At 71.1% G+C, this 57443-nt stretch carries 46 protein-coding genes, 1 tRNA gene and 3 pseudogenes; 27 read left to right on the forward strand and 23 right to left on the reverse strand.

The genetic code is table 11. The features are described from left to right. Together MKK58_RS12565 and MKK58_RS12570 are read left to right on the forward strand one after the other, a co-directional pair. Positions 1 to 141: pseudogene (locus MKK58_RS12565) on the forward strand (HlyD family type I secretion periplasmic adaptor subunit); the annotation flags it as partial. Between the two features lie 55 nt (positions 142 to 196). After that, the gene (locus MKK58_RS12570) at positions 197 to 709 is read left to right on the forward strand and encodes a hypothetical protein (protein ID WP_243912381.1); all 513 of its coding nucleotides are present in this window, start codon (positions 197 to 199) and stop codon (positions 707 to 709) included. Positions 710 to 763: 54 nt separating this feature from the next. Here the strand turns inward: MKK58_RS12570 and MKK58_RS12575 are convergent, their stop codons facing one another. From MKK58_RS12575 to MKK58_RS12595, 5 genes are all read right to left on the reverse strand, one after another. Further along, complete coding sequence (locus tag MKK58_RS12575; RefSeq protein ID WP_243912382.1) at positions 764 to 1600, reverse strand: alpha/beta hydrolase; 837 nt, start codon at positions 1598 to 1600, stop codon at positions 764 to 766. Beyond that, complete coding sequence (locus MKK58_RS12580; RefSeq protein WP_243912383.1) at positions 1590 to 2507, reverse strand: polysaccharide deacetylase family protein; 918 nt, start codon at positions 2505 to 2507, stop codon at positions 1590 to 1592. Before MKK58_RS12580 ends, MKK58_RS12575 begins: the two co-directional genes overlap by 11 nt. 91 nt (positions 2508 to 2598) lie before the next feature. Beyond that, complete coding sequence (locus MKK58_RS12585) at positions 2599 to 3378, reverse strand: ABC transporter ATP-binding protein (RefSeq protein ID WP_243912384.1); 780 nt, start codon at positions 3376 to 3378, stop codon at positions 2599 to 2601. After that, complete coding sequence (locus MKK58_RS12590) at positions 3371 to 4225, reverse strand: ABC transporter permease (RefSeq protein WP_409565240.1); 855 nt, start codon at positions 4223 to 4225, stop codon at positions 3371 to 3373. Before MKK58_RS12590 ends, MKK58_RS12585 begins: the two co-directional genes overlap by 8 nt. Next, on the reverse strand, positions 4222 to 5181 hold the full coding sequence (locus tag MKK58_RS12595) for an ABC transporter substrate-binding protein (protein WP_243912385.1): 960 nt from the start codon (positions 5179 to 5181) through the stop codon (positions 4222 to 4224). Before MKK58_RS12595 ends, MKK58_RS12590 begins: the two co-directional genes overlap by 4 nt. Before the next feature lie 144 nt (positions 5182 to 5325). Here MKK58_RS12595 and MKK58_RS12600 point away from each other — a divergent pair, with 144 nt between their 5' ends. Both MKK58_RS12600 and MKK58_RS12605 read left to right on the forward strand, forming a co-directional pair. Beyond that, positions 5326 to 6234, forward strand: coding sequence for a LysR family transcriptional regulator (locus tag MKK58_RS12600; RefSeq protein WP_243912386.1), 909 nt, complete (start codon positions 5326 to 5328; stop codon positions 6232 to 6234). Between the two features lie 86 nt (positions 6235 to 6320). After that, on the forward strand, positions 6321 to 7469 hold the full coding sequence (locus MKK58_RS12605; protein WP_243912387.1) for a hypothetical protein: 1149 nt from the start codon (positions 6321 to 6323) through the stop codon (positions 7467 to 7469). 79 nt (positions 7470 to 7548) lie between these two features. Here MKK58_RS12605 and MKK58_RS12610 read toward each other — a convergent pair whose 3' ends face one another. Next, positions 7549 to 8757, reverse strand: coding sequence for a GGDEF domain-containing protein (locus MKK58_RS12610; protein ID WP_243912388.1), 1209 nt, complete (start codon positions 8755 to 8757; stop codon positions 7549 to 7551). 359 nt (positions 8758 to 9116) lie between these two features. Between MKK58_RS12610 and MKK58_RS12615 the strand changes: the two genes are divergently transcribed. Next, positions 9117 to 9803 (forward strand): OmpW/AlkL family protein, encoded by a 687-nt coding sequence (locus MKK58_RS12615; RefSeq protein ID WP_243912389.1) that lies wholly within the window; start codon positions 9117 to 9119, stop codon positions 9801 to 9803. Positions 9804 to 9812: 9 nt separating this feature from the next. Here the strand turns inward: MKK58_RS12615 and MKK58_RS12620 are convergent, their stop codons facing one another. The 5 genes and pseudogenes from MKK58_RS12620 to rocF all read right to left on the reverse strand — a co-directional run bounded on the left by MKK58_RS12620 (position 9813) and on the right by rocF (position 19844). After that, entirely contained in the window at positions 9813 to 13259 is a 3447-nt protein-coding gene (locus MKK58_RS12620) for a YhaN family protein (RefSeq protein ID WP_243912390.1), read from the reverse strand. Positions 13260 to 13839: 580 nt separating this feature from the next. Continuing rightward, positions 13840 to 15948 (reverse strand): annotated as a pseudogene (locus MKK58_RS12625) (M48 family metalloprotease); the annotation flags it as partial. Positions 15949 to 16071: 123 nt separating this feature from the next. Beyond that, on the reverse strand, positions 16072 to 17322 hold the full coding sequence (locus tag MKK58_RS12630; RefSeq protein WP_243912391.1) for an exonuclease SbcCD subunit D: 1251 nt from the start codon (positions 17320 to 17322) through the stop codon (positions 16072 to 16074). A 175-nt stretch (positions 17323 to 17497) separates the two neighbouring features. Next, positions 17498 to 18721, reverse strand: a complete 1224-nt coding sequence (locus MKK58_RS12635; RefSeq protein WP_243912392.1) for a sensor domain-containing diguanylate cyclase — start codon at positions 18719 to 18721, stop codon at positions 17498 to 17500. A 166-nt stretch (positions 18722 to 18887) separates the two neighbouring features. Then, complete coding sequence (gene rocF / locus MKK58_RS12640) at positions 18888 to 19844, reverse strand: arginase (protein ID WP_243912393.1); 957 nt, start codon at positions 19842 to 19844, stop codon at positions 18888 to 18890. 513 nt (positions 19845 to 20357) lie between these two features. Between rocF and MKK58_RS26850 the strand changes: the two genes are divergently transcribed. After that, complete coding sequence (locus MKK58_RS26850) at positions 20358 to 20486, forward strand: hypothetical protein (protein WP_279578357.1); 129 nt, start codon at positions 20358 to 20360, stop codon at positions 20484 to 20486. Between the two features lie 39 nt (positions 20487 to 20525). On the opposite strand, the gene MKK58_RS12645 is transcribed toward MKK58_RS26850, so the two are convergent. The 3 genes from MKK58_RS12645 to MKK58_RS12655 form a co-directional block, all read right to left on the reverse strand. After that, positions 20526 to 22922: a type IA DNA topoisomerase gene (locus MKK58_RS12645; RefSeq protein WP_243912426.1), complete on the reverse strand. Its 2397-nt coding sequence runs from the start codon at positions 22920 to 22922 to the stop codon at positions 20526 to 20528. A gap of 239 nt (positions 22923 to 23161) precedes the next feature. After that, a complete protein-coding gene (locus tag MKK58_RS12650) occupies positions 23162 to 23461 on the reverse strand; it encodes a hypothetical protein (protein ID WP_243912394.1) in 300 nt (99 codons plus the stop codon). Positions 23462 to 23742: 281 nt separating this feature from the next. Further along, complete coding sequence (locus MKK58_RS12655; protein ID WP_243912395.1) at positions 23743 to 24132, reverse strand: helix-turn-helix domain-containing protein; 390 nt, start codon at positions 24130 to 24132, stop codon at positions 23743 to 23745. Between the two features lie 1247 nt (positions 24133 to 25379). Here MKK58_RS12655 and MKK58_RS12660 point away from each other — a divergent pair. Beyond that, positions 25380 to 27986 carry an EAL domain-containing protein gene (locus MKK58_RS12660; RefSeq protein WP_243912396.1) on the forward strand — a complete coding sequence of 869 codons (2607 nt, stop codon included), beginning with the start codon at positions 25380 to 25382 and terminating at the stop codon, positions 27984 to 27986. A gap of 18 nt (positions 27987 to 28004) precedes the next feature. Here the strand turns inward: MKK58_RS12660 and MKK58_RS12665 are convergent, their stop codons facing one another. Then, positions 28005 to 28607: a PAS domain-containing protein gene (locus tag MKK58_RS12665; protein WP_243912397.1), complete on the reverse strand. Its 603-nt coding sequence runs from the start codon at positions 28605 to 28607 to the stop codon at positions 28005 to 28007. Between the two features lie 263 nt (positions 28608 to 28870). Next, positions 28871 to 31162 carry a hypothetical protein gene (locus MKK58_RS12670; RefSeq protein ID WP_243912398.1) on the reverse strand — a complete coding sequence of 764 codons (2292 nt, stop codon included), beginning with the start codon at positions 31160 to 31162 and terminating at the stop codon, positions 28871 to 28873. Between the two features lie 350 nt (positions 31163 to 31512). Between MKK58_RS12670 and MKK58_RS12675 the strand changes: the two genes are divergently transcribed. From MKK58_RS12675 to MKK58_RS12690, 4 genes are all read left to right on the forward strand, one after another. Continuing rightward, positions 31513 to 32919, forward strand: a complete 1407-nt coding sequence (locus MKK58_RS12675) for a class I SAM-dependent methyltransferase (protein ID WP_243912399.1) — start codon at positions 31513 to 31515, stop codon at positions 32917 to 32919. Positions 32920 to 32982: 63 nt separating this feature from the next. Next, a complete protein-coding gene (locus MKK58_RS12680; protein ID WP_243912400.1) occupies positions 32983 to 34818 on the forward strand; it encodes an AMP-binding protein in 1836 nt (611 codons plus the stop codon). Between the two features lie 3 nt (positions 34819 to 34821). Continuing rightward, positions 34822 to 35061 carry an acyl carrier protein gene (locus MKK58_RS12685; RefSeq protein ID WP_238282472.1) on the forward strand — a complete coding sequence of 80 codons (240 nt, stop codon included), beginning with the start codon at positions 34822 to 34824 and terminating at the stop codon, positions 35059 to 35061. Positions 35062 to 35095: 34 nt separating this feature from the next. Further along, positions 35096 to 36481, forward strand: a complete 1386-nt coding sequence (locus MKK58_RS12690; RefSeq protein ID WP_243912401.1) for an alginate O-acetyltransferase AlgX-related protein — start codon at positions 35096 to 35098, stop codon at positions 36479 to 36481. Between the two features lie 129 nt (positions 36482 to 36610). On the opposite strand, the gene MKK58_RS12695 is transcribed toward MKK58_RS12690, so the two are convergent. Further along, positions 36611 to 38104: a hypothetical protein gene (locus MKK58_RS12695; protein WP_243912402.1), complete on the reverse strand. Its 1494-nt coding sequence runs from the start codon at positions 38102 to 38104 to the stop codon at positions 36611 to 36613. A 162-nt stretch (positions 38105 to 38266) separates the two neighbouring features. Then, positions 38267 to 39259, reverse strand: a complete 993-nt coding sequence (locus MKK58_RS12700; RefSeq protein ID WP_243912403.1) for a catalase family peroxidase — start codon at positions 39257 to 39259, stop codon at positions 38267 to 38269. 279 nt (positions 39260 to 39538) lie between these two features. On the opposite strand from MKK58_RS12700, the gene MKK58_RS12705 reads away from it, so the two are divergent. Then, positions 39539 to 40558: a zinc-dependent alcohol dehydrogenase family protein gene (locus tag MKK58_RS12705; RefSeq protein WP_243912404.1), complete on the forward strand. Its 1020-nt coding sequence runs from the start codon at positions 39539 to 39541 to the stop codon at positions 40556 to 40558. 16 nt (positions 40559 to 40574) lie between these two features. Here MKK58_RS12705 and MKK58_RS12710 read toward each other — a convergent pair whose 3' ends face one another. The 3 genes from MKK58_RS12710 to MKK58_RS12720 form a co-directional block, all read right to left on the reverse strand. Continuing rightward, the gene (locus MKK58_RS12710; RefSeq protein ID WP_243912405.1) at positions 40575 to 40973 is read right to left on the reverse strand and encodes an MAPEG family protein; all 399 of its coding nucleotides are present in this window, start codon (positions 40971 to 40973) and stop codon (positions 40575 to 40577) included. An 81-nt stretch (positions 40974 to 41054) separates the two neighbouring features. Next, on the reverse strand, positions 41055 to 41576 hold the full coding sequence (locus tag MKK58_RS12715) for a cupin domain-containing protein (RefSeq protein WP_243912406.1): 522 nt from the start codon (positions 41574 to 41576) through the stop codon (positions 41055 to 41057). Between the two features lie 57 nt (positions 41577 to 41633). After that, on the reverse strand, positions 41634 to 42710 hold the full coding sequence (locus tag MKK58_RS12720; protein WP_243912407.1) for a catalase family protein: 1077 nt from the start codon (positions 42708 to 42710) through the stop codon (positions 41634 to 41636). 240 nt (positions 42711 to 42950) lie between these two features. Between MKK58_RS12720 and MKK58_RS12725 the strand changes: the two genes are divergently transcribed. From MKK58_RS12725 to MKK58_RS12765, 9 genes are all read left to right on the forward strand, one after another. Beyond that, the gene (locus MKK58_RS12725) at positions 42951 to 44420 is read left to right on the forward strand and encodes an HWE histidine kinase domain-containing protein (RefSeq protein ID WP_243912408.1); all 1470 of its coding nucleotides are present in this window, start codon (positions 42951 to 42953) and stop codon (positions 44418 to 44420) included. A gap of 60 nt (positions 44421 to 44480) precedes the next feature. After that, on the forward strand, positions 44481 to 44909 hold the full coding sequence (locus MKK58_RS12730; RefSeq protein ID WP_243912409.1) for a response regulator: 429 nt from the start codon (positions 44481 to 44483) through the stop codon (positions 44907 to 44909). 74 nt (positions 44910 to 44983) lie between these two features. Beyond that, positions 44984 to 46135 (forward strand): FAD-dependent monooxygenase, encoded by a 1152-nt coding sequence (locus MKK58_RS12735; RefSeq protein WP_243912410.1) that lies wholly within the window; start codon positions 44984 to 44986, stop codon positions 46133 to 46135. 57 nt (positions 46136 to 46192) lie between these two features. Next, on the forward strand, positions 46193 to 46474 hold the full coding sequence (locus MKK58_RS12740) for a DUF2312 domain-containing protein (protein ID WP_243912411.1): 282 nt from the start codon (positions 46193 to 46195) through the stop codon (positions 46472 to 46474). 318 nt (positions 46475 to 46792) lie between these two features. Further along, a complete protein-coding gene (locus MKK58_RS12745; RefSeq protein ID WP_243912412.1) occupies positions 46793 to 49240 on the forward strand; it encodes a PAS domain-containing protein in 2448 nt (815 codons plus the stop codon). 168 nt (positions 49241 to 49408) lie between these two features. Then, the gene (locus MKK58_RS12750; protein WP_243912413.1) at positions 49409 to 52018 is read left to right on the forward strand and encodes a histidine kinase dimerization/phosphoacceptor domain -containing protein; all 2610 of its coding nucleotides are present in this window, start codon (positions 49409 to 49411) and stop codon (positions 52016 to 52018) included. Between the two features lie 135 nt (positions 52019 to 52153). Beyond that, positions 52154 to 52465: a hypothetical protein gene (locus MKK58_RS12755; RefSeq protein ID WP_243912414.1), complete on the forward strand. Its 312-nt coding sequence runs from the start codon at positions 52154 to 52156 to the stop codon at positions 52463 to 52465. Positions 52466 to 52532: 67 nt separating this feature from the next. Then, positions 52533 to 52715, forward strand: a complete 183-nt coding sequence (locus MKK58_RS12760; protein WP_238279611.1) for a hypothetical protein — start codon at positions 52533 to 52535, stop codon at positions 52713 to 52715. Between the two features lie 59 nt (positions 52716 to 52774). Further along, a complete protein-coding gene (locus MKK58_RS12765; protein ID WP_238279613.1) occupies positions 52775 to 52984 on the forward strand; it encodes a hypothetical protein in 210 nt (69 codons plus the stop codon). A gap of 7 nt (positions 52985 to 52991) precedes the next feature. On the opposite strand, the gene MKK58_RS12770 is transcribed toward MKK58_RS12765, so the two are convergent. After that, positions 52992 to 53171, reverse strand: coding sequence for a hypothetical protein (locus tag MKK58_RS12770; protein ID WP_238279615.1), 180 nt, complete (start codon positions 53169 to 53171; stop codon positions 52992 to 52994). A 353-nt stretch (positions 53172 to 53524) separates the two neighbouring features. On the opposite strand from MKK58_RS12770, the gene MKK58_RS12775 reads away from it, so the two are divergent. The 5 genes and pseudogenes from MKK58_RS12775 to MKK58_RS12795 form a co-directional block, all read left to right on the forward strand. Beyond that, positions 53525 to 53731 (forward strand): hypothetical protein, encoded by a 207-nt coding sequence (locus MKK58_RS12775; protein ID WP_243912415.1) that lies wholly within the window; start codon positions 53525 to 53527, stop codon positions 53729 to 53731. 82 nt (positions 53732 to 53813) lie between these two features. After that, positions 53814 to 54035: a hypothetical protein gene (locus tag MKK58_RS12780; protein ID WP_243912416.1), complete on the forward strand. Its 222-nt coding sequence runs from the start codon at positions 53814 to 53816 to the stop codon at positions 54033 to 54035. 488 nt (positions 54036 to 54523) lie between these two features. Beyond that, entirely contained in the window at positions 54524 to 55216 is a 693-nt protein-coding gene (gene cysC / locus MKK58_RS12785) for an adenylyl-sulfate kinase (RefSeq protein WP_243912417.1), read from the forward strand. Between the two features lie 365 nt (positions 55217 to 55581). Continuing rightward, positions 55582 to 55671: transfer RNA gene (locus MKK58_RS12790), tRNA-Ser, on the forward strand. A 136-nt stretch (positions 55672 to 55807) separates the two neighbouring features. After that, positions 55808 to 56551 (forward strand): annotated as a pseudogene (locus MKK58_RS12795) (tyrosine-type recombinase/integrase); the annotation flags it as partial. A gap of 40 nt (positions 56552 to 56591) precedes the next feature. On the opposite strand, the gene MKK58_RS12800 reads toward MKK58_RS12795, so the two are convergent. After that, the gene (locus MKK58_RS12800; RefSeq protein ID WP_243912418.1) at positions 56592 to 56966 is read right to left on the reverse strand and encodes a hypothetical protein; all 375 of its coding nucleotides are present in this window, start codon (positions 56964 to 56966) and stop codon (positions 56592 to 56594) included. Between MKK58_RS12800 and MKK58_RS12805 the strand changes: the two genes are divergently transcribed. Beyond that, positions 56950 to 57213: a hypothetical protein gene (locus MKK58_RS12805; RefSeq protein ID WP_243912419.1), complete on the forward strand. Its 264-nt coding sequence runs from the start codon at positions 56950 to 56952 to the stop codon at positions 57211 to 57213. The two genes, MKK58_RS12800 and MKK58_RS12805, sit on opposite strands and share 17 nt — an antisense overlap. Positions 57214 to 57443: the final 230 nt, after the last annotated feature.

The following is a 57443-nucleotide window of genomic DNA, read 5'->3' on the forward strand; positions in this document are numbered from 1 at the left end:
CAGCGCCAGCGCCTCGGCCCCGCCCGCCTCGTGCCCGGCATGCCGGTCGAAAGCTTCATGCAGCTCGGCGACCGATCCGTGCTGAGCTACCTCGTCAAACCCCTCTCCGATCAGATCGCAAAGGCCTGGCGGGAGCGGTGAGGGGGCCGGCGGCGGCTCGTGATAGAATGCCGGCTTGGCACACGGGAAACCATCCATGCGACGCTCAAGACCGTATTGGCTCGCACTTTGTCTCTGTGTTCATTCGGCCTCTGCGCAAGCCGGAAATCTTTTACCCAACCTTTACATCGGGCTGGAATGCAAGGATGTCGATCCGAATCGGATCGAGGCGGACTTCGAGCGTTTCTTCGCGGACAACAATTTTCGATTTACAAACAGAAGTCGGTTTGTTCGCGAGAATGGCGGACAAACTCCGTTCTCTACACAAATCATTGCCCTGAAGCAAAATCAAATGATGGGCCTCGATAAGGCGGGGTACTACAACAATAAATATAGCGTGACAGTCACAACACGATCGCCGGAAGACAATGACATGGGTTTCTATGAAAAAGTCAGCCTTTTTGCCACTGAAATATCATACTGCGATGTCGTCGAGCGAAGATTCTCTAGTTTTCCAAATAAAACTTCCTATTCCTTCGACTGGCTCTATAACTTCTATCTGAAATGGTTCGCCCAGGCGGCACAGAGAAGTCAGAAATCACCGAATTAAGAAACTGCCCTCAAATGGCGTTGCGACTCGGGAGGCATCCGAGCGGCAGGGTCCTCAGACCTGCGCCAGATCGGCGGCGATACGGGCGAGGCGCCCCGCCGGATGGATCAGCGCTTCGAGGATCGAGAAATGGTCCGCCCCGTCAAGTTCGATCGCGTGGGTCTCCAGCCCCGCCGCAATCCGCGCCGCCGCGTAATCCCGCGACTGGCGCCGGAGTTCGGGCAGCTCGTTCCCCCCGCAGGCGACGACCAGGGGCGCCGCGCGCGGGGTGGTCCGGCGGATCGGCGACAGGGTATCGATCTCTAGCGGCGTGAGCCGGAGAGCGTCGTTCAGGTTCGTCCGGGCGATGGGCGCGAGGTCGAAGATCCCGCTGATGGCGAGGCCCGCATCGGCCTCCGGCCCGTCGAGCGCCAGGGTGGCGAGGTGGCCGCCGGCGGACCAGCCCGCGACCACGAGGCGGCGGCGCCCGAGGCCAGCGGCCGCGTCCCGGGCGCGCAAGATCCGCAGGGCCGCGCCGATCGCGTCGGCGATCTCCGTCAGGGTGGCCTCGGGCGCGAGGGTGTAGCCGATCAGCGCCACGTCGAGGCCGTGGGCGAGGGGCCCCTCCGCCATGCAGGCGAAGCCCTCCTTGGCGTTGCGCTGCCAGTAGCCGCCGTGGATGAAGGCCAGCAGCGGCGCGTGGGGGCGCCCGCAGGCGAACAGGTCGATGCGGTTGCGCGGGCCCGGGCCGTAGGGAATGTCGAGGACGTGGCCCGGCCGCGCCCGGAGGGCTTCGCTGCGGGCGCGCCACGCGGCGAGGCGGGCGGCGCTGTCGGCCACCGCCCCGGAATTGTCGTAGGCCCGGCTCAGGGCCGCGCGGTCGCGGTCCCCCCAGTCCGTCTCAGGCCTCATCGCCGGTCTCCCGATACCAGTCCACGAGGTCGCCCCCTTGCGCGAACCAGACGTCGTCGCGGGCGCGCAGGGCATCGAGGAGGCGCTCCAGCAGCCCGATCCGGTGGGGCACGCCGGTGATGTAGGGGTGGATCGCGAACCCCATCACCTTGGCGCCGCCGAGCGGCCCGTCGCCCGCCGCCTCCGCCGCGAGGCGCGCGACCTGGGTGAGCGCCCGGTCCACGAACTCGTCGGCCCGGTGGTGCTGGATCGCCAGCAGGGGGATGTCGTTCAGCTCCACCGAGTAGGGCAGGGCGATGAGGGGGTGCGTCGCGGTGGCGATCCGGCAGGGCCGGTCGTCCACCACCCAGTCGCCGACATAGTCGAGGCCGGCGGCGGCGAGGTGGTCGGGCGTGTCGAGGGTCTCGGTGAGGCCGGGCCCGAGCCAGCCGCGCGGGGTCGCCCCCGTCACCGCCCGGATCGCCGCGAGGGTGCGGGCGATCATCGCCGGCTCGTCCGTGATGCGGTGGGTCGGCACCTGGTGGAAGCCGTGGCCCATGAACTCCCAGCCGGCGGCGTGCGCGGCCTGCGCCACGTGCGGGTAGGCTTCGCAGACCGAGCCGTTGATCGAGAGGGTCGGGCGGATGCCGCGGGCCACGAACGCCGCGAGGAAGCGCCAGAACCCGACCCGCATCCCGTATTCGTGCCAGCCCCAGTTGGCGAGATCGGGCAGCAGGGGCGCCCCCGTCGGCGCCACCAGGATCTGGCGCGGCATCGGGTTGTCGATGAGCCAGTGCTCGACGTTGACCACCGGCCAGATCGCCACGTGCTTGCCCCCCGGCAGGACGAGGCGCGGCCGGTCGATGGCGGCCCGGTAGGCGAGGCGCCGCTCGGGGCGGCGGGGGTCCGAGAAATCCGGTTCGGTCATGGGAATTCGCAGCCGTGTGCGCGGGGTCTTCCCTCCCCCCTCTGCGGGGGTGGGCGGGGCATGGCCGCGATCGCCGGAACCGATCGCTCCCTCAGGCGGCCACGCGGCCGTGGTGGCTGTGAAGCTGGGCCGAGAGCATGCGGCGGATGTCGTTGAAGGCCGGGCTCGAGACGTCGCGGCGCCGGGGCAGGGCGATGTCGTGCACGGCGTCGATCCGGCCGGGGCTCGGGGACATCACCACGACGCGGTCGGCGAGGAAGATCGCCTCCTCGATGGCGTGGGTCACGAACAGCACGGTCAGCCCGGTGCGGCCCCAGAGGTCGAGGAGCTCGTCCTGCAGACGCTCGCGGGTCATGGCATCGAGCGCCCCGAAGGGCTCGTCCATCAGCACCACCTCGGCCTCGTTGGCCAGCACCCGGGCGATGGCGACGCGCTGCTTCATGCCCCCCGAGAGCTGATGGGGATGCGCGTCCGCGAAGGCGCCGAGGCCCACGAGGTCGATGTAGCGGGCCACCGTGTCGCGGATCTCCGCCGCGGGGCGCCCGCGCGACTTCGGGCCGAAGCCGATGTTGTCCCGCACCGAGAGCCAGGGGAACAGGCCGTAATCCTGGAACACCATGCCGCGCGCCGGATCGGGGCCCGCGATGGGCTTGCCCCACATGCAGGCTTGGCCCGAGGAGGGCGCCTCGAAGCCGGCGGCGATGCGAAGCAGGGTGGACTTGCCGCAGCCCGAGGCGCCGAGCAGGCAGACGAATTCGCCGCGCTTCACCGTGAGGTTGGCCCCCTTCAGGGCCGTGACCGTCTTGCCCTGCACCGCGAAGGTCTTGCCGACGTCGCGGATCTCGAGGATCGGAAGCGTCGGATCACCCATGCGACGGACTCCAGGCGAGGAGGCGACGGCCGATCAGCATGACGATCCGGTCCGACAGGAAGCCCGCGACGCCGATCACGATCATGCCGCAGATCACGATCTCGGTGCGCGAGAGCTGGCGCGCCTCCATGATGATGGCCCCGAGCCCCGTCTGCACGCCGGTCATCTCGCCGACCACGATGACGACCCAGGCGAAGCCGAGGCCGAGGCGCAAGCCGGTGAAGATCGACGGCAGGGCGGCGGGCAGCACCACCCGGGCGAACTGGGCCGAGCCCCGGCAGCCCAGCATGCTGGCGGCCTCGAACAGGCGCGGCTCCACGGAGCGGACCCCGAAGATGGTGTTGACGAGGATAGGGTAGAACGCCCCGAGGAAGACGAGGAAATAGGCCGAGCGCGGCCCCAGCCCGAACAGGATCATGGCGAGCGGCAGCCAGGCGGTGACGGGCACCGGCCGCAGGATCTGGAAGGTCGGATCGAGGAGCTGGCGCATCAGCGGCACCCGGCCGATGAGGAGGCCGAGTGGCAGGGCGCACAGCACCGCGAGCGCGAAGCCCCCGTAGACCCGCGACAGCGAGGCGCCGAGATGCGTGAGCAGGGTGGCGCTGAAGGCGTCGTCGTTGATGCCCCCCACCGCGAGGTCGACCAGCGCGGTCCAGACCTCCGCCGGGGGCGGGATCAGGCTGTAGGGCCGGCCCGTGGTGAGGAAATGCCAGACCAGGGCGAGCACGGCGGGGATCGCGAGGGCCAGGGCCGCCTCGCGCAGGCGCACCCACGGCACGGCGACGCGCGGGCGGGACGAGGCCGCCGGCACGGGCGCCGCCGCGACGGCGGCCGGGTTGGCGCTCACGCGTCCCTCATGGCGTCGACGAAGCGGGTGTCGATGAAGGTCGAAAAATCGGGCAGGCGCTTGATCTGCTTGAGGGCCAGCATGCGGTCGGCATAGACCTTGGCCTGGGCGATCTCGGTCTCGCCCAGCTTCCACTTCAGCTCGACGTTGGGGGCGGAGAGTTCCAGGGCCTCGCGCTTCTGGCCGAGTTTGGCCACCGCCATGGCGATCATCGCCTCGCGGTTGGCTTGCGCGTAATCGGTCGCCTTGCGGTGGATCTCCAGCATGGTGCGGACGATCTCGGGCCGCTGCGCCGTGGTGTCGGCGTGCGCGCCGAACACCATGTTGAGGGCGCCCATCTCGGTGCCGTAGGGGTATTCGACGAGGCTGCCGACGCCGCTGGCGAGACTGACGCCCGGTGCCGGCTCGGCGCCCACATAGGCGTCGATGTCGCCGCGCGCCAGCGCGATGTGCATCTCCGAGAACGAGATCCGCACCGGGGTGATGTCCTTGACGCTCATCCCCTCCTGGCGCAGGCGCTCCAGGGCGAAGACCTCCTGGGTCGAGCCGGGCCAGAGGGCGACGCGCTTGCCCTTCAGGTCCTTGATCGCGGCGATGCTCGCGTCCTTCCTGGCGATGATCGCCATGCCGCGGTTGCAGGTGGAAGCGATGATGACCAGCGGCTCGCCGGCGGCGGCGCCCAGGGTGCCGGCCGCGATGCCGAAGGTCCCGAAATCCACCGACTTCGTCACCACCGCATTCTTGCACTCGGTGGGGCTCTCGAAGGGCACGACCTCGACCGTGTACCCGGCGGGCGTGAACTGCGCGTAGAAATGCGGCGCGATGGAGTGGATGAGCTTCAGGGAGCCCATCCGGATCACGGTGGGCGCTTGCGCGCGGGCCGGGCGGGCAAGCCCGAGGGGCGCGGCCAGAAGACCGGCCCCGAGGCCGGCGAGAAGGGTGCGGCGGCGGATCATGGGCGCGACTCCGGCGAGCGGGGCTCGGAAGGACGAATCTCAAGCCCCAGGCTAGGGCGCTCCCCTGTTGCGCGCGAGTGCTGTTTCTTGACTGGGCCGTTGCGATTTCGGAAACAGGGGCCCCGACGGCCGGGCCCTTCCGCGATGAAACATCTGCGCATCCTCACCTACGTGGCCGAAGTGGCCCGCCACGGGGCGATCCGCCGGGCGGCGGAGCGGCTCAACATCACGCCCTCGGCCCTGACCCGGCAGATCCAGGACATCGAGTACGAGCTCGGCACGCCGATCTTCGAGCGGGTGGCCCAGGGCATGCGCCTCAACGCGGCCGGCGAATTGCTGGTGCGCCACATCCGCGACCAGCGCGCCGACCTGGAGCGGGTGCGCTCGCAGATCGCCGACCTCTCCGGGGTCCGGCGCGGCCACGTGGCGCTGGCCTGCAGCCAGGCCTTCGTCAACCACGTGGTGCCGGACGAGGTCGAGGCCTATCGGGCGCTCTTCCCCCAGGTGACCTTCACCGTGCAGGTGCGCGACCACGTCCAGGCGGTGGCGGCGCTGACGCAGTTCGAGGCGGACCTCGCCCTGGTGCTGCAGCCGCCGCCCTCGGCCGACATGCAGGTGCTGTTCTCCTGCCGCCAGACCCTCTGCGCCCTGATGCGGGCGGGGCATCCCCTGGCCGCCGAGACCGGCCCGGTGCGCCTGCGCGACTGCCTCGTGCACCCGATGGCGGTGCCGGACCGGTCCCTGGCCATCCGCCACCACCTCGACGACGCCCTCGCGCGCCGGGGCACGCCGCTGAACGCGGTCATCGAGTCGAGCTCGCTCGAATTCCTGCGCAACCTCGTCCTGCGCGAGGACGCCGTCAGCCTCCAGGTGCCGAGCGGCATCCCGGACGATCCCCGCCTGTGCTCCCGCCCCATCGACGCCCGGGATCTTCCCCCGATGTCCCTGATGCTGGCACAGCTGCGCGGGCGCACCCTGCCGGTGGCGACCGCCAAGTTCGCCGACCGCTTCGCCGGCAGCCTGCACCAGCGCTACGGAGCGCAAGGCCCGTGACGGCAGCTGCCCGTGACGGCAGCCGGAGGGTGCGCCCGCGCGCCCGCGCCCCCATCTGACGATCGATGATCGGGAGAGGAGCAGGCATGAGGCGGATACGCGCTGCCGCAAGCTGGATCGGCCTGCTCGCGGGGGGCGCGGCCCTGGCGGTCGCGGCGGCACCCGTGGTGGTGCCGGCCACTCTCGCCGGCCGCCTCCTCGCGGCGGCGGACGACCCCGGCGCGCTGGCGGAGATCCGCCTGGAGCGGGCGGCCACCCCGGACAGCCTGAACGCGGGCCTCGACGCGGCCCTGGCCGCCGAGGACGAGGACCTGGCGCTGAGCTTCCTGGCGCTGGCCGAGGCGCGGGGCATCGCGATCGATCCGGCGCGGCGCGTGCGCGTCGAGGCCCTGGCGCAGGGGCGGCCCCTGCGCGCCGCGCGGGACTTCGCCCTCGGGGCGGTCTCGGGCGAGGCGGAGGGAACGGCGGGCCTCGCCGGGTCGCTCGCCGCCGACGTCACCGGGATCGGGGACCTGCGCGACCTCCTGCGCGAGGGCGGCCGCTACGCCCGCGCCGAGCCCTACGACCCGCTCCTCCTCGGCATGGCCCTGGTCGGCCTGCCCCTCACGCTCGCCACCTGGACGGCCGGGGCTGGGGCGGCCCCGCGCACGGGCATGACCGTGCTGAAGGCGGCCCGGCGCGGCGGCCGGCTCTCACCCGCGCTCGCCGCGAGCCTCGGGCGCACGGTGCGGGCGGGCCTCGACCGCGAGGCGGTGGCCCGGGCCGTCGCCGCCACCGCCCGCCTCGATCTTGCCGGGGCGCGGGCCGCCGCCGGCCTCGCCATCCGCCCCGGCACGGTGGCGCGCTTGACCAATCTGGCCGGCGACACCCTCGTCCTCGGCCGCCGCACGGGCCAGCGCGGGGTGATGCAGGTGCTCGGGCTGGCCCGCGACCCCGCCGACCTGGCCCGGGCGGTGCGCCTCAGCGAACGCCTCGGCCCACGCACCCGCGCCGCCCTCGCGCTCCTCGGGCGGGGCGCACTGGCCCTGGGCGGCGGCCTCGCGGCCCTGGCGAGCGCGCTGCTGGCGGGGCTGGGCTGGTGCCTCGGCCTCGCCCTGTTCTGCCGCCGCCTCGGCCTGCTCCTCGGCCGGCTGATCTGGCGCCGGCCCGTCCGCCGGACGGCGGCGGGCCGGGCGCGCGATACCCAAGGCGAGGGAACGATGCCCGCCGCGCCGCATCGGGTCCGGCCCATCTGAGCGTGCCTCGCAAAGCTCCCGCTGAGCTGTCGTGGTCAGAGAGCGAACTCCCGGTGCAGCGGGCGTTTTGCGAGCGACACTACGCGGCACGCAATCCGGCGCAGGCCACGTCGTCGGCCGACACCCGGTCCACCGGCGCGGGGGCGCACACCACGCGATCGCGTCCACGGCTCTTGGCGTCGTAGAGCGCCGCATCGGCCCGGTGCAGGGCCTCCTCGAAGCCCGCCTCGCCCGGGCCCTGGCCGGCGGCACCGATGCTGACGGTCACCCGCAGGGGACCGGAGGGCAGGAGAAACGGCGCCTCGGCGATGGTCGCCCGCAACCGTTCGGCGACGCTCAGGAGCTCCCGCGCATCGGTGCCGGGCAGCACCACGAGGAATTCCTCGCCGCCCCAGCGGGCGACCATGTCGGTGGCCCGGAGCGCGGCCTTCATCCGGGCTCCGAATTCCGACAGGACGCGGTCCCCGCCCTCGTGCCCGTGGCGATCGTTGATGGCCTTGAAGTGGTCGACGTCCAGGATCAGCACCCCCATCGCCGGACGCGCGCCCGGGTGCGGAAAGCGGCGGCGCAGCATCGTCTGCAGGCCGCGGCGGTTGGACAGGCCCGTGAGCGGGTCCGTCTCGGCGAGGCGCAGGAGGGTGCGGTTGGCGCGCTCGGCGGCCATCGCGACGAACCCGAAATAGACGAACACGCCCATGACCTGATCCACGACCATGGAGATGCGCGCGCTCTCGGCCGAGGCGACGGGCAGGTCGGTTCCGACCAGCATCCCGATGGAGAGCACGAAGACGAGGGCATAGAGCCCGAACGCCACGGTCTCGATGGACTGCGCCCAGAGCCTCTCCGTCCCGGCCGAGAGGCGCACGGTCTCGGACGCGGCCAGGAGGGTCGGCAGGAGGCAGCAGGCGAAGACCCCCGCGAGGGCCAGCCGGGTGGAGAGGCCGAGGCCGAGGGCGACCGGATAGAGGACGCCCGGGAGGGCGGCGAGGACGAGGCCGAGCCCGACCTTCGCCGGCCGGCCGAAGAAGCTGCGCAGCCCGGTCCAGGCGAGCACGAGGCTCGCGCCGTAGAGCCAGTAGACGGCCACCGTGACGGGGATGGGGGGCAGTTCGTCGGTCGGCACGCGCATCATGATGAGCGAACCCGCCATCGACGCTCCCATGGCCCCCATCCACTGCCAGAGACAGGCCTGCCGGCGCTGGCTGAGGGCCATGACGAGGAAGACGACGACGTAGGCGCACCGGCTGGCCGCGCTGGCGAAGTGAAGCGTGTAGAGATCGAGCGCCATGGATCGATGCTTCTCCAGTCTAGACAGCGATGACCCGTCGAAAGCGAGGACGCACGGCGCTCTTCTGCATGGCTTGGCTAATTTGAGACACACGAGAGATTCGTATTTCAGACATCGATTGCCTGGTCTTGAATTTTTTCTTTCGAAGATTCGACCCTGCAGGTTAACGATCTGAATTTCCATGTCTATCGGCGGAATCCATTAAATTCGGTGTAAGATCGTCTCCTAAAACTTCCGTAAGAGTTTTGCGTCGATAGGGTCTTGATCGGGTCCGCGATCGCGGGAGAGGCGGACCCCGGCACTTCGCCGCTCGGGTGCGTGCCGCGCAACGCCCCGCCCCCGCCCCGAAAGCAGCCCCCATGTCGGCGTTCGTTCCGCGCCTGATTCCGATCCTGGTCAGCCTCCTCGCCCTCGCGGCGCCGACGGGGGCCGCGCGGGCGGGGGAGCCGCCTTCGCCGGCCGCCGCCGATCCGGAGCCGGGCGGGGGCCTGCGGGCCGGGGACTGGCTCGTCCGGGGCCGGCTCGCCGGGTCGATCCCCACGGAGAGCCGCTCGCGCATCGACCTCATCGGCGGGCGCGTCGAGACGCCGGCCGCCGTCCTGCCGGACCTCGACGTGTCGTACTTCCTCACGGACCACGTGGCCATCGAGGCCCAGGCCGGGGCCGTCCGGACCCGACCGGTCATCCGGGATTCGCTTGTGGGCGACATCGCGATCGGGTCGATCTGGAACGCGGCGGCGATGGGGCTCGTGCAGCTCCACCTCCTGCCGGGGGCGCGCCTCAATCCCTATCTCGGCATCGGGGTCGCCGCCACGACGCCCATCGCGATCGCGCCGGCCAGGGGCATCCCGGACTTCACGCTCAAGGCTCAGGTCAGCCCCGTGCTCCAGGCCGGCGCCGACTACCACCTCGGCGGAAACTGGTTCGCGAACGCCATGGTGAAGTACGTCTTCGTGCCGCGGCAATCCTACGCGATCGGCGGCGTCAAGGTGGAGGCCGACCTCAACATGCTCGTCGTCGGCGCGGGCCTCGGCTACCGGTTCTGAGGGCCGCCGTCAGAGGTCCAGCACGTCGACCGCATCCCCCAGCCGGGCCCGCGCCAGGTCCGCCACGTGGCGGTGGTGGGTGAACAGGATCGGCTGGATGGTGTCGCCCACCGCCGCCAGGGCCTCGAGGCCGTGGGCGGTGCGGGAATCGTCGAAGGTGAGGAAGAGGTCGTCGCCGATGAACGGGGCGGGCTCGGCCCGGGCGGCGTAATCCTCCAGGTAGGCCAGCCGCAGGGCGAGGTAGAGCTGGTCGCGGGTGCCCTCGCTCAAGCCCTCCACCGGCACGAGTTCGCCCGTGGCGCGGCGCCCGGCGAGGCGGGGGGTGTCGGCGGCATCGTAATCCTGGGCGAGGCCCGCGAAGGCGCCCCCGGTCAGCGCCCCGAACAGGGCGCCGGAGCGGGTCAGCAGGGGGTCCTGCTGACCGGCCCGGTGCCGGCCGATGGCGGTGCCGAGCATCAGGCCCGCGAGCTTGAGCACCGCCCAGTGCCGGGCATTGGCCTGCAGTTCGGCTTCCGCCGCCTTGCGCTGGGCCAGCGCCAGTTCGGCGCCGATGCCGCCCTCCAGCTCGGCCCGGCGGCGCTCGTGCCGGTCGCGGTCGGCGAAGGCGAGCTTGCCGCGCTGGTCGAGGTCGTCCTCCTCGGCCGCCAGGTTGGCGATCAGCCCCTCGATGTCGTCCCCGGTGAGTGCGGCGCGCTCCGCCCGCAGGTCGGCCTCGGACTGGCCCTCGGCGGCCCGGGCGAGTTCGGCCCGGCGCTCGGCCAGCTCCGCCTCGCGGGCCCGGCGCGCGGTCAGGCGCGCGTGCAGCGCCTCCGGGTCGGTGCCGGGGGGCAGGGCCGGCCCCTCCGACAGGAGGGCGGCGAGGTCCGCCCCGGCGCCCTGCGCCGCGCGGGCGGCCTGGGCGCGGGCCGCCGCCGCCGCGTCGCGCTGGCGCGCCAGCTCCGCCCGGCGGGTCTCGTCCCTGAGGGCGTTCTGCAGGCGGGCGTGCAGGGCCTTCAGGGCGGCGGTGGGGGGCAGGGGCCCGAGATCGGGCGCCACCGCCTGCGTCAGGCGCGCCACGGCCTCCCGGTAGACCGCGCCATCGCGCAGGATGCCGTTGACGCGGCCGAGGCGGTTGTCGCGCTCGGACAGCGCCGCCGGCACCGCCCGCCAGGCGGCGAGCGCCGCCTCGGCCTCGTCCGGATCGGCCCCCTCGGGCAGGCCAAGGCCTGCCAAAGCCGGCCCCCAGGCCGCGCGCCAGGCGTCCCGGCGGGCCCGCACCTCGGCCAGGGCCGCCTCCGCGCGGGCGATCTGCTCGGCGGCGGTTTTGGCGCGCGTCCGAGCTTCACCCACCGCCTCCCAGCGCAGGCCGAGTTCGGCGACCCGGTCCTCGACCCGTGCGAGCATCCGGCCGACGTCGAGGCCGTCGAGGGCGGGCAGCCCCGCCCGGCGGCTGAGGTCGGCGAGCGGGGCCCGGCAGGCCTCCACCCGGGCGGCCATGCGGGCCTGCTCCAGGCGCGTGGTCTCCAGGCCCTGCGCGGCGTCCTGCAGGGCCTCGACCTCGCCGAGCCAGACGGCCATCTCGGCCGGGGCGGCGGGCTCGATCCCGTAGGGCGCCCAGGCCGCGCGCCAAGCGGCGGCGCCCTCGGCGAGCCGCGCCTCGCAGGCGGCCAGCGCCTCCCCCGCCGCCGCCGCCTCGGCCGCCTCGGCCTCCAGGCTGGCCGTGTCGGCGTCCTGCTCGGCGACCCGGGCGGCGTCGGCCACGAGGTCGTCCGCAGTCCGGTCGGCGGCGGCGAGCGCCACGCCGAAGCGGGCGAAATCGTCCGGCGCGCCGCCGGGCAGGTCCGCCAGCAGGGCGTCGCGGCGGGTGCGCAGGGCCAGGAGGTCGTCGCGGGTCGGAATCGGCCGCCCGGCGGCCCGGGCGGCGAGGCGCGCGCGGCGCTGGGCCACCGCGCCCCGGGCCGCCTCCAGGCGGTCGGCGGCCCGGTCGCGCGCGCGCAGCACGTCGTCGAGGGTGCGCCGGAAGCGCGTCACCGCCTCGGCCGAGGGCGGGCGCCCGGCGGTGTAGGCGGCGAGATCCGGAATCGGAGGGCTCAGGCGGCCCGCCTGCATCCGGATCGAGCCGGCCTCGCGGGTGAGGGCGGCGTCGAGGTCGTCGCGCCGGTCGATGTCGCGCCGCAAGGCCGCGAAGGCCTTGAGGTCGGCCCGCAAGGGGGCCGGGTCGGAAAGGCCCGCCGCCGCCTCCGTGGCGGCGGCGAGGCGGTCCCGCTCGCCCCGGCGGGCGGCGAGGTCCTGTTCCAGGCGGGTCAGGGCGGCGGAATCCTCGCGGCCGGCGCGGATCAGGCCCTCGATGCGGGCGCGGGCGGCGTCGGAGGGCTGGCGCGCGCGCAACGCCTCGGCGTCGGGTAGGCCGATCCGGGCGGCGAGCTGGGCGAGGTCCCGCGCGAAGGCGTCGGCCTCGCCCTGGATGCGGGGCAGATCGATGCCGCCCTTGTCGAAGCGGTCGGTGCCGCGGAACGCCTCCAGAATCTCGTCGGCGCGGGCGAGCACGCCCTCGTCCACCGGCACCGCCTCCAGGGCAAGCGACGCCTCCGCGAGGGCCGCCTGCGTGCGGGTCGCGGCCTCGCCCGTCGCGCGCAGGGCGGCGAGCGCCTGGCCGAGCCGGTCGATCCAGGCCTCCGGCACGGCGACCGGGTCGCCCTCGGTCGCCCCCGGCACGGCCACGGCGTCGATGGCCTGGAGGAGCGGGCCGACCCGGCGCAGGCGGGTGAGGCGAGCGCGCTCGGCGGCGAGGCGCCCGCGCTCCGCCTTGAGGGCGGCGAGCGCCGCCCCGGCCGCCTCGATCTCGCCGTTGAGGTCGCGCCAGTCGCCGGCCCGCAGCTCCCCCGTCCGGATCGCCTTGCGGGCCTCGTCGTAGCGGGCCAGCGCCTGGTAGAAGGTCCGGCTCTGGGCGGCCCGCGGCATGAAGATGCGCTCGGCCTCCCCCTCCAGCTCGGCCTGGAGGCCGCTGTAGCCGCGCAAGCCGGAGGCTGCCGCGAACAGGCTGGCGCCGACCTCCCCCTCGGCGTCCATCATCTCGACGGCGCCTGCCCGCAGGGCGCGGGCGTCGAGGCCGAAGGCGCGGCAGAACACCTCGCGGCCGAGCCCGCCGAGGAAGGGTGCCAGCGCATCCTCCGGCAGGGCCGCGTCGGCGGCGTCCACGAGGGTGTTCTTCGTGCCCTTGCGGCGGCGAAAGCCGAGGCGGCGCCCGTCGGCGGCGCGGATCTCGGCGCCGATGCGCATCTGCGGCATGTCGTGCAGGAAGTCGTAGCGGGTGCGCGTCTCGATACCGAACAGGAGGTCGGTGACGGCGCTGAGCGCCGAGCTCTTGCCGGCCTCGTTGGCCCCCAGCACCACGTGCAGGCGCGCATCCGGCCGGAACGTGACCGTGCGGCCCGTGAAGGGGCCGTAGCGTTCGAGGTCGAGTCTGAGGAGACGCATCGGGACCTTGCGGAGGTGCGGGTCTGGAATTCGGGGTCCGACGTTTGGTCCCGGCCGGGACCGTCCGCAAGCGCCGGGACGGACCGGCGCAGCGTCACCCGGCGGCCGGCCGGGACTCGCGCCGGTTGCGGACCAGGGACGCGATCGCGCCCACGATGCAGGCCACGAGCAGGAGGGCGATGACCAGGAGGGTGACCGTCCGGTTCCAGAGCCGGTCGAGGCCGAGATCGGTGGTGGCGAGGTCCGGGCGCGCCGGGTCGGCCAGGACCGCGAGGCGGACCTCCCCGGCCTGCAGCCCGGCGAACACGTAGTTCACCCGCCGGGTCACTGCGCCGCCGGGCGTGGGCAGGCTGAGCGTCGCATCGCAGATGTGGAGGATGAGCTTGGCGCTGCAGGAGCCGTCGCGCACCCTGGCGCCGGGAACGGGCTCTGCGCGCGCGCGGACCTGCCAGTCGGAGGCCACCACCGGCGCGGTGTAGATCGCGCAGGCCATCAGGACGGCCCCGAGGCAGGCGACGCCGAACAGGACCCAGAACGCGTTGATCCAACCCAGGGCGGGGGACGGCAGGCGCGGGGGAACGGGGGCGGCCGCGTCGGCCGGGCGCCGGTCGGCGCAGCCGCCGTCGGCCTCGGCCAGGAGCCGCCGCGCCTCCGCCATGGCCCGGTAGCGGCCGATCGCGTCGGCGAAGTCCTGCGGCGTCATCCGGCGCGGCAGGCCGAGGGCGATCGTGACGATCCGGCGCTTCGGGTCGAGGGTCAGGCCGCGCCCGCCCGGCACGCGACCGGGGAATGGCGTCTGCGGGGACAACAGCAGGCGGGTGACGAGGCCGGTCCGATTCACACGCATGTCGAGATCGGCGACCTCGCCCCAGGCGATCGTGCGGTCGAGGCCGGGCACGGCGAGCCCCGCGGGACGCAGGATCAGGGTGGTCCGCTCGCCCCGCCACAGGCGGTAGGCGCCGAACGCGGCCAGGAGGGCGCCGAGGGCGAGCGCCACCCCCGCCACGAGGCCGGCCTGCCCGGTCGCGAGCCCGGGGAGGCCGAGGCCGACCAGTCCCAGGGCCGCGGCGGCGAACAGGCCGCCGGCCACCAGCAGGACGATGGCGCCAGGACGGCTGTTGTCGCGCAGCACCCAATCCGCCTCGTCGACGGCTTCCGCCGTCGCTTCCAGATGGGCCCGCACCGCCGCCTCGTGGTCCCGGACCGCGCCGAGGAAATCCGCCGTCGCGTCCCGGCTGAGCCCAGCGGGGTCGGCGAAGTAGCCGCCGAGCTGCCCGAGGGCGTGCGGCGGCGGCGTGGCGGCGGCCCGCGCCAGGAGGTCCGGGTCGAGGGCGACGCCGAGGGCGGCCACGCGCTCGCGGGTCGGCGGATGGGTGTCGGTGGGGTGGGCCTGCTCCGCCTCCAGGTGCAGGCCCGGATCGTCGAGGCCTCGGGCGACGGCGCGGTCGAGGGCGGCGGCCACGAGGTCGGCGGGCGCCCCGCCGGGCGTCTCGGCGGCCGCCTCCAGGGCCTCGGCGATGCGCGGCTGGACGGCCCCGGTGCGCAGCAGCGCGCGGGCGGCGGCCTCCGGCGTGGTGAGCCCCGCACCGGCCGCGTCGGCCGCGAATTCCCGGGCCCGGCTCCAGTGGCGCACGGCGAGGTGGAAGCGCTCCATCACGAACAGGCCGAGGCGCAGGGACGGGCCGAGCAGCCCGAGCGAGCCCTGGTGGCCCGCCGCCACGGCGTCGAGGGAGCGCCCGACACCGGCATAGATCGGCAGGAAGCGCTGGCTGTAGGCGGTGTCGCCGCCGGCATAGTGGGCGAGCTCGTGGCCGATGATCGCCGCGACCTCGTCGCCGCGCATCAGCGCGAGGTAGGGCAGGGGCAGGTAGAGGATCCGGCCGGTCAGGCGCTCGCCGCCGGGTTCGAGCACGGCCGGGCCGGCGCTGACGAAGAAACCGCCGGTGAGGCCGACCACGACGGCCTCGGGCTTCAGGGCCCCGAGGCGTTCGGCGAGGCCCTCGGTGAGGCGCCACAGCCCGGGCGCCTCGGCCTGCGAGACGCGACGGCCGAAGATCGGCAGCGGGTCGGGCTCGAAGGCGGCCAGCGCCCGGCGCAGGCCCAGGACGGTGCGGCCGGCGGCCCACAGGATCGCCCCCACGGCGACCGCGGCGATGCCCAGGAGCTTCATCGCGTCGCCGCTGAGGCCGGATTGCGCCAGGAGCCCCGCCTCGACGATCACGGCGGCGACGGTCGCGGTGGCCGCCGCCAGGATCTGGAGCGCGAGGGTCGCCGGCAGCAGGCGCCGCACCAGGGAGAATCCGCGCACCAGGGCGTCGCGCGAGCTGCGGCCCACCCAGCCGAGGGCGGCACCGGCCAGCAGCACCAGGACCGAGAGGAGGGCGGCGAGCCCGCCCCCCGCCACGACGACGGGGGGCAGCAGGCGGCGCCAGTCCATCAGCGTGGTCAGGGTCGCGGCCTGGCCCTCGGCCGCGCGCGCCTTGTCGAGGGCGAGGGGTCCGCCGTAGACTTGGCCGCCGTGGCGGAACTGCAGGCGGAAATCGACGCGCCCGTCCCGCGGCGCCCGCGCGGCGAGATCCGCGACGATCGCGGACAGGCGCGCCTGCTCGGCCGCGAAGGCGGCCCGGTCGTCCTCGGCCCGGCGCCCCTCCCAGAGCCCGAGCAGCACGAAGGCGAGCGGCAGCAGCACCGTCGCGGCGACGAGGCTCGCGAGGGCGCGCAGGCGCAGGGGCGGGCGCGAGGGAGTCGAGCTGGAAATCGGACAAACCTCCTCGGTGCGGGATCTCGGGGGCCGGCGGGTTCGGGCCGGGTACTAGCAGGTCCGCCCGGAGAGGCGTCCCAGGATCACCGCCTCGGCCTCCGCGCAGAGGGCGTCGAGGTCGGCGGCGAGATCGTCCTCGGCGGCCAGCCCCGCCGGCATCTTGGCGGCGATCTCGGCGAGCGCCGCCCGGGCACGGGCGCGGAACTCCGGCTCGTGGTCGACCGCCGCCAGCAGGGTCGCGGGGTCGATGGCCGCGAAGGCCTCGGGGCGGGCCTCGGTGTCCGGCCGGCGGGGGCGCTCGGTCTCGATCCGCAGGCGCTCCAGCCAGATGTCCTCGTGGATGCGGTGGGCGGCGGCCTGGATCTCGGCGGTGAGACCCTCGCGGTCGGCGGCGAGGCGGTCGTGGGCGGGGGTCTGCCCGGACAGGCGCACCCGCACGGCCAGGAGCCGCGCGGCCGCCGCCTCGGCGAGGGGCCGCAGGGCCGCCTCGATCGCCGCGACCGCCTCGCGCTCGCCGGCGACGCCCGAGAGGTCGACGTCGAGGGCGTGGAAGCGGGCCTGGTCGACGATGAGGCGCTCCACGCCGCTCACCCGGCCGTCGGCGACCGAGACCAGGACGGCGCCTTTGGGCCCGCATTCGCGGATGCTGCGCCCCTGGAGGTTGCCCGGGAACACGATCCAGGGGTCGCGGGAAAGCTCGGCGTAGTCGTGCACGTGGCCGAGGGCCCAGTAGGCGTAGCCCCGTCCCGCTAGGTCCGCCACCGAGCAGGGCGCGTAGGTGGCGTGGGCCGCGTGGCCGGTGCAGGAGGTGTGCAGGACGCCGATGTTGAACCAGCCCGGGACGGCGGCCGGGTAGGTGAGGGCGTAGTTCTCCTCCACCGCCCGGTTGGGGAAGCTGCGCCCGTGCAGCGCCACCTTGAGGGGCTCCAGGCGGTGGGTCTCGGCCCGGGTGGCGGAGAAGCCGCGCACGGAGGCCGGCAGGGTGATCGAGCGGGTGATGACGCTCTCGGCGTCGTGGTTGCCCCGCACCAGGATGACGGGAATGCCGGCCCGGTCGAGGCGGGCGACCTGCCGGGCGAAGAACAGCCCGATGGTGTTGTCGGACCAGTCGCCGTCATAGACGTCGCCGGCCACGATCAGGAAGGCGACGCCCCGCTCGATGGCTTGTCCGACGAGGTCCTCGAAGGCCCGGCGCCCGGCCGAGGCGAAGCGCCGGGCGATCTCCGGGTCCTTGAGGGCGAGGCCGGCGAGGGGAGAGCCGAGATGCAGGTCGGCGGCGTGGATGAAGGTGAACGCGGACATGGAACGCGGACGGGGTCCCTGGGCTCGCGCGCCCCACGCGGTCGGGGTCCGGGGCGGGGCCGCAACCTCGCGGGTTTGGCGGCCGATTGCAACGCGGAGCCGTCAGGGCTGCGCGGATGCCCGCCGTTGTAGGCCGTGAACGCTTATCGCCGCCCGGCCCGAAGGGCCGTCCCCCTCACACGAACGCCACGTCGAGGTGCCCGTCCCGCCGCAGGGCGATGCGGCAGCGGCGGGAGAAGCGGTCGTCGCGGATCGAGAGGCGGAAGGTCTCGGGCACGTCGCGGGCGTCGACCACGTTGAGGGCGGCCCCCGCCTCCGACAGGCTGCGCACGGTGCAGTCGAGCCCCGCGCGGCCGTCGTCGAAGGAGAGCAGCCCCGCCTTCAGGACCCGCCGGGCGCCGGCCCCGGAGGACGGGCGCGGCCCACCGGCGACGCAGCGGTTCCGGCCCGCGGCCTTGGCGGCGTAGAGTGCGGCGTCGGCGCTCGCCAGAAGGCCGTCCACATCGGGGCCGTGCACCTCGGTGGCGCCCGCAGCGAGGGCCGCCACGCCGAAGCTCGCGGTCAGCCGCAGGGTCCCGCCCGGGATCGGCACGCGCAGGTTCGCGATCGCCGCCCGCAGGGTCTCGGCCACCGCCAGGGCGGCGGCGTGACCGGTCTGGGGCAGCAGAACCGCGAATTCCTCGCCGCCGAGGCGGCCGAACGCGTCGGAGCCGCGCAGCCGCTCCCGGCAGGCCGCCGCCACCTCGGCCAGGACCCGGTCGCCGACCGGATGGCCGTACCCGTCGTTGACCGCCTTGAAGTGGTCGAGGTCCAGCATGAGGCAGGCGAGCGGCTGCCCGTGCCGCAGGGCCAGGGCGAGGGCGCCCGCGCAGGCCTCGCGGAAGGCCTGGCGCGAGAGGGCGCCGGTGAGCCCGTCCGTCGTGGCCACGCGCCGCAATTCGAGTTCGCGCATCACCACGTGCGAGAGGTCGATCAGGGTCTCGACCTCGTCCGGCCGGAAGTCCCGCGGCCGGGTGTCCAGGGCGCACAGGGTGCCGATGGCGACGCCCTGCGGGGTCCGCAGGGGCACGCCGGCATAGAACCGGATCAGCGGCGGCCCGAGAACGAAGGGGTTGGCGGAAAAGCGCGGGTCGGCGGCGGTGTCGGGCACCACGAGGCAGCGCGGCTCGCGCAGGGCGATGTTGCACAGGGCCGGCCCCCGCGCGGTCTCGCAGGCCTCCACGCCCGAGCGGGCCTTGAACCACTGGCGATGGGCGTCGATCAGCGAGATGGTCGACATCGGCACGTCGAAGATCCGCCGGATCAACCGGGTGATGCGGTCGAAGGCCTCCTCCTGTGGCGTGTCGAGGATGTCGTAGCGGTCGAGGGCGGCCAGCCGCGCCTGTTCCTCATTCTGCATCGCGTCGTCTCGTGGCCCCCCGGCGTCGGGCATTCCGAGAGGATCTACCCAAAGATCATTACCGAATTGCCTCGTATTGTCCGCCGTTTTGCATGCAATCTGAGACTGATTGGCCGAATACGTTGCAATCCTGTCACGGCGGGAACACAATTCATCGCCGAACGGATCAGTTGCTTTGGGTCGGCCGGTCGAGGACGCGGCGGCCCATCAGGCTGGCGGCGAGGTCGACCATGAGGTGGGCCGTGCGACCGCGCTCGTCGAGGAAGGGGTTGAGCTCGACGAGGTCGAGGCTGCCGACGAGGCCGGAATCGTGCAGCATCTCCATGATCAGGTGCGCCTCCCGGAAGGTGGCGCCCCCCGGCACCGTGGTGCCGACGCCGGGCGCGATGCCGGGATCGAGGAAATCCACGTCGAGGCTGACATGCAGGCGCCCGCCCGCCGCCGCGACCCGGCCGAGGAAAGCCCGGAGCGGCGCCACCACGCCGGCCTCGTCGATGGTGCGCATGTCGTGGACCAGCACCCCGGCCGCGCGCACCGCCTCCCGCTCGGCCGGGTCGAGGCTGCGCGTGCCCATGAGGCAGACATGGGCCGGGTCGACGGGGGCGGGCGGGGCCGGCAGGTATCCCTCGAAACCCGGCATCCCGGTGGCGTAGGCCAGGGGCACACCGTGCAGGTTGCCGCTCGTGGTGGTGGCCAGCGTGTGGAAATCGGCGTGCGCGTCGAGCCAGAGCACGTAGAGCGGGCGCCCCTCGGCGGCAGCCCGGCGCCCGAGGCCCGAGAGGGTGCCGGCCGAGAGGCTGTGGTCACCCCCGAGGAAGATCGGCAGGCCCTCACCGCTCGCCGCGAAGGCCGCTTCGGCGAGGATCTCCGTCCAGGCCGCGAAGGCGGGTAGATGCCGCAGGGCCCCGTTGGGGTGGGCGCGCGCCGGGGCCACGCCGGGCGGCGGCGGCGGCGCGAGATCGCCCGCATCGACGATGTCGTGCCCGAGGCCCGACAGGGTCTCGGCGAGGCCCGCCGCCCGGTAGGCGCTCGGCCCAATGTCGCAGCCCAGGCGCCCGGCCCCCTCCTGCACGCGGGCCCCGATGAGGATGCAGCGCGGAGTCACCGTCGCGGGATTGGTCATGTCAAAGTTCGTCATAACCCGTCTCGCCTCGCATCCGGTTCGGAGCCGCCACCGCGGTGGCCCGTGCCAAGGCGCTCTCCTGCCAGGGCCGTGCCGCCCGGCGAGCGGACACGTTGGGCCCGGGTGACGACGCCTTCAAGACGGCGCGGATCGCCGCGGCGACGGGAACCCTGGCGGCTCGATCCATCGGCGGACGACGGCGTCCATCCGCCCGGGGTTGGCCGGCCCCCTCGACGCCGCCACCCATAGGCGAAGCGCACTTCCTGCGAGAATGTTTCGCCTCCGCTCGGTCCCCGGTCCGAAAGCGACGCCGAACGTCTCCCGACTCCCGTCGACAAGTCTTCGTTAACCAATCCGGTCCCAGCCTCCGGGGGTCCCGCCGGAGCGGGTGCGGCACCCGGTCCGCCCCGGCTCCGTCCTTAATCCCGCCCGGTTCTCGGAGCCCAATGGTTCCAAGGCCGATGGTCCCGCCGCGAGGCGGAGCCGACCGGTCCTAGTACAAGGAGTCTACCCATGATCAAAACGCTGCTGGCGCTCCTCACCGTCGCCGCCGTCCTGACGATCCGGGCCTTCCTCAAGCTCCTCTGGCTGCCGTTCCAGAGCTTCGGCGGGCTGTTCCGCAACCGCCCCGCCGCGACCTGACACGGGGCGCCCGCCGTGTGACCGGGTGCAGGCAAACCCTCAGCATGATGCACCACGGGGTGCCCGCTTGGCGCCCGCGCGCCGCGGCCGGGCCGCCGGCCTGCCAGATTCCTTCGCCGACTCTCGCGCTGGCCGCTTGACCGATTTCTTGACCGGGCGGGCGGCCGGTTCGTCGGCCCCGGCGCCCGCCGCTTGCGCGTCCAGGAAGCGCCGGCAGGCCTCGAACCGCGCCTCGACCTCGGGCGGACAGTCGAGCCCCCGCGCCTCCGCGAGGCGGCGCGCATAGGCCAGCATGGCCGAACTCGGCGCCCGCTCCGCGCCCTTCGGCCCAGCCGCCGCACGCGCCCCCGCATGGGCATCGAGGAAGGCCCGGCAGCGGGCCAGGCTGCTCTTGCACCCCCGCGGCAGGGGCACGCCCTTGCGCGCGGCCAGGGACACCGCGAAGGCGACCATGGCGGGCGTCGGCGCGCCGCCGCCCCGCCCCGAATTCGCGTTCGCCGGAATCAGGCTCGGATCGAGGCTGACGGCTTGCGCCCGCGCGGTGGCGGCGATGAGCCCGTCCAGGCGCTCGCGGGTGCGCCGCCGAAAGCTGTCCGCCCGCGCCCGCGCCTCGTCCCGGGTGGTGGCCCGCCCGATCTCGGCCAGTTCCGCCTCGAACATCGCCCGCCCCACCGGATCGCCGTAGGCCGGGAACACCCGCCGCACCGCCGCGATGAAGGCGCGCCCCACCTCCGTCACCGTGATGGCCGGGTCCTTGCCGCCGGCGAGCGAAATGTAGTGGCTCTTCAGGAGCTTGGGCAGGATGGTGTCGCGGGTCGCCGCCGTGCCGAGCCCCTTCGGCTCGTTCGGGTTGACGGGGTTTTCCAGGGCCCGCTTGGCGGCCGGGTCCTCCACCTGATCGATCAGGCGCCCCATCACCACGGGCAACTCGCCCCGGGTGATCCGCCGGGGCGGCTCGGTCACGGCCTCGGCGATCTCGGCCCCCGTGGCGCTCGCCCCCGCACCGTCCCGCACCGGCGGCAGGGCCCCGGCGCTCGCCTCGTCCTCGGCCCGCGCCTTTCCGGGCACGGCATCCACATCGGCCTCCGCCTCGGTGCCGTAGACCGCGCGCCAGCCCGGTACGCGCACGACCCGCCCCGTCACGCTGAAGCGCTTCGACCCCAGCGCCGTGGCCACCGCCGCCGCCACCACGGTGCGGGCATCGATGCCGTCGGGCAGGTGCGCGGCGCAGAAGGCCCGCGCCACGAGGTCCCACAGGCGGAACAGGTCGGCGGCGAGCCGGCCCGGCGCCGGCACCTTGCGCAGGGGCACGATGGAGTGGTGCTCGCCCGGATCCTTGACGTAATGCCCCTTGGCCCCGCGCCGGATCACGGGGGGGCCCGCCGCCACCAGGGCCGCGACGTCCGGCAGCACGCTGCCCACGGCGGCCAGCACGGCGGCGGCATCCCCGGCCTGCCCGTCGGGCAGGGACTCGGATTCGGTGCGCGGGTAGCTGAGATAGCCCTGGTCGTAGAGCTCCTGGGCGAGGCGCGCGGTCTGCTGCGGGTCCCAGCCGAAGCGCTTGGCGCAGCGCCGGGCCAGGGTGTCCTTGGAGAACAGGCGCGGGGGCGCGCGGCGCTGGTCGCGCTGCTCCACGGCCAGCGGCCCCGACCAGGCCGCGGCGGCGGCCCGGATCACCTCCGCGGCCTCCCGCTCGAAGATCCGGTCCTTGGGCATGTGCCACAGGGTCAGGGCGGCCCCCTCGGCCGTCTCGAGGTGCAGCGCGACCTTGAAGAAATCCTGCGGCACGAACGACCGGATGCGCTCTTCGAGGTCGGCCAGGATGGCGAGCGTCGGCGACTGCACGCCGCCGAAGCGCCAGGGCTCGCGGAAGGCGGCGGGGCGCAGCCTGAGCGAGATGGCGCGGGTGCCGTTCAGGCCGAGGTGATAATCCTCGTACTGACGGCAGAGGGCCTCCAGGTAGGCGGCGTAGTCGCGCGCGCCGGAATCCGGTTCCCGCGCCAGCGCCGCGAAGGCGCGCCGGATCGAGACGTCGTCGAGGGCGCCGAGTTTCAGGCGGTCGACGCGCCCGCGCCAGCCGAGATGCTCCAGCACCTCCCAGGCGATCATCGAGCCCTCGCGCCCCGGATCGGTGGCGATGATCACGCGCTCGACGCCCCGCAGCGCCTGACCGATCGCCGCGAGCTTGCCCGCATGCGACTGGCCCGAGCGGTTCGTGCCGCAGCGCACCGGAATCGTGTCGACCACGATGGGCAGGGCCTCGAAGTGCCAGGGCTTCCATTCGGGCCGGATCTCACCGGGCTCCTCGGCGGCGAGGAGGTGCCCCTCGGCGGAGACGCAGACGGTGTCGGGCGAGCGGAAGAAGCGCTGGAGCTGGCGCATCGCCGACGGTTTCTCGAAGAAGAACAGCGTGCGGCCAGCCCTCGGGGCCGCCATGGCGGCGGCCGTCATGCCCGCCAACCACCGCACGGGCTCGGGTCCGGGCCGAAGCGGAGGAAGCGGTCGGGGGCCATGCTGCTCTCCTGCGACCGCGCGAGCCCAGCCGCGCCGAACGAGTTCCTGCTTCGTTCTTATCTAGCGGCCAGTACCCCCGCAAGGCAAGGGGCCGCCGGCGGTCTTGCCGGCAGCCCCATGACAGGATGGAGACCGTGTGTCGGGGTGCGCGGCGCCGGGCCTCACTCCGACTTCGAGACCGCCTCCGCCTCGACGCCGTCATGGGCGCTCGACCGGCGCCGCAGCAGGCGCAGGTTCTCGGGCGCGAAGGCGCCCTCCACCTGGCCCCACTCGTTTCGAAGCCCGATATTGACGCGGCCGTTCGCGTCCACCATCAGGCCACGCACCTCGGCCGTCACGCCGCCCCAATCGAATTGCAGGGCGCCGCCGGAACGGAGGATCTCGACCTCGTCGCCGATGCGGAACAGGTTCGCCCGCTCCACGACGCTCATGGCGAGGGGCTGTTTCGTGAGTGTCCGCATCGTCTGTTCCTGGTGTGTCCCCGTCGGCCGATCAAACTCTCGATCCAGCGCGCTCCGCCGGATCTGCTGGGACGTCCGACGTTGTCTGTGTTGAGAAGCCTATCTGCCCGGATCGCGTCTCCGGCCCTCGATGCCGAGGGAGCGGCGTGGAGTCCGACCGGTCCGCCGGACTGACCGGCATCCTCTCGTCCAAGGCGCCGGTCGAAGGCGAACCCACGAGCCTGACAGTCCCGACCATGTCCCTGCTATCAGCCGGCGGCCGATCCGTCAGCGCGGGAAGACTACCGACCCGATTCGATCTCGCTGAAGACGCGGGCCAGTTCAGCGAGCAGGTAACGCGCGCGCGGATCCTTGATCTTGTCGAAGGACTCCTTGAACAAGGCGCTTTCCGGTGTCGCCTGCGAATAGGTACCGTCGGAAGACTTTTCGACCGCGCTGGCCTCCGGCCTCGACTCGTAGAAATAGTTGATGTCGACGCCGAGGGCTTGAGCAATGCGATGAAGCTTCTCTGCCGCAATCTTGCTTCGACCGCTCTCGTATTTCTGGACCTGCTGGAAGGTCACGCCGAGCGCATTGCCTAGGTTGGCTTGGCTAAGGCCGGCAGACCGCCGCAACGATTTGATACGATGCCCGATCTCTCCAGCACTTCCATCTTTGTTCGTGTCTGACATTACCGCCATACTCGGAGCTGTTCTTCTGTCCTGCCCTCACGACTCACATGGAACAGTGAGCCTGCCTGTGCGAACGTCCCATCCCCGTTTATCGGCGCCGCGGGCAGCGCGAACACCCCTCTTGTTGGAACCATGGCCTTGACGGACATGATCCTCAGGAATGCGCGCACGTTAGCATTGTCCTCGCCCGGGGGCATGTCCGTCGGAGTACCGAGTGCGACGTCGACAATCGTCAGCCCGCCCGAATGCCGAGCCGGCTCGTCTCCTCTCGAAACCCCGACTTGCGACCGTCATCGATCGCGAATCGAATTGCGCGGACGCTACTGACTTCGATCGCCATCGCCAATCCTCCGCAGAGTTCACAATGTCGTATACCTTATACCAGAACATTCACCTCAAAAGCGAGCGAAACGCCCTGCATCGCGATTTGTCATCCGATCCGGGATCAGGTCAACCATGAACTTGAAGTATCTCTGGAATTCATACTCGCATCGAGAAGAACGGGATCGCCACAATCCGAGTTGTCGCTATCGATTTGCAGAACAATATCTCATCATGACAGCCTAGACGACAAGTTCTGATTGGCTTCACTCGGAATTCTGGGATCTTCGAAGGCTATCACGGCCTTGGACTGAGACAGTCGTGACGCCGAAGACGGAATTCGCGGACAATAAATACATCCGCCACCGAGAAACAAATCCTCTGTGGATATCCGTCCGCCGAACCGATGCTTCGAGAGAGCCGCCGCCTCGATTCAGGGGCACAGGGCAAAGATCGTTCTCTCCAGGCCTGGATCAGGTTCCGGACCCGTCGACCATCCAGTCGTCGCGGCGTTCCGCCCGAGCCATCGAAAACGCCGCCTCTCGCCCGCATCGACCAGGACGTGGCGGAGGACTCGGCCTGAGCGCCCCCATCCGGGTCGCCTGGACAGGCCGCGCCGAGCGCAAAATCCTGCCCTTCGATGCCGTCCGATCGAGCTTCGTGCCCTGCAACATGGAGGCGCGCCCTTCCGCCGCCCGGCCACGCGAGCCCGCCGGCCCAAACTGACGGGTCGCCCTCTCCACGAATTCCGAGCCGCGCGGCGGCCCGACGTCCAGGCTCGGGAGCGGGACGGAGGCATTCACGCGCCGCAAAAGGAAATTCGAGCCTGATAAGCGATAAAATCGCCTTTTAGAAACATTTCTTGGCCACTTATTCTTATTCAGGTTGTTTTTGCGTTGTGTCCCTGGTGGCCGGGAGTTGGACCCATGTTCGATGCCAACGATGAGCGCCAGAGGCTCAGGGCCCTTCGCGATCTCAAGATCATGGATTCGGGCCCCGATCCCCATCTGGACGCGGTCTGCCGAATGGCCGCGAACCTCTTCGATTCGCCCATGGCGGCCGTTCAACTCGTCGACGAGGACCGGATCTGGCTCAAGGCCAAAGTCGGCATCGCCGCCGACAGCCTGGCGCGCCAGGGCGCGTTCTGCGAACACACCCTCCAGGGCGAGGGCAACACCCCGCTGATCATCCGCGACCTCCTGCACGACGCGCGCTCGGCCACGAGTCCGTTCGTCATCGGCGAGCCGCATGCCCGCTTCTACGCGGGCGTGCCCCTCGCCCTCCGGTCCGGGCTCAATCTCGGCACGTTCTGCGTGATGGACCGGCAGCCGAGAGCGGATTTCCCGGCGCGCGCGATCCGTCAGCTCCAGGATCTGGCCCTGATCGTGGAGGCGCACCTGCGGCTGTACGAGGCCAAGCGTGCGAGCGAGGTGGAGTCCGGGCAGCGCTGCGCGGCGGAGCATGCGCTGCGCGCGAGCGAGCAGCGCTTCCGCCTCCTCGCCGAGACGACGACGGACGTCATCATCTGGTCGGACCTGGACACCACCCGCCGCTACGTCTCACCCTCGGTCAGAACGGTGCTGGGCTACGATCCGGACGCGCTGATCGGGACCAAGCCCCTGGATTTCGTCCATCCCGACGACGTCGACGCGTTCCGCCGCGTGCTCGACGATCTGACCGGGGGCCGGGTCGACCAGGCCTCGACGTGCCAGCGCTACCGCTGCCAGGACGGCCGCTGGCTTCCCATGGAAGTCTCGCAGAGCCTGGCGCGCGACCCCGCCACCCGGCGCCCGACCGGCTACGTCACCTCGCTGCGCGACATCACCGAGCGCAAGGCCGTGGAGGATGCGCTGCGCGTCAGCGAGGAGCGCCTGGCCCTCGCGCTCAGCAGCGGAAGCGACGGCCTCTGGGACTGGTCCGTGCCCACCGGCGAGGTCGAGCTCTCGGAGCACTGGGCCGCCATGCTCGACTACGACGCCAGCGAGATCCGCCACCACATCAAATCCTGGAACGCGCTCATCCATCCCGACGACGCCGAGCGTTCCCGGCGTGCCATGCTGGACCATTTCGAGGGCCGCACGCCGACCTTCGCGTGCGAGTACCGCCTCCGGGCCAAGCAGGGCCACTACATCTGGCTTCTGGCGCGGGGCAAGGTCGTCAGCCGCGATGCGAACGGCGCGCCGCTGCGCGTCGTCGGCACCCATTTCGACATCACCCAGCGCAAACGCGACGAGCAGCGCATCGCGCACCTGGCCCTGCACGATCCCCTGACCGACCTGCCGAACCGGACGCTGTTCTGGGAGCGGCTCGATCAGGCGCTGCGGGATGCCGCGCGGAACGGCACGCGGTTCGCTGTCCTCGCCTGCGACCTGGATCGCTTCAAGCAGGTCAACGACACCCTGGGACACCTGGCCGGCGACCGCCTCCTGCGCTGCGTCGCGGAGCGTCTCAAGGCGGCCGTTCGCGACGGCGATACGGTGGCCCGCCTCGGCGGCGACGAGTTCGCCGTCGTCCTGGGGCCGATCGCGCATCCGGGCGATGCGAGCCGCCTGGCGGCACGGGTGATCGAGGCGGTCAACCGGCCGGTCGACCTCGGCGGCCACAGGGTCTCGGTGGGCGCGAGCATCGGGATTGCGCTCTGCGCGGGCGGCCTCGACGGGAACGAACTCTTCCGGCGATCCGACATGGCGCTGTACAAGGCCAAGGCCGCGGGGCGGAACACCTATCGCTTCCACGATTCCCCGATGCAAGCGCAGGGCGACGCGGGCGATTCCCTCGAACGCGACATGCGCGCCGCGATGAAGCGGGGCGGCTTCCTGCTGCACTACCAGCCGATCGTCGATCTCGCGACCGGGTCCGTCACCGGGTTCGAGGCCCTGATGCGCTGGCAGCATCCCCTGAAGGGCGCGATTCCACCCAGCGCGTTCATTCCCATCGCGGAGGAGACCGGCCTCATCATCTCCCTCGGCGCCTGGGCCCTGAAGGAGGCCTGCCACGAGGCGGCGTCCTGGCCGGCCTCCCTGAAGGTCGCCGTCAACGTGTCGGCGCTCCAGTTCCAGCAGATCAGCATGGAGGAGACGGTCGCCCACGCCCTGGCGCAGTCCGGCCTCGCGCCGCATCGCCTCGAACTCGAGGTCACCGAGACGATCCTGATGCAGGATGCGGAGGCGGTGGGCGCGAGCATCCGACGCCTGCGGGCCCAGGGCGTCCGCATCGCCCTCGACGATTTCGGCACCGGGTATTCCAGCCTGAGCTACCTTCACCGCTTCAGCTTCGACACGGTGAAGATCGATCGCTCCTTCGTCGCCGGGATGATCAATCCCCGGACGGCCGCGATCGTCCGCGCGATCGTGACGCTCGCCGTCAATCTCGGCGCCCGCATCACCGCCGAGGGCGTCGAGACGCCGGAACAGCTGGCGTTCGTCAGGGCGGAGGGCTGCACCGAGGTCCAGGGCTACTTCCTCAGCCCGGCCCTGCCGGCCCACGACGTGCTGAAGCTCATCCGCGACGGTCGCCCGCTCGTTCCCGGGTGATCCCGCCCGCGGCGGCCCTCAGTTCATCTGGCTGCGCTGCTCGGCACTCTCGGCCCGGACCATGGCACGGCCGATCTCGAGGAGCAGCATGTCGCTCATCCGGCGCAGGAGCGGCTCGGGAAGTTCGTAGAGCGCCTGCCGCATGGCCATGCAGTGTTCGGCCGCGAGGGGCAGGGGGTGCTGGTGCGCCTCGAGGCACGCGGCACCGGTCGCCTCGAGCGGATCCTGCGTGACGTCGATGAGGAGAACGCGGCCCCACTTCGGACGCCCCGCCGCGTCGCACTGGATGCGGCCGCGCGCGAGGATGCGGCGCGTGACGCCGTCGGCCGAGCGCACGCGGAATTCCTGCCGATAGGCGCGGCCGGCCAGCAGGCTTGCGGCGAGGCCCTGGATCGCGCGCTCGCGATCCTCCGGATGAACCGCTTCGAGGTAGCGATCGAGAGAGACCCCGGCCCGCGCGACCGCGGGCTCGAGATTGAAGAGGAGTGCGACCGCAGCGTCGGCATAGACCCGGTCGTGGACGATGTCCCACTTCCATCGGCCGACGATGTCCGATGCGTCGAGCTTCTCCTGCAGAACGTCCGGCGACGCTTTGGTAGCAAAGACGTGATGGCGTCCCACCTGGCTGCATTCCTCAGTGGTTCCAGTCGACCCGGCGCGAGCGGATCGGAGGCGAAATCAAGGAACAACGCAACGTCATCCGCGCCCCTACGTCCTCAGGGACGCCGTCCTGCAACGGGGCGATATAATGCAAACATCCGGCTTCATCGGGGAATCGACGATTCCGAATTCCCGTACTGATGGCAGATCTAGCATGTTTGATTCATCCGTCACATCGTGTGCAGCGGGGCGCGACGTTATTGCAGCGCGCGCCCTGAAACCTGTCATGCGGACCGGCTTCTCTCCGAGACGAGCACGGGATGCTCGCGCCGACGGACCGGCTCCTTGGGCGCCACCTCCGTCACCGAGGCCAGGACGCGCGCGAGAACGTCCGACGAGAACGTCTCCTTCCAGGATCGATCGGTCCCGGTCAGTCGCTGGCGCTCCCGCGTCTGGAAATCCTCGGCCCGCGTCAGGGCCGCCCTGAGGGCGGCCTCGATGCCGGCGAGCGTCGGCGCGCAGGGCACGATGTTCCGGCAGATCGCCTCGAGTTCCGGCGCCGACCGGTTCTCGTAGGTATTGGTGACGACGACGGCCCCCGTGGCGGCGAATTCGAACGGGACGACGCTGGGATGAGGCGCCAGCATCAGGCTCAGGCCGATGTCGATGCTGTTCATGAAGCGCGCATAATCCTCCTGCGGCATCTTCTGCACCATCTCGATGTGGTGCTCGCCGCCGAGTGGCAGGACGTGGTCGTCCTGCAGGCTTCCCAGGCCCACGAAGCGCCAGCGATGATCGAAGGCGCCCTCGTTGCACAGCTTGCGCAGGGCGAGATATCCGAGTTCGAAGAGGTTGCGGGCCGCATGCATCTCGGGGCGCGCGTAGAATGCGAGCGTGCGCGAGCCCGTATCCTCGTGACGCGGCTCGACCGTCAGGCGCGTCGGCACATGCTCGAAGACGAAGTAGTCCGTACCCTCCCGAGCCCCCTTGTCCAACGCGGCCCTGCCGTCCGCGGTCCTGTTCGGGGCGAAGGGCCCGAGGCCGTGGGTGGCGAAGTACGTCTGCAGGAAGCGGCTGTTGTAGAGGGGGACGTGGTCGAACCGGTAGGCATCCTGCGTCAGCGCGCGCGTGGAGCCGCATTCGTAGAAGATCGGCTCGAATTCCTGCGCCAGCAGGATGAACCGCTTCGCGTTCGTCACCTTCAGCAGGGGTTGTACCACGTAGGCGTCCCAGACCGAGTAGACCACGAAGACGTCGCCTGGACTGAGCGGAATGGGCTTGCCCCTGGCGCGGTTGACGTAGACCGCCTCCTTGATGACGGAGACGAGTTCGCGGTCGCGCTCGCGATAGGTGAAGTAGTCGAGATCGTCGGTGGCGTCTTCCGTGATGAAGATGCCGAGGGCGTGGCCCGCGCGGGCGGCGGCCTTGATCAGCTCGAACACGGCCTTGTAGCCGCCGAAGCTCATGTCGGGATTCAGCATGGGCAGGCAGAACCAGATCCGCGATGCCCCGCGCGGAACCAGGCGATGCGGCAGGGATTTCAGACGCTGGTCGATCTCGTGCGCGCGCTGCACCAATCGCGGCTCGGTCACGCCGGCCATGCGGGTCTCGAGCGCGTATTTCAGGTCATGCAACTGCCGCCGGCCCTCTTCCCGGCCGCTCATGAGGTAGTGGTGGAACCCGGACTGGATCTTGCCGGAACTCACCGCCCGATTGATGTCCGTGTAGAACGTCCGGTACCAGAGCTCGTCGAAGCTCGGATTGGGGCTGTTGCCTTCACGCATGCCGAATTGGGTATAGTGTTGAAGGGCAGCGGAGCGGCTGACCTTCTCACCGAGATAGGTCGAGCAATAATATTCGTGGTCGAACTCGTAGGCGAGCTGATCGCCAAAGGCTTTCTTGGCGAACCCGCCAAGATCCCAGACCGTGTGCCCCAGGCGGCAGCCGTAGATCCTGTAGAATTTTACCGCGTCGATCAGCGGAAAGCATTCGAGAAACTTTCGAACGATCTTGTATGATTTTGTATAGAGCTCGACATTGAAGGAGAGCGGGCCGTCATCCGGCTCGCCGTCGCGCGGGGCGAGTTCGATGTCCAGCGTGGCATTCGGCGAGCGCCCCTCGCGCAGGCCGTAGCCGATGAAGTGCACGAAGCCCGAATAGACATCGCCGCCGGCGATCGCGTCGCGGACGTCCGCGTAGGTATCGACGTACCACTGCTCGTCGAACAGAACGTTCGGGCTGCTGCGGGCATAGGTCGGGTCGGAGAAGTAGACGTCGATGGGATCGGCGCCCTTGGCCACGCCGCCGAGACGCTGCAGGGCGAAGGCACGGTCGAAACAGGCCCGGATGTCGCGGCAGCGCTCGGGGCCCTGGTCCAAGAACCGGCGGCGGCCTTCGGCGAAGGCATCCTCACCGCTCGCGGATGCGATCTCCGGGACGTGTTCCACCATCCGCACGGGCCGTTGCCCGGTGCCGATCGTGGTGCGAAGAGCCTCCTCCGAGGGCCCGTCAGTCCGAGTAAGCAGCGTGTCGCTCGCGGTTTCAGCGCCGAGGCTGGCCCGATCAGCTTGCATCATGAACTCCGTTCCGACGTCGAATCCGGGTTATCTGCCTTTTGAGATCTGGTCCAGTTGCATTATGCAGCTACGATTTGAAATTCCAACCTTCGCGCAGATTTGTCGCTCTCACACCAACCATGAATCGCAGAGGCATCGTCTATCAAGGCGAACAATCACTCCTATGGCTTGCATTGGTGGTTGGCACACCGTATGAATATGGATGTTTCACGCATAAATGCCTATCATGGTTGCGTTTTGCAGCTTCTGATCGGTTGATTCTGCTTCGCTTACGGTGCGGCGTCTGGCCTATCGTACGGACCGCTTCGAACGCGAGGACCGGCGCCCATTCGAACCGAGATGGAAGGCTGATGACCCGTTTCTCCGCCGCACAGGCTTCCAGGGAGCCTGCCGAGGATCCCGTCTCCCTCACCTTCGAGGCGCCCGGCCGCGTCAGGGGCGCGTTCCCTCCGGGCGTCGCGCATCCCGGCCGGGTCACGGTCGCGTGCGACGGACGGAGCTGGGCGACGGTTCCCGTCCGGGCGGACGGCGCGGGCGCGTCGTTCACCTGCGACCTGCCCCCCGTCGGCCTCCCGACACAGGTGCGCGTCGAGGTCCGGGATGCGGATCGCATCCTCGGCCGCCTCACGGCGCAGAGCCTCCCCAAGCGCAATGCCGGCGGCCTCGATGCCCTGAGCGTCCACAGGGTCTGCGACAGCCCCCTGTTCTCGGTCCCCTGGATGCAGTTCGACGGCGCCCGGCTCACGATCTCGGGCGCTCACCTGCCTCCGGCCGGCAATCCCGACCTGCTGTCGGTGTGCTTCGACGAAGGCGTGCGCTTCACGTTCGATTACGGCCTGCAATCGCCGGAATTCGAGAATCACTTCTGGTACTGGCCCAATGCGGGGCTCTCGAACTTCGTGCTGACGATCGACCTCGCCGGAAGCCGGCCGGGCAGCAACCCGTTCCGCTTCACCTTCTCCTACCCGGGCGCCGAGACGGGTCTGCAGGACGTGCCCGTGCCCGTCCGGAGCATCGGCCGCCGCATCAGCGTGCCCGCTGACATGAGCCTGTCGGTCTGCTTCCCCCGCGACGCCACGCAGCTCACGCGGGTGCAGACCTGGTCGAACGACCAGAGCGTTACCTTCACGGGCTACAGCACCTTCCGGGCCCTGGAGGCGCTGTTCGCCCATTACGGGGTCGCGAACCGGACCGGCACCGCGATCCTCGACTGGGGCTGCGGCCACGGCCGCGTCACGCGCCACTTCATCGGGCACTGGCGTCAGGCGCAGATCTCGGGCGCCGACATCGATGCCGAGAACGTGGCCTGGTGCGGGCAGAACCTGGGCGGCCGGTTCACGACCGTCCCGCTGTTCCCGCCGACCGACCTGCCCGAGGCGAGCTTCGACGGCATCTTCGGCGTCTCGGTGATGACCCACCTGACGGACGAGGCCCAGGCGGCCTGGCTCGACGAGATCGCCCGGCTGCTCAAGCCGGACGGCATCGCCCTGATCACCTTCGCGGGTGCTGCGGCGACCGCCTTCTCCTCCGTGTTCCGGAGCGCCGCGTGGTGGCAGGCCTGGGAGGCGCGCGGCTTCGACGACGCCCAGCACGACCCCGCCCTCGACGGCAAGATCGGCAACGACACCTACTATCGCAATACGCTGCACACGATGGCGTATACGCGCGCGCACTGGTCGAAGCACGTCGAGGTCGTCGACATCATTCCGAGTGCGATCGGATATCAGGACATGGCCGTCCTCCGGCGCCGGCGCTGACGGCTCCGTGCGATCCCTCCGGCGTCCCTCGTGGCACGCCGCCGATTCAGGAAGGTACCGTGGATGCATTGGGCTGATTCGCCGAGCGGGACCGGTGGTCTCGGAACCACCCCCGCGGCGTTGGAATTCCCGGCCGGCGACAGCGCAGCGACCGAACGCCCGGGGACCGGCACGACCCTGATCGGCCGCCTGGAACGGCACGCGGCACTGTCGCCGGAGAGACCGTGCCTCGTGCACCATCAGGGCGGCCGCTACGCCGTGATGACCTATTCCGACATCCATGCCCTCGCCGGGCAGGTGGCCGGTACCCTGGCTGGCACCCTGGCCGGGGCCGTCACCGGCGCCTCGGGGGAGGCCCCGGCGGCCGGCGGGTCCTCGAACGTGGTGCTCCTGTTCCTCAGGCACCATCCCCTCCAGCTGCCGGCCTATCTCGGCACCATGATGGCCGGACTGGTCCCCTCCTTCATGGCGTTCCCGACGCCCAAGCAGGACCCGGCCCATTACTGGGCCTCGCATGCCGAACTCGTGGCCCGGATACGCCCGGCCCTCGTCATCACCTATCCGGAGATCGCGCCCGAGCTCGAGGCGCTCTGCGCCGGACTGCCGACACGGATCCTGCTGATCGACGATCTCGCCGCGGGCGGACCTCCGGCCGGCACGGTGGCGCCGGCTCCACAGGACACCGCCCTGCTGCAGCACTCGTCGGGGACGACGGGCCTGAAGAAGGGCGTGGTGCTGACCTTCGGACAGATCGAGGCCCAGGCGACCGCCTACGCGCCGACCATCGCGCTCGGACCCGGCAGCACGGTCGTCAGCTGGCTCCCCTACTATCACGACATGGGCCTGTTCACGGCCTTCCTGATTCCCCTGACGGTCGGCGCCACGATCGTGTCGATGGATGCGTTCGAATGGGTCGCCCGCCCGGCGAGCCTGTTCGAGACCATCGAGCGCTTCCAGGGCACCCATTGCTGGTTGCCGAACTTCGCCTTCCAGCACCTCGTGAACACCGTCCCGTCCGCCGAGAGCGGCGCCAGCGCCTACCGCCTCGAGAGCATGGTGCGGTTCGTGAGCTGCTCGGAACCCGTGAAGGCGGCGAGCCTGTCCGCCTTCACCCGGGCCTTCGCGGGGTTCGGCATCGGGCCCGGGCACATGAGCGCCTGCTACGCCATGGCGGAGACCGGCTTCGCGGTCTCGCAATCGGACCCGAGCCGTCACGATCCGGTCCGCTGGTACGCGGCCGAGGCGCTCGCCACCCAGGGGCGCGCCGTGGCTGTCAGCGCGGATCATCCCGGCGCCCGCGCCCTCGTGTCGAACGGGGCTCCCATCGCGGGCGTCGAGGTCCGCATCATCCCCGCGCCCGAGGGGGCGGGGACGGGCGGCCCGCCGCGCGGCGCCGTCGTCGGGGAGATCGCGGTTCGGGGGCGCATCGTCTTCTCCGGCTACGACCGGGACGAGGCCGCGACCGCGAAGGCCTTCCTGGACGGCTGGTACCGCACCGGCGACATCGGCTTCCTCGACGAGGGCGAACTGTTCGTCAGCGGCCGGATCAAGGACGTGATCATCGTCCACGGACGCAACTACTTCGCCCACGACATCGAGGAGATCGTCTCCGGCATCGCGGGCGTGATTCCCGGGCGCGCCGTCGCGGTGGGCGTGACGAACGAGGCGGTGGGCAGCGAGGACGTGGTGGTCCTGGCCGAATCCCGCCTCGAGGCCGAGGAGGAGGCCCGCGCGCTCAAGCGCGCGGTCAAGCGCCTCGTCTTCGATCGCCTCGAACTCACCGTGCGCAGCGTGCACCTCGTTCGCCCGGGCTGGCTCACGAAGACGAGCAGCGGAAAGATCAGCCGCTCCGAGAACCTGGCCCGCCACCGGGCCGAACACCGCGACAACCGGGATTGATCCATGAACGACATGCGCCAGGCCGTCCGCAGCGTGATCGCCGAAACCTTCAACGTCTCGCCGGACATCCTCGCCGACGGTGCCGTCGCCGACGATGTCGACGGCTGGGATTCGCTCTCGCACACCATCCTGATGATCCGCCTCCAGAACGCCTTCGGCATCCAGATCCCCGAGAGCGTGGCGGCCAATGTCGAGACCGTCGGCGAACTCGTCAGCGCGGTCGTGGCCATCGCCAAGCAGTGACACGAAGCGCCCGGATCGGGGCCGGAGACCCGCCATGCTCGCTGGATCGAACCTGTCACTCCTGGAAGGCCGGAACGGATGGCTCTTCCTGGAGCGCTACGACGATGCCCAGCCGCTCCAATCCGGCGCGGACCTGAGCGCGTGGTCGCAGACCATGCTGCCGCAGCTGCGCGCCGTCTTCCGCGCGCGCCATGAGCGGCTCGCCGAGCGCGGCATCGGTTTCCTCGTCGTCGTGGCACCGGAGAAGGCGAGCGTCCACGGCGAGCTCCTGCCGCCGGGCATCGCGCAGGACCTGCCGACCGCCTCCGAGCGCCTGACCGCCGCGCTCGGCGCCGACGGCATCCGGGCGGTCGACGCCCTCGCCCTCCTGACGGGCGCCAAGGGCCCGGTCCCGCTCTACTACGACGTCGACACCCACTGGACGAGCTTTGCCGCCTACCGGGTCTACCGGGCCCTCGTGGCGGCGGCGCCCGCGCATCTCGGCCTGACGCCGATCGGACCGGACTGCGTCTGGTACCGCGACAAGCCGAGCTTCGGCGACCTCGGGGTTCACATGCGCCCCGAGCGCAAGGGGGTGATGCAGCAGGCCGAGGTCGCGGGAAGCGACGTCGCGAGCGTGATCGAGACCTTCGACGACCGCGAATGCGCCTTCCAGCGCTACACCTGCGCCACCGGGCGCGGGCGCGCGCTGGTGGTGCGCGACTCGTTCACGACCTTCCTGGCTCCGTTCCTGAGCCGGACCTTCGCGGAGACCACCTTTGTGGCGCCCTCGAACGCCTTGCCCGACGACCTGGTGGAGGACCTGGCCCCGGACCTCGTCATCGTCCAGGTCGCGGAGCGCGCCCTGTTCTATCCCCCCGACGCGTTCGTGGACTGGAGCATCCGGACCTGGCAGCAGACCTACCTCGAATCGGAGGCGGAGCATCCGGCCCGCAAGCACAACCGGCAGGCGCGGCAGGCGCTGAAACAGGGCCAGTGGGCCGAGGCGCTCGCCGCGGCCGAGGCGGCCCGAGCCCGCGACCCGGAGGGGCGCTTCATCCACAACCTCGCCGAGGCCCGCCTGCGCACCGGCGACCTGGCGGGTGCGCTCGCGGCCTGCGAGGCCTTTTCCCGGCCCGAGGACCGCCTGCTCCTGACCCTGGCGGCCTACGCCCTCTGGGGCCTGACACGGCGGGACGAGGCGATCGCCCGGCTGAAGCAGGCGCTCGCCCTGCAGCCGCGCAACGCGCGCCTGCGCTTCCAGTGCGGGGAGTGGCTCATGGAGCAGGGCCGGCCGGCGGAGGCCCTGACGCACCTGGAATCGGCCCTGGCGGTCGCCCCGGGCCATTCGGCCTCCTGGTACCACCTGGGCATGGCCCACCACGCCCTCGGGGCCTTCCCGGCCGCCGAGGAGGCCTTTCGGCGCGGCGGCATCATCTGAACCGCGGGCACGCGCCGGTCCGGTGGCGCCGCGCGCCGGTCCGTGCGCCCCGACCCCGGTGTGGCCACCCTCGCCCCGAGGCCGCCGGATCGCGGCGTTCGGCCCGGGAGGCGGGCGGCAGGCCTCGGATCACCCTTCGCCGCACCGGTAGAATTCCTCGACGTAGCCGTCGCGCAACCAGAACAGGTTCCGCGACAGCCTCCGATAGCCTCCGGCGTCCCGGATCAGTTCGGGCACGCGCAGCTGTCGCCCCGTCTGCGTGTTCAGCGCGGAGGCCTCCTGGTTGACCGAGTAGAAGGCCGGGGCGATCTCCTTGATCCGGTCGATATAGGCCCGTCCGGCCGCGGGCGACATTTCCGGAATGGAATCCTGGTTGAGCACCACGTCGAAGCGCAGGCCGGGCGTGTTGATCTCCCACCAGGGCAGCACCTGGACACGGTTCGGCGCCTCTCCGCTCAAGGAGACGGGCAGCCCGCAGCGCAGCAGGAAGTACCCCTGCAGGATGTTGGTATAGGGCAGGTCGTAGATGGTGTACGCGCAGGTCCCCCGGGCGAGATAGGCGCAGAGCCCGCCGAACCCGCCCCCGATCTCGGCCACGCGCTCGAACGGTCCGAGCGCTTGGATGCGCCAGGCCGCGTAGGCATGCATGAACGACTGCTCGGGGAAGGCGGATCCTTTGAGCGAAACCCCGAAGGGGGCGCCGATCGGAGGAAATGCGAGTTCGAAGCCGATCGCGGCCTCCAGCTCGGAGACGATGTCCTGCCGTTCGAAGTCCTGCCGTTCGAAGTCCTGCCATTCGAGCGGCGCATCGGTCCCTCCCTGCTCGGGCGACCGGACCGGACGGACGCCCACGGCCTCCCCGAACCGCAGCAGGCGGTCGCACCACATGGCCGCATGGCGGTCGGGGACGGCGCGGGCGCGGGCGGCCGTGCTCCGGCCCATGGCGAGGCCGTGCACCAGGTGCTCCTGGAACATGTTCGCGAGTAGATCCGACAGGCGCTCCGGGTCTCTCCGGGCGAGCGCGGTCTTCAGGCGGGTGTGGCCCGCGGTCAGCTGGTCCCACATGCCGCCGGTCTTGCCCGGATTCGAAGCGGCCGACACGTGCCACGCCGCGATGATCCGGCTGCAGATCGCGAGGTCCGCCTCGCCCCGGGACGGCGCTTCGAACCGAAAGGCCGGCATCGCGCCGACCGCCCGATAGGGATACCGGAACAGCTCTCGCCCCAGGCGGGAGGACATGTCCGCGACGATGTCGGCGGACAGCTTGTAGATGCGCCCCTCGTGCCGGCCGACGTTCAGGTAGTGAACCTCCGCCGAGGGACAGTATCCCGCGGCGATGGCCTCCTCGATGTCGCCGTGCAGTTCGAGATAGGCGGCGGCATCGAAGTCGTGCGGCAACAGCGCGAGCAGGTCCGGATCGATGATCGAACCATCCGCGTTCGCGGCGTATTTCCGGCCCTCCTGCCGGCCGTGCCGCAGGTAATGCTCCTCGGCCGACAGGCCCTCACCCTCCCGGATCGAGAGGGCGACGTCCGGATTGATGCGCAGGTACGCCTCGGAATCGAAGTCCTTCGGCAGATCCTTGTGGCGCTTGAACCGGGCCACATCGATGAAGCGCCGCATACCCGAACTCCCGACCGATCACAGTGCCGGCTCCTCGCCCGTGCCATAACAGGTCCACGAGAGGGCTGAGAAGGGTCGGGCCCCGGACCGGACAGGGGGCCTTCGGAATCCGCGCCGGCCGCCGGAACCAACCGCTGAGCGGAGCCCCGGCGGCGCGTGGGCCTACTGGCTGCGGCGCCCGAACGAGACCGCGTAGGCCTGGACGCGGGCGTCGATCAGGGGGTCGTCGGAGACCTCGACGCCGTCCGTCAGGGCGTTGGGCATGAACAGGAGCGCCTTCTCGGCCTCGGCGCTGTCGGGCACCACCTTGGAGACCGTGAGGGTGCCGAGGTCGACGAACCTGCGGTCGTCGGGCCAGGGCTTGGTGGCGTCGTTGGTGGGGTCGCCCAGGGCGGCGAGCTGCGCCTGGACGCTGAAGCGGGCCGGCGCCCGGGCGATCCGGGGGCCGATCTCGGCCATGAGATAGTCGGGGGCGCGCCCGGCGGCCTCCTCGGGGGGCAGGATATCCTCGCCCTCGACCGGCACGAAGCGGAACCGGAACGGCTGGCGCCGGTCGTCCTTGTCGACGAAGACGAAGGCGTTCACCCCGTTATAGGTCTGCCGCGCCAGGCTCGACGGGGTCTTGGCCGTGGCGCCGGCGGTGGCTGCGGCCGGATGCGCCTGGATGAAGCGTTCCAGCGCGGTCGGGTGCGCCGCATCCGGGCCGCTCTCGGCCACCGCCTGGAGCAGGTCGCGGAACGCCTCGCCGGTGGCGACGGGGAAGTACTTCAGCGCGTTCAGGACGACGTCCATCTCCGAGCCGTCGACGAGCTTGAACTTCAGCGACATCCCGTGCGGGTTGGCGTCCTTCGAGCCGTCGGGGATCGTCGGCACGCCGGTGGCATCCGAGAAGCGGATCGTCACCGGGACGGCCGGCCCCCGGAACAGGGAGGCCCTGCTGATCCGCGCGGCCTCGGCCGAGGGCGTGAAGCTGCCCTCGGCAACGACGCCCTTGGCGTGGTTGGCGCGCTTGCCGGGATGGGTTCCGAACAGCTTGTTCATGACGTCGATGGTCTGCTCGGCGGTCGTCGCCTCCTCCGCCAGCACCGGGGCGGCGGTCGCGACAGCAAAGCCCAGACCGACGGCGAGGACGTACGGGATTCTCTTGGAGCGCATGAGGATCCTCAAGGCGGCGTCGACGCTGAATGCACCGAGCGGCGGAATTCGGAATCGTTCTTAGTCGTGAAGGACCGCCGCACACAACGCAAAGGTTGGCTGGCGCGACCTGTCGTGGGTGTGACGCCCGCCCGGTGCGGGGAGGGGCCGCGATGGTGTCGCCCGGCCTCGACAGCCCCGGGGCCGCCTGCCACCATCGCGCCTCTGCCCGGCCCGGCCGGCGCCGATCCGACCCTTCGAGGGCGGTGCCTCGTGGCCGGCGCGACGAGGAGGAACAGCATGACCGCATCGGTATCCCGCGCCGTGATCGTCCAGCCCGGGGGCGGCTTCGAAGCCGTCGGATTCGGCGAGCGTCCAGTCCCCGAGCCAGGGCCCGGCGAGATCACCGTCCGCCTGCGGGCAAGCTCGCTCAACTATCACGACTATGCCGTGGTCAGCGGCCTCTGGGGGCCGAGCGAGCCGCGCGTGCCGATGTCGGACGGGGCGGGCGAGGTCGAGGCGCTGGGACCGGGCGTCGACGCCTTCGCGGTCGGCGACCGCGTGGTCAGCACGTTCTTTCCGACCTGGACCGAGGGCCAGCCCCAGGTCGAGGGCTTCGCGACCGTGCCGGGCGACGGCATCGACGGCTATGCCCGCGAGCGGGTCACCGCCTCCGCGCTGGCCTTCACCCACGCGCCCCGGGGCTGGGACCACGCCGAGGCGGCGACCCTGACGACGGCGGCGCTGACCGCCTGGCGCGCCCTGCACGGGGATGCGGGCCTGAAGGGCGGCGACGTCGTCCTGGTGCAGGGCACCGGCGGCGTCTCGCTGTTCGCGCTGCAATTCGCCAAGGCCGCGGGTGCCACCGTGATCGCCACCTCGTCCAGCGACGAGAAGCTCGCGCGCCTGCGGGCGCTGGGGGCCGACCATACGCTCAACTACCGCTCCGATGCCGCCTGGGGCGAGACGGCCCGGCGCCTCGCGGGCGGGCGCGGGGTCGACCACGTCCTCGACGTCGGTGGTCCGGGGACGCTGGAGCAGTCGATGGCCGCCGTGCGGGTGGGCGGGCACATCTCGGTGATCGGCATCCTCACGGGGGTCGCCGGGCCGTTGCCCCTGGTGCCGGCGCTCGTCCGGCAGATCCGCCTCCAGGGCGTCCTCGTCGGCAGCCGGCGCCAGCAGATCGAGATGATCCGCGGCATCGAGGCCTGCGGGCTGCGGCCGATCATCGACCGCCGCTATCCCCTGGCGGAGCTCGTCGCGGCGTTCCGGCACCAGGAGAGCAACCGGCACTTCGGCAAGATCTGCATCGAGATCTGAGCCGCCGCCGCGCCCGTCAGCCCACCCGCAGCAGGAGGGCGACGGCCGCCACGGCGATGACCGCGAAGGTCGCCAGGATCCCGCCCCCGCGGCAGGCGAACTGCCGGGGCGCGTTCTTGGGCGCGAACATCCCGAACGGGTGCAGCAGGCGCGCGACGAGGAGCACGATGAGGAGGCCGCGCACCAGGCTCGGCCCGCCGCCCGCCGCTTCCAGCAGCGCGATGAGGAGGAGCGCCAGCGGCACGTACTCCCCGAAATTGCCCTGCGCGCGGATGCGCTTCTCCAGGTCCGCGTTCCCGCCATCGCCGTGCAGGACGTCCGCCGACAGGCGGCCGGCGACCACCCAGGCGGAGAGCCCGACATAGAGGAGCGCGAACAGGGCCGCGTAGAAGGCCGTCAGGGCGGGATAGGTCACGGGGTCACTCCGGTGGCTGAGGCTGGATCGGGCGGGCTCGCGGGCAGCCTCGACGGCACGAAGCGCCGTCTCGGCCCGGATTCAGCGGGGCCCTTGCGCCGTGCGGCTCGGGTCGTCGGCCGGGTCGATGTAGTTCAGGCCGAAAGGGCCGGTCCCGTTGACCTGCAGCTCCACCGGCTCGGTCGTGGTCCAGAGGGCATGCGGCATGTCCTGCGGCAGGTAGACGAAGCCGCCGGCGCGCAGGGGCTTGCCGGCGCTCCTGTCCAGCTTGGCGCCATGCTGGTGGTAGATCGCGCCGGACAGGATGGTGAGCGTCTCGGCCTGGGCATGCGTGTGCGGCGCGATCACGGTGTCGGCGGGAAACCGGATGCGCAGCACGAAGGGGCCGGATTTCGCCGGATCACCCGCCACCCGGCTGATCTGCGTGCCCTTGGGCAGGTTCGCCGGCCCCGGCTCGTAGACGACGCTGGCCGCATCCGGAACCGTGACGCTGCCATTGGCTGCGTGATCATGGGCCGCGTGGTCGCCCGCCTCCGCGAAGGCCTCACCCGCCAAGGGGACCGCCGACAGGAGGGCGGCGAGGGTTCGTGCGATCGGGTTCATGCGGCGTCCTGGCGATCGGGGGCGGGGCGGCGCGCCGGCACGCGCGCCAGCGAATCTTCAGCGCCCGGCGCCGGGCTCGTGGATGGGGCAACCGTTGAAGCGCTGGCGGAACTCGGCCGAGTGCTTGTAGGGGGCGTTGCGGGCGCGGTTGATGTTGCCGAGCGGCCGGTGCGCGGCGAGCCCGGTCCAGACCGAGAAGCGCATCTCCTCGTCGACGGCCTGCACCCGCGCGGCGTCCCAGCTGTCCTGCGGCCGGACGGTGATGAGTCCGACGCGCTGGAACGGGGCCTCCGCCTCGTCCCATTCCACCGTCGGGTCCTCGACGGGCTGGCGCGCGAGGTCGCGGCAGAGCTGGACCCGGAACTCCCAGACGCCCTCGATGCCGCGCATCTCGGCACGCACCGTCTCGCGGATCGCGTCGGGACGGCCGGACGCGTCGATCTCGCGGCCCGTGAGCGCGGTGAGCGCCGGGGCCACGGGGGCGACGGAGAACTTGGCGATGTAATCGCCGTAGCGGAACGGCGTGACGCTGTAGAAGGTCTCGCCGAGGGGATCGACGTTGGGCGCGCCGCCGAGGGCGGCGATCGTCGTGCTCTCGACGCCCACCGCCTGCAGGGCCTTGTTGACCCCGCGCAGCACCGTCGAGGCCGCCACCTTGAGGCCCTCGGCCCGGTCGGTGGTGCCGGCGAGCAGCTTCAGGCTGCCGAGGAACTTGTCGGCGCTCGGCGCCTGGAAGACCGTGCCGTTGACCATGATGAAGTTCTGGGTCGTGCCCTCGGCGCCGGGCAAGCGCTCGCCCTCGACGTCGAGCACCTTCAGGGCGAGGCCGCGCGGCAGGGAGACCGCGTCGGGCAGGATGTCGCCGGCATTGGTGGAGAGGCGCATGTAAATCGGGTGCTCGCCGGCCCTGGCGAACAGGCCCTGCGCGAGTTCGGGGGGCAGGTTCGCATCGACCGTCAGGACCCCTTCCAGGATGCCGTGCGACTTGGCGTGCACCGAGCGGACCGCGTGACCGGAATCCTCGGCCACAGTCTTCAGGATCTTGTCGAAGGTCTTGTTCAGTTGCTCGATCGTCTCGCCCTCGTCGGGCTTCACCTGCTCGACGTCGGGCGTATAGCGGACAGGCGCTTGCAAGGTCTGGGGCTCCGGTGCGGTGCAATCTCGACGTGAACAACGCGCAAATCGGTCCGTTCCCAATCGGCGGGCCTTCAAGACTGCGTGACCGCGGGGCGTCCAGCCCGGGCAGGCGCGCAGGCCCGATCGGACACGGGTGCGGGAAGCGTCGGGGCCGGCGAACGCGACTGTGACGTTTGTACCCCTGGCCTGATCCCAATCGTTCCGTAGAACGGTTCCGATCAACAGGATTGCCTTCGCTTGAACGACCACGAGGACGGCGCGCGGATCGACGCCGAGATCGCCAGCACCGTCGCCGGCTCCGATCCGTTCGCCGCGGCGGTCCGCGCGACGCGGATGCCCATGGTGATCACCGATCCCCGCCTAGCCGACAACCCCATCGTGTACGTCAACGACGCGTTCGTGACGCTGACCGGTTATGCCCGCGACGAGATCATCGGCCGCAACTGCCGCTTCCTCCAGGGCCCCGAGACGAAGCCCGAGGACGTCGCGCGGGTCCGGGACGCCATCGAGCGGCGCGTGACCATTGAGATCGACCTGAAGAACCGGCGCAAGGACGGCACGGCGTTCTGGAACCGCCTGCTCGTCTCGCCCGTCTTCGCGCCCGACGGCGAGCTCACCTACTACTTCGCCTCCCAGTACGATGTGACCCTGGAGAAGGAGCGCCTCGTTCTCCTCCAGCGGGACCGCGACGCCCTGGAGGCGGAATCCGAGCGCCGCTCCCTCGAACTGATCCAGAGCGAGGAGCGTCTCCGGTTCACCCTGAAGGCCGGGCGCCTGGGCGCCTGGACCCTCGATCTCGGCGTCATGCGCCTGGTCTCCTCGGACGGGTTCAAGGAGAACCTCGGCCGCGTGCCGGGCGATTCCCTGACCTACGAGGAGATGCTGGCGGCCATCCACCCGGACGACCGGGCCCGGAAGCTCGCCGCCCGGGACGCGGCGATCGCGGGGCACTCGGACTACGACATCGAGATCCGGGTCATCACCCCGCGGTGCGAGACCCGCTGGCTGCAATTCCGCGGCCAGGCCTCGTACCGGGCCGACGGCTCGCCCCTGAGCATCGCGGGGATCAGCCTGGACATCACCGACCGCAAGCGGGCGGAGGAACACCGCGACCTCCTGGCGGGGGAGCTCAACCACCGGATCCAGAACACCCTGGCCACCGTCCAGTCCATCGCCCGGCAGACGCTGCGGGGCGCCGCCTCCCTGGAGGAGGCGCAGGTGGCGATGGAATCCCGCCTGCGCTCGCTCTCGGCCGCCACGGAGATGCTGGCCCGCGGCAGCGGCGACTGGGCGACCCTGACGGAGGTGGTCATCGCGGCCCTGCACCCGTTCGGCGTCGAGCAGGACCACCGCTTCAAGATCGGCGGCCCGATCCTGCGCCTCGCGCCTCGGGTCGCCCTGGCCTTCGCCCTGGCGATTCACGAACTCGCGACGAACTCCGTCAAGTACGGCTCCCTCTCGACGGATGACGGCCGCGTCATCGTGAGCTGGGACGTCGTGGACGGGTCGAACCCGGACCGGCTCTGGTTCCAGTGGCAGGAGGTGGGCGGCCCGCAGGTCTCGCGGCCGACGCGCACCGGCTTCGGCTCCCGGATGATCGAGCGGGCCCTCGCCCGGGAGATCGGCGGAACGGCCGAGATCGACTACCGCCCGCGCGGCGTCGTGTTCACGGCCGAGGCGCCCCTGCCGGAAATCACGCGGGACTGACGATCCCGTGGGACTGACGATCCCGGAGGAGCTTTTCGCGGCCTGACGCGTATGGCTCCCATGGCAGGTTCAGATCCGTCGCCGTCCCCGTTCGCCCTCGTCGTCGAGGCAAACATCCTCGTGCGGATGGACGCCGTGAACATCCTCGAGGATGCCGGCTTCCGGGTCCTGGACGTGGCGACGGGCGACGAGGCCATGAGGCTCCTGCACCAGCACGGCTCCGCCTTCACGCTGTTGTTCACCGCCGTCGGCCCCACGGGCCCGCAGGACGGGTTCGCGCTGGCACGCATGGCCGCCTCGGATCACCCGCATATCAGCGTCGTCGTGGCGTCGGGCCACGACAAGCCCGGTCCGGGCGACCTGCCGGATTCGGCCTGCTTCATCGAGAAGCCGTTCAGTGCCGGCATCGTCCGCGAACACCTCCAGCGGCTCATGCCGGACGACCGGAAGCCCGCCCCCTTGCGCGCAAAGCCCGTCCCGACGCACTGAGCGCGTGCGGAACGGCGGGGCAGCGGATGCGCCCTCCCTCCGGTGACGCGACGCGGACAGGTTCGGGGCTCCCCATGGACGGGAACGAAGCGGGTCGGGTGCTGATCGCCGGGGGCGGCATCGCGGGGCTCGCCATGCGGCGGGCGCTGCGACGCGCCGGGATTCCCGCGCTCACCCTGGAGCGGCGCCGGGAACCGGCGGATGGCGGCCTCGCCATCAACCTGCCGGGCAACGCGGTCCGGGCGCTCGCACGACTCGGCCTCGCCGAGGCCCTCGGCGGCGTCGGCGCCCCCGTTCGCCGGCGCGAGTACCGCACCGAGCGGGGGCAGCTGCTCTTTTCCGTCGACGAGGCGGCGTTCTGGGGGGCCGAGGCGGGGCCTCGCTGCGTCCGGCGCGCCGACCTGGCGCGTCTCCTGACCGGAGACGGGCCGGCCGACGACATCCGGTACGGATGTGCGATCGCGGCGATCCGGCAGCAGGCGGACAGCGTCACCGTCGCCTGCACGGACGGGACGACCGAATCCGGAGGCCTGCTCGTAGGCGCGGACGGCGTGCATTCCCGGGTCCGTGGCGACGTCTTCGGAGTGCAGGCCCTCGGCGCGGCGCTGCTGGCTCCGGCGAGCTGGCGCTTCATGGCGCCCAATCCCGGCGTCGATGCCTGGACGCTCTGGGCCGGATCGGGGGGCCTGTTCCTGCTGATCCCGGTCGACGCGGACGAAGTCTACGGGTGGGTCTCGGTCGGCGGATCGGGCGCGCGGGGGCATGACCTCGCCGCGGCGCGCGGAGTCTTCGCCGCCTTCCCGGCCCCCGTGCGCGACACCCTCGACGCGGTGCTGGCCGATTCCGGGCGCGTCCATCATTCGCCCCTTGAGGAGGTCCGGATTCCCGGCTGGACACGGGACCGCGTGGTGCTGGTTGGGGATGCCGCGCACGCCACGGCCCCCGTCTGGGCGCAGGGCGCCGCCCTCGCCCTGGAGGATGCGCTGGTCCTGGCCGCCCTGCTGGCGGAGCGCACCGACTGGCGCACGGTCGGTCCGGCCTACGAGGCCCTGCGCCGGCCCCGCGTGGCCCATGTCCAGGCCATGACCGACCGCCTGTCGCGGACCGCCCGGATGCCGGGCTGGGCCAGGAACCTCGTGCTCCCGGTGCTCGGACCCCGCAGCTACCGCGCCACCTACGCGCCCCTGCGCATCGCTCCGCCCGGTCCGGCCCGGACGCGGAATTAACCGTCCGCTTACCGAAACCCGGGAGGGTGCCGCTCCGAATTGGCCCAAGGAGACAGCATGTCCGAGACGATCGACACCGTTGGCGTTGCCGGCGACCGTATCCGCTCGATCATCGAGCGCGTCGAGAAGGTGGAGGAGGAGATCAAGGAACTCATGGAAGCCAAGAAGGAGATCTTCCTGGAAGCCAAGGGCGAGGGCCTGGACGTGAAGATCCTCAAGGAGATCCTCAAGCTGCGCAAGCTCGACCAGGACGCGCGCGACGAGCACGAGACGCTGCTCGACGTCTACATGCGCGCCATGGAGGCCCCCACCCCCGCCCCGATGGCGGCGGCCGCCTGAGAGCCGCCCGGACCCGGCCTCAGGGCACCGAAGGATCGGGCTCGGACGCCGGCGCGCAAGACCCGCGTCGACGCCCAAACCGTCGCCATCGGCGCAGCGAACGTCCGGCCCGGGCAAGCGCCGGCCCCCGGGGGCACCACGAACACCCTTCGCGCCCGGGGCGCGGGCCGCGTAACCTTGCGGCAGGGCACCGCGTTGCATGTCGCGCCACCTGAGGCCAAACGCCGGCATGCCCGTCCTCGAACCGCACCCGCGTCCACCGGAATCCCCCATGGCTCGCCACCGGGCCCCCGCATCCGTCGGGCGGAGCGTGCTGCCGTGAACGACCCCCTGGCGTTCCTGGCCGGCGGCGGCGAGGCCGCGCGCATGATCCGCGCGCGGGACTGGACGGGCCACCCCCTGGGGCCGCCCGAGACCTGGCCCGCGGAATTCCGTGCCGCGCTCAGCCTCGTCCTCAACTCGCCGGAATCGATGATCCTGGCCTGGGGGCCGGACCTGCACTTCTTCTTCAACGACACCTACTTCCCGCTGCTCGGGCCGCGTCTCGCCTGGGCGATGGGCGAGCGCTTCGACGTGGTCTGGGCCGATGCCCTGGATCAGGCCAGGCCGATCATCGCGGACGCCCTCGCGGGACGGGCGAAGCGCTTCGTCGACCTGCCCTGGACGCTCGATACCGACCGGGGCCAACGCGAGACCTGGTGGTCGTTCTCCTATTCCCGCGTCCTCGACGCGGACGGCGACGTCGCCGGCCTCTTCATCGTCACGAACGAGACCACCGCGCGGGTGCTCGGCGACGCGGCCCTGCGCGAGAGCGAGGAGCATTTCCGCCAGACGGTGGAGCTGAACCCGCAGGTCCCGTGGACCTGCGATCCGGACGGGAACATCACCTCCTACTCGAACCGCTGGCTCGAACTCACCGGCCAGGCCCCGGGCGAGCCGGACGGCTCCGGCTGGCTCCAGGCGCTGCACCCCGACGACGTGCCCGAGACCCTGCGCGTCTTCGCGGACGCGCTGGCCTCGGGCGAACCGGTCGATGTCGACTATCGCCTGCGCATGGCGGGCACCGGCACGCACCGCTGGATGCGGGCTCGGGCCCGGCCCCGCCGGAACGAGGCGGGCGCCATCGTCCGGTGGTACGGGGTGGTCGAGGACGTCCACGACCGCAAGCTCGCCGAGGCGGCGTTGCGCGAGATGAACCGGACGCTGGAACGCCGGGTCGAGGAGGCCCTCCTCCAGCGCAAGCTCTGGGCCGATGTGTTCGAGACCACCGACGCCCTCGTCGGGGCGCTGGGCACCGATTTCCGGATCCTAGCCGCCAATCGCGCCTGGATCACGGAGTTCGAGGCCATCTTCGGTGTCCGTCCGCGCATCGGCGACGACCTGCGCGATCTCCTGGCGCACGTCCCCGAGCTTCTCGCTCCCCTGCAGGCGACCTGGGAACGGGCGCTCGCCGGCGAGGCCTTCACGCTGACGGAGGCCTTCGGCGATCCCGACCGCAAGCGCCCCTGCTACGAACTCAAGTTCACGACCCTGCGCGACGCGGACGGGCGCCGGATCGGCGCCTTCCAGTACGCCCAGGACATCTCGGAGCGCCTGCGGGCCCAGGAGCGGCTCGCCCGCACCGAGGAGGCGTTGCGCCACGCCCAGAAGATCGAGGCCGTGGGCCAGCTCACGGGCGGCGTGGCGCACGATTTCAACAACCTCCTGACCATCATCCGCTCGTCGGTGGAGTTCCTGCAGCGGCCGGACCTCGCCGAGGCGCGGCGCGCCCGCTACCTCACGGCGGTGAGCGACACGGTCGACCGGGCCGCGAAGCTGACGAGCCAGCTCCTCTCCTTTGCGCGCCGGCAGGCCCTCAAGCCCGAGATCCTCGACGTCCGCGAACGCCTGCACGACGTCGCGGAGATGCTGAACGCGGTGACGGGCGCGCGCATCCGCATCGTCACGCGGGTGCCGGACGAGCCCTGCCACGTCCGGGCCGATCCGAGCCAGTTCGAGACCGCCCTGGTCAACCTGGTGGTGAACGCCCGCGACGCCATGGACGGCGAGGGCACCCTGACCCTGCGCCTCGCCCGCGGCGCCCACCTGCCGAGCATCCGGGGCCACGCGGAGGCGGCGGGGCCCTTCGCCGTGCTCTCGGTCACGGACGAGGGGGCGGGCATCCCGCCCGACCTGATGGACCGGATCTTCGAGCCCTTCTTCACGACCAAGGAGGTCGGACGCGGCACCGGGCTCGGCCTCAGCCAGGTCATCGGGTTCGCCAAGCAGTCCGGCGGCGACGTCGACGTGGCGAGCGCGGTCGGCCAGGGCACCACCTTCACCCTCTACCTGCCGCAGGTCGAGGCCCCGGAATCCGAGGTTCTGCGACCCGCACGGGAGTCCGGCGCCCCGGGCGCGGAGCGGAGCCTGCGCGTCCTCGTCGTGGAGGACAATCTCGAGGTCGGACGCTTCTGCACGCAGCTCCTCGAGGATCTCGGGCACGCGACGGTCTGGGCGCACAACGCCGAGGCGGCGCTCGCCGAGATGGCGCACGGCTCCGCCCGCTTCGACGCGGTGTTCTCGGACGTGGTGATGCCCGGGATGGGCGGCATCGCGCTGGCGCGGCGCCTGGCGGTGGACCACCCGGGGCTGCCGGTGATCCTGACCACGGGCTACAGCGATGCCCTGGCCCGGGACGATACGCACGGCTTCCACCTCGTCCGCAAGCCGTACTCCACCGGGCAGATCGCGAACGCCCTGCGCAACGCCCTCGCGCGGCCGCGATGACGATGCGCGCTCCGGGAGGCCGGCCCCGGCGACGGATCGCGGGGCAGGCGCGCGCGACCCGCTCCATGGTATGGCTCGGCGAGACCGTGGCTCGGCAAGGCATGGACACGGGCATGGACACGGGCATGGGCACTGGCAAAACAGGGCATCATCCGGCATGGGCAGGGCATGAGTGACGGCAACGAGGACTTTCCCGCCGGACCGGGTCTCGACACCCTGGCGGGTCGGATCGCCGACGCCCCCCGCGCCGCCCTGCGTGTCGACGCCGCCGGCCGCGTACTGGAGGCGAGCCCGGCCGCCGTCGCCCTGCTGGGGCGGGGAGGCGCGGCGCTGACGGGCCGGGACTTCTTCCGGGACCTCGTCCCGGGAGCCGACGTCCCCCGCGGGCGCGGGCGCTTCCTGGCCGGCCTGCGCCGGGGCGGGGTCGATCTGCACGGGCGCTTCGCCCTGGACCGCACTTCGGGACCGGTCCGGTTCGACCTGCGGGCCGTCTCGGAGGCCTCGGGGACCGGAGCCCTGATCGGCCTGAGCCCGCCCGAGCGCGCCTCCGGTCCGGGCGCCGGCGACGCGGTCGTGCTGCGCCGGAAGCGGGCGCAGGCCGTGGATGTCTCGGCCTGCGAGCTCGAGCCGATCCACGTCCCGGGCTCGATCCAGCCCGATGCCGTCCTCCTGGTCGCGGAGCCCGCCGGACTGACGGTCCTCGCCTGCAGCGCCAACGTGGCGGAGGCGTTCCCCGGGGCGGGGCCCGCCCTCCTCGGGCGCCCCATCCTCGGGCACGCTTTGGACGGCCTCCTGTCGAAGGCCTTCGTGGCCGACCTCCGCGTCGCCCAGGCGGAGGATCGCCTCGGCGACGGCCGGACCGTGTCCGGGACCGTGCGCCTCGACGGGGAGGGTGGCTCCGCCTTCCGCGCCGTCGCGCATGCCCAGGGCGGGCGCATCCTCGTCGAACTCGAGGGCCTGCCGGACCGGCCCGGGGATTTCGGCCCGGCGGACCCCCTGGGGGCGGGGCCGGCGATGTCCCGCCTGCGGGCGGCCGGCAGCGTCGCCGAGGCCGCCGCCGCGACGGCGCGCGAGGTCCGGGCGATCACCGGGTTCGAGACGGTCCTGGTGTATCGCTTCGATGCGGACTGGAACGGCGAGGCCATCGCCGAGGACCGGGTGCCGGACTGGTCCCGCTCCCTGCTCGGCCTGCATTTCCCCGCCTCCGACATCCCCGCCCAGGCCCGCGCGCTGTACGTGCGCTCCCGCAGCCGGTTCGTCACGGACCGCGATGCGGAGCCGGTGCCGATCCTCGGCGACGCCCGCCTCGCCGGAGACCCCGTCGACCTCACCTTCGCGCAGCATCGCTCGCTGTCGCCCATCCACCTGGAATATCAGCGCAACCTCGGCGTCAACGGCTCGATGTCGGCCTCCATCATCGTGGACGGGACGCTCTGGGGCCTGCTGATCGGCCATCATCGCCGCCCGCACTACGTGCCGCCGGAGGCCCGGGCCTCGGCCGCCCTGCTGGCGGAGGCGCTGGCCATGCGCGTGCAGGAGATCGAGGGACGCCGCCTCTGGGAGGCGCAGCAGGCGCACCTGGCCGCCGAGGGCCGCCTCGTGCGCCGGCTGACCCGGTCCGACGACTACGTGGCGGCCCTGACCGCCGGCGAGACGACGATGCTCGACCTGTTCGAGGCCAAGGGCGCCGCCGTGGTCTCGGAGGACCGCGTGACCGTCATCGGGGCGGCGCCCGCGCCGGAAGCGGTCCTGGCGCTGCGCGACTGGCTCCTCGCCGCGACGCCCTCGGACGGCACCGTGTACAGCACGCACGGCCTGCCGGCGGCCTACCCGCCGGCGGCCGCCTTCGCCGACCGGGCGAGCGGCCTCGTAGCGGTCTTCGTGGACGAGGCCCGGCGCAACCTCCTGATGTGGTTCAGGCCGGAGGTGCCCAGCACGGTCTCGTGGGGCGGCGACCCGCGCAAGCCCGTGGCGCCCGGCCGCGGCGCGGCGCCGGTGCTGCCGCGCCGCTCCTTCGAGCGCTGGGTCGAGGAGCGGCGCGGGCTGGCCGAACCCTGGGTCGCGTGGCAGCTCTCCTTCGCCGCTTCCCTGGCGGAGGTGGTGGAGGGCGTCGTCCTGCGCCAGCGCCGCACCATCGTCGAGCTGACGCGACTGCTCGCGGACAAGGAGCGGGCCCTCGAACAGAAGGACGTGCTGAGCCGGGAGATCGACCACCGGGTCAAGAACTCCCTCCAGATCGTGGCGGCCTTCCTGCAGATGCAGCAGCGCCAGACCCGGGATCCGGAGGCCAAGCAGGCCTTTGCCGAGACCTCCGCGCGCGTGATGAGCGTCGCGCGCGTCCACGACAGCCTCTACCAGGCCGAGAACGTCGAGGACGTCGACCTCGGCCAGACCATCGAGAGCCTGTGCCGCGACCTGTCCGGGATGGCGGGGGACGGCCAGACCGTGGGAATCACCGCCGACGCGAAGGTCATGGTGCCCTACCGCAAGGCGGTGGCCCTGTCGCTGATCGCCACCGAACTCGTCACCAACGCCTTCAAGTACGCCTCGCGCGAGTCCGGCGGCGGGCACATCGCCGTCAGCGTCAGCGACCAGGGCGGCGGCCGGGTGCGGGTGCGGGTCTGCGACGACGGCGAGGGCCTGCCCGAGGGCTGGGCCGACCGCAAGCCGAAGGGGACCGGGCTCGGGATGAAGCTCGTGCGGGCCATGCTCGACCAGATCGACGCGACGCTCGAGGTCGCCAACGCCCCGGGGGCCTGCTTCACGGTCCACGCCTGAGGCCCGGCGGCCGCGTTCCGGAGCCGGTGCGATATCCGATTCGTGACACGGCGGCATGAAACGGGCCGGGGCCCGCGTCCGTTGCGCCTTCCGGAACACGGCCGAGCCTCCGGGTGTCGAGTTCTCCGGGTGGCCATGACCGCGCAGATCATTCCCGTCGCATTCGCCAGCATTTTCGTGGCGGGTTGCCTGGTGATCCGGGCCCTGCAGCGCTGGTCGGACCTCGTCCTGGGGGGGCTCGCATGGGTCTTCGCGGCCGTCGTTCTCCTGCTCCTGGCCGAGATCGCCGCGAACCACCTACCGCGCCCCGCTCCGGCGGCCGGCGGCCAGCCGCTCCGGGCCACGCGGGACGCCGCCGGGGCAGGGGGCTCTGGTCCCAACGGCCCGACGGAGATGCGGCCCCCACCCGCCGACCGGGCGACGATGACGATCACGGTCCAGGATTGAGCGTCCACGCGCGCGCGACGCGAACCATCCGGCGGATCGGCCGTTTTCTGCGACCAGGAGGTGTTCCATGACCGTCGTCGTTTCGAACAAGATCTGGCTGGAAGGCAGCGCGGCCAGGGCCGAGGGGAAGCTCCTCTCGGACAACCCCTATCCGGCCGGATCGCAGGAGAGCGCCGACTGGATCGACGGCTACACCACCATCGAGGCCGAACAGCTTGTCGCCGGCCCGGATGCGGGCGAGAACCTGTGACGCGAGAACACGTCACGGAAACGGTGACGTCCCGCGAATTCCTATGACATAAGCGCAGCATGACCGAGCCGAGCACCAGCACCTACCCCTACACCCTCGAGGTGGAGCCGAACCCGCGCGCCGCGGGCACGTGGCAATGGGCGATCCGGAAGCACGGCAAGCTGATCCAGCGCTCGGATCGAGCCCAGGTGAGCGAAGCCAAGGCGCGGGCGCAGGGCAGCGAGACGATCGAGAAGCTGCTGCACGGGGGCGACGAGGGGCGCTACTGAACCGCCGTCATTCGGGCCGCCCGCCCTTGACCGACCCCGTCGTCACCGGCTCGACCAGGGCCGCCGCGAAGGGGTTGAGCCCGCGTCGATCCATGACGTTCGCCGAGTACAGGGAGCCGGCCGCGAGGAGGCCGATGGCCAGCGTCGCCTTCAGAAACGTCCAGAGCCGGTCGATGGCGGGTGGCATGGTTCATCCGTGACTGAGTGCTCAGGGTGCTTGCGTCCGGTTAGTGGCGCCTTAATGACCGGGCGCATCGGCGGGCCGGGCCAGCCTGTCCAATGTCGCGGCGGATACGGCATCGGGGGACGACCGTGACCCCTCTGCGACAGTCCAACCGGGTCGCCCGCCGACACGACTCCACCCGCCCGGGCGAACGCCCGGCGTTCGAACCGCGTCGGACATCGCCTCGGCCGAGTTCAAGGGCCGGTGGGGCTTCGACCCTGCGACTCCTTGCTTCGCACCTGCGAGGAACGCGCGGCAGTGCGAAACATTCTCTGCTCACATCCGAACATCCTTGGCATACCAGCGGAACGCCCTGCATGCGCAATCACATCACGCCGATCCATTGTGCCGTGTCGACCCCCTCGGCCGAGACCCGGGACGCGTCGATCGCGCCCGACGGCACTCCGCGCCTCAAGTTGGTCCGGACCGATCGCGATCACCCGGCGGGTGCCTGCGCGGACAAGCCGAGGGAGGTCGTCCCGTCCTCGTATGACTTCGAGGGCTTCGGGTCCTTCTCCGGCTGAACCCCCGTCCGCCCCGTGCCCTGCCGGGATCCGTGACGCGGATCCCCCCTCGTCTTGCCGTCGCAGACCCCTGGAGACCACCATGACCGCCCTCGGCCACCTCGATGCGACGCCGCACCAGACCACGAACGATGTCCTCGGTGCCGATGCCCCCCGCGTCGGGCCGGAGGGCGCCACGATGAACCGGGCGCACCGGGTCGGGGATACGGTCGACAGGGTCGATCAGGTCAGCAGCGTGACCCTCCTGGGCATGGCCATCGTCGGCGCGGGCGTGATGCTGGTCGCGCACTGGATCGTCGGCTGATCGCCTGCCGTCCATCGGCACGATCCCGTCCGCCCTCGGCCCGATGCCGCACGACTTCGTCGTGCTCCGGGACCTGAAACGTCCGCCCCGACTCGTCGATCGTCCGATCGGCGACGCGGCGTCCCATCATTCGCCCACCTGACCACCCGCTGCCTGCCGGACGCCCGGGCGATCGCGCCGGAATCGCCCGAAAGGGTCGCGGCGGCCGCAGACTTGTGCCGCAGAACCGCCGGTCACTGCCGTGAAATCTCCCCGCGACCCGGGCCACCCGATGGGGCAGGCCGTGGAGACAGCCGGGAAGCCCCGCATCGACGTCGTCGCCGAACGGACGTCGAAGGCGCAGAACATGCTAGAGCCGGCCTCGAGACCGAATGCGGAGGACCCTCCGGCGGGAGCGATGAGCCGTCGCGCCGCGGATATCGAGCCCCGGAGGCGAAGCGTGTTTGGCATTTTCTTCAGAATCGACGAAGCCGGAGCGGTCCCTCGGGTTGAGGCGTGGCCTGCGCCCGGAGAATGTCGAATATCCGCACGCCACACGTCGCGATTTGAGTTCGATGGGGATTCCCGAAATCCAGAATTTAGAGTCTAAAAAAATCATGTCCGATCCAGCGCATGTCCCCGCATCAAATAACGGGCTCGAAAATCTCGATCATGCGCCCTTCATCATCTGGCTGACCGGTCTATCCGGCGCCGGAAAATCGACGGTTGCGAGCCTTCTTCAAAGGCAGCTTTCGTCGCGGGGGCGGCGTGCCTATATTTTGGACGGCGATAGCCTGCGGACCGGGATCAACAGCGATCTTGGTTTCTCGGACGCGGACCGGGTCGAGAACATCCGCAGGACGGCCGAGATCGCGCGACTCCTCGCCGATGCCGGCCTCATCGTGATCGTCGCGCTCATTTCGCCATTTCGGCGCGAGCGTGCGCAGGCACGGGCGACGGCCGGGAGCATCCCGTTCCTCGAAGTGTACGTCGATGCGCCGCTCGAGCAATGCGAGAAGCGGGATCCCAAAGGCCTGTATCGGCGGGCGCGCCGCGGCGAGATCGCGAACTTCACCGGGATCGACTCGGCCTACGAGGCGCCGGAATCACCCGACATCCGTCTCGATACGTATGCTCTGACGGCGGAAGAGGCCGCCGACCGGATCCTGACCCTGGTCCACGGGACCGCGGAACAAGACTGAGGTGATACGGATCGCGCGGTCGTCCAGGCCTGACGATCGACCCGGGCCCAGTGATCCCGGCACACCCGTGATGGAGCCGCAGCATGCCCGCCTCGGCCAGGTCGTCGAGTCTCCTGCCGGTCGGGCTCGTCGGGTGGGGAATTGCGGTGGCTGCCTGCCGCGACTGCCGGCCCTGCGTGCGTCGCGTTGGGATCGCCGTCCCATCAGGGCCGGATGCCATGCCGGCGGACGCGACCGCGAAGGTTGACGCCGCCCTGCGGGCGGCCATAGACAGGGCCGCCGGTTGATGGGGTCGCAAATCGGTAGCAGCGGGCCATGTCCCGGTGCTTGGGCAGACGCAGATCATTCAGCGTCCGCAAGGGCTTGGAAGGGTGGCCGAGTGGTTTAAGGCAGCGGTCTTGAAAACCGCCGTGGGGGCAACTCCACCGTGGGTTCGAATCCCACCCCTTCCGCCAGCCGCCTGTTCGTCACCGTTCGCCGCCGGCCATTAAGTCACTGAAATACAACAACTTTATAGAGAATGACGGTTGCCACCGTCCGCCTTCGTGCGCCACAATCCGCGCTTCGGATGTGGGTAGGAACGGGGGAAGGATGGCGGCGCCGGGAAAGCTCAGTGCCCTGTCGGCAGGCCGAACCAAGGCTGCCGGCATGTACGGCGACGGCGGGGGGCTATGGCTTCAGGTCTCGGGCACCGGGGCCAAGAGCTGGATCTTCCGCTTCACCTTGAACGGCCGGTCGCGCGAGATGGGTCTTGGGTCGTTCTCAACCTTCACCCTGGCCGAGGCCCAGGAGAAAGCGCTGGCCTGCCGCAAGCTGTGTGCCGAGGGCGTCGACCCGATCGAGGCACGCCAAGCGCAGCGCGGAGAAGCCCGGTTGGAAGCCGCCAAGGCCATGACCTTCGGCGAATGCTCGTTGGCCTATATCGAGTCGCACAAGGCCAGCTGGCGCAACACCAAGCATGCCGCGCAGTGGCAGGCGACGCTGGACGCCTACGCCAACCCTGCGTTCGGCAACTTGCCCGTCCAGGGCATCGACACCGGCCTCGTGATGAGGGCCATTGAACCGATCTGGGCAACGAAGTCTGAGACGGCTAGCCGGGTGCGAGGACGCATCGAGGCGATCTTGGACTGGGCCACGACCCACGGCTACCGGCGGGGCGAGAACCCAGCCCGGTGGAAGGGACACCTTCAGAACCTGTTGCCGAAGCGGTCCAGGGTCCGGCGGGTCCAGCACCATGCCGCTCTGCCCTATGCCGAGATCGCCGGCTTCATGACCGACCTCCGGTCGCGGGATGCCATCGCAGCTCGCGCCTTGGAGTTCGCAATTCTAGGTGCTGGTCTTCTGCTCAGTCATGGCCTGCATATGCCATAGAGGGCTAACGGGCGTCACTGCCAATTCCGGCCTCAGCATTACGCAGCATCTGTTTTCGACGCTCTTCGCGCTGAAGGATTTCCTGCCCAACTTGCCACAAGAGCGCGCGTGTCAATGCTATCATTGCTGGCGTGCCTACCTCGGCAACCGCCTCATGAGCTTTGAGGCAAGCATCTGCCATCTCATCAAAGCATTCGTTATTTTGCATCCGTCGCGAGCCCCCTCGTCTGAAGGCGCAAAATCCTTCATATGCTGCAATACGCAGCCCCAAAGCGAAGGTTGCGTGCTTTCTCGCCGCACCATTTTTGACCGATTTGCCCTTAACGAAAACGAGGGTTAGATTGCGCGCAATCGGAGGGGCGATGTTGAAGCAAAACACTGCATCTCGACGCGGTCCGGACCGCAGTGCAGATCTGCTGGATCGCATCGCTGAGGCGCTCGACTGCCCTGTCTCGGCCTTTGCCGAAGGACAGGCACCCTCTGATCCGTCTCAAACAGCCGAATTGCTGCGGCTCTGGGCAATAATTGAACCTGAGGAGGATCGGGCGAAGGTGCTGAGCTTCCTTCGCAGCGTCGTCGCGCAATCCTCGCTCACCACTGCGTCGAACTCTCTGTCTCAATCCTAAACTTATCAGCGCGCCTCTGAACTGAGGGGCCATTGCGCGACATGTTTCAGCGGCATCGGAGCAGCCAGATACTGGTTGGCTGCTTCTACCGTGCCGCCTCGATCCAAACGAAAAGAGGCCGCCCCGTTTCGGAGGCGGCCCAGAGTCAAGGGAGGAAAAGTCCTTGGGAGGACTGCTGCCCGCGACACAACTCACGGACGGCATCGCACCAATAGCATGCTGCGGTGCAT

It is taken from the genome of Methylobacterium sp. J-078, from assembly GCF_022829285.1.
GTDB lineage: Bacteria > Pseudomonadota > Alphaproteobacteria > Rhizobiales > Beijerinckiaceae > Methylobacterium.

Excerpts from the sequence above, each read along its gene's own strand:
- MKK58_RS12570 (WP_243912381.1), top strand. The coding sequence starts at position 197 with ATGCGACGCTCAAGACCGTATTGGCTCGCACTTTGTCTCTGTGTTCAT.
- MKK58_RS12575 (WP_243912382.1), bottom strand. The coding sequence starts at position 1,600 with ATGAGGCCTGAGACGGACTGGGGGGACCGCGACCGCGCGGCCCTGAGC.
- MKK58_RS12580 (WP_243912383.1), bottom strand. The coding sequence starts at position 2,507 with ATGACCGAACCGGATTTCTCGGACCCCCGCCGCCCCGAGCGGCGCCTC.
- MKK58_RS12585 (WP_243912384.1), bottom strand. The coding sequence starts at position 3,378 with ATGGGTGATCCGACGCTTCCGATCCTCGAGATCCGCGACGTCGGCAAG.
- MKK58_RS12595 (WP_243912385.1), bottom strand. The coding sequence starts at position 5,181 with ATGATCCGCCGCCGCACCCTTCTCGCCGGCCTCGGGGCCGGTCTTCTG.
- MKK58_RS12600 (WP_243912386.1), top strand. The coding sequence starts at position 5,326 with ATGAAACATCTGCGCATCCTCACCTACGTGGCCGAAGTGGCCCGCCAC.
- MKK58_RS12605 (WP_243912387.1), top strand. The coding sequence starts at position 6,321 with ATGAGGCGGATACGCGCTGCCGCAAGCTGGATCGGCCTGCTCGCGGGG.
- MKK58_RS12610 (WP_243912388.1), bottom strand. The coding sequence starts at position 8,757 with ATGGCGCTCGATCTCTACACGCTTCACTTCGCCAGCGCGGCCAGCCGG.
- MKK58_RS12615 (WP_243912389.1), top strand. The coding sequence starts at position 9,117 with ATGTCGGCGTTCGTTCCGCGCCTGATTCCGATCCTGGTCAGCCTCCTC.
- MKK58_RS12620 (WP_243912390.1), bottom strand. The coding sequence starts at position 13,259 with ATGCGTCTCCTCAGACTCGACCTCGAACGCTACGGCCCCTTCACGGGC.
- MKK58_RS12630 (WP_243912391.1), bottom strand. The coding sequence starts at position 17,322 with ATGTCCGCGTTCACCTTCATCCACGCCGCCGACCTGCATCTCGGCTCT.
- MKK58_RS12635 (WP_243912392.1), bottom strand. The coding sequence starts at position 18,721 with ATGCAGAATGAGGAACAGGCGCGGCTGGCCGCCCTCGACCGCTACGAC.
- rocF (WP_243912393.1), bottom strand. The coding sequence starts at position 19,844 with ATGACCAATCCCGCGACGGTGACTCCGCGCTGCATCCTCATCGGGGCC.
- MKK58_RS26850 (WP_279578357.1), top strand. The coding sequence starts at position 20,358 with ATGATCAAAACGCTGCTGGCGCTCCTCACCGTCGCCGCCGTCCTGACG.
- MKK58_RS12645 (WP_243912426.1), bottom strand. The coding sequence starts at position 22,922 with ATGGCGGCCCCGAGGGCTGGCCGCACGCTGTTCTTCTTCGAGAAACCG.
- MKK58_RS12650 (WP_243912394.1), bottom strand. The coding sequence starts at position 23,461 with ATGCGGACACTCACGAAACAGCCCCTCGCCATGAGCGTCGTGGAGCGG.
- MKK58_RS12655 (WP_243912395.1), bottom strand. The coding sequence starts at position 24,132 with ATGTCAGACACGAACAAAGATGGAAGTGCTGGAGAGATCGGGCATCGT.
- MKK58_RS12660 (WP_243912396.1), top strand. The coding sequence starts at position 25,380 with ATGTTCGATGCCAACGATGAGCGCCAGAGGCTCAGGGCCCTTCGCGAT.
- MKK58_RS12670 (WP_243912398.1), bottom strand. The coding sequence starts at position 31,162 with ATGATGCAAGCTGATCGGGCCAGCCTCGGCGCTGAAACCGCGAGCGAC.
- MKK58_RS12675 (WP_243912399.1), top strand. The coding sequence starts at position 31,513 with ATGACCCGTTTCTCCGCCGCACAGGCTTCCAGGGAGCCTGCCGAGGAT.
- MKK58_RS12680 (WP_243912400.1), top strand. The coding sequence starts at position 32,983 with ATGCATTGGGCTGATTCGCCGAGCGGGACCGGTGGTCTCGGAACCACC.
- MKK58_RS12685 (WP_238282472.1), top strand. The coding sequence starts at position 34,822 with ATGAACGACATGCGCCAGGCCGTCCGCAGCGTGATCGCCGAAACCTTC.
- MKK58_RS12690 (WP_243912401.1), top strand. The coding sequence starts at position 35,096 with ATGCTCGCTGGATCGAACCTGTCACTCCTGGAAGGCCGGAACGGATGG.
- MKK58_RS12695 (WP_243912402.1), bottom strand. The coding sequence starts at position 38,104 with ATGCGGCGCTTCATCGATGTGGCCCGGTTCAAGCGCCACAAGGATCTG.
- MKK58_RS12700 (WP_243912403.1), bottom strand. The coding sequence starts at position 39,259 with ATGCGCTCCAAGAGAATCCCGTACGTCCTCGCCGTCGGTCTGGGCTTT.
- MKK58_RS12705 (WP_243912404.1), top strand. The coding sequence starts at position 39,539 with ATGACCGCATCGGTATCCCGCGCCGTGATCGTCCAGCCCGGGGGCGGC.
- MKK58_RS12715 (WP_243912406.1), bottom strand. The coding sequence starts at position 41,576 with ATGAACCCGATCGCACGAACCCTCGCCGCCCTCCTGTCGGCGGTCCCC.
- MKK58_RS12730 (WP_243912409.1), top strand. The coding sequence starts at position 44,481 with ATGGCAGGTTCAGATCCGTCGCCGTCCCCGTTCGCCCTCGTCGTCGAG.
- MKK58_RS12735 (WP_243912410.1), top strand. The coding sequence starts at position 44,984 with ATGGACGGGAACGAAGCGGGTCGGGTGCTGATCGCCGGGGGCGGCATC.
- MKK58_RS12740 (WP_243912411.1), top strand. The coding sequence starts at position 46,193 with ATGTCCGAGACGATCGACACCGTTGGCGTTGCCGGCGACCGTATCCGC.
- MKK58_RS12750 (WP_243912413.1), top strand. The coding sequence starts at position 49,409 with ATGAGTGACGGCAACGAGGACTTTCCCGCCGGACCGGGTCTCGACACC.
- MKK58_RS12755 (WP_243912414.1), top strand. The coding sequence starts at position 52,154 with ATGACCGCGCAGATCATTCCCGTCGCATTCGCCAGCATTTTCGTGGCG.
- MKK58_RS12760 (WP_238279611.1), top strand. The coding sequence starts at position 52,533 with ATGACCGTCGTCGTTTCGAACAAGATCTGGCTGGAAGGCAGCGCGGCC.
- MKK58_RS12765 (WP_238279613.1), top strand. The coding sequence starts at position 52,775 with ATGACCGAGCCGAGCACCAGCACCTACCCCTACACCCTCGAGGTGGAG.
- MKK58_RS12770 (WP_238279615.1), bottom strand. The coding sequence starts at position 53,171 with ATGCCACCCGCCATCGACCGGCTCTGGACGTTTCTGAAGGCGACGCTG.
- MKK58_RS12775 (WP_243912415.1), top strand. The coding sequence starts at position 53,525 with ATGCGCAATCACATCACGCCGATCCATTGTGCCGTGTCGACCCCCTCG.
- MKK58_RS12780 (WP_243912416.1), top strand. The coding sequence starts at position 53,814 with ATGACCGCCCTCGGCCACCTCGATGCGACGCCGCACCAGACCACGAAC.
- MKK58_RS12805 (WP_243912419.1), top strand. The coding sequence starts at position 56,950 with ATGTTGAAGCAAAACACTGCATCTCGACGCGGTCCGGACCGCAGTGCA.